This is a genomic window from Corynebacterium sp. 51B (genome assembly GCF_008930785.1).
Lineage (GTDB): Bacteria > Actinomycetota > Actinomycetes > Mycobacteriales > Mycobacteriaceae > Corynebacterium > Corynebacterium megadyptis.
On record NZ_PQMK01000005.1, the window covers coordinates 173,015 to 216,294 of the forward strand.

Below are 43,280 nucleotides of genomic sequence, written 5' to 3' on the forward strand. Positions count from 1 at the left end.
TAAGCAGTTCCGGGACATATTGCCCGCCGAACTCGCCGAAATACGCGGGAAGGATGGTCTCCCGCTCTGTGTTCTGGGTGGTCTCTGTCATCGTTGATCGTGTCCTTGGTCGGTGATATCGGGGTGTTCTGCGGCCTCGCCCTGAGGGGCGGGAGGGGCAAAGTGGAAGTCCTTGATGGCGGCGAAGGCGCTGCGGATAGCGGCACTATTCTTTCGATACTGCCACGTTTCCCCGGTCGCGGAGCCATACTCCACGCCGCTATTGAGATCGACGCCGACGCAGCCGGTGCGCAGCGCCTCGTGCATATTCTCTGGGGATACTCCGCCTGCGATGAGGGCGCGGTCTTTGACGCTATCGGGGATGGTGGCCCAGTCGAAGCTCTCGCCGGTGCCTCCTTCGCCATTGTCCAGCACGAGCTTATCCACCAGTCCCCCGCTGGCATGCGCCTCGGCCATCCGTGCCCCGTGCTCGGAGCTCATAGAGACAGCCCGCCACACCTGGACCTCGGGGCCGACTTCAGCGCGCACCGCGGAGATCAGCTGCTTCTCCCCCTCCCAGGTATCGGAGAGCGGCGCATGAATCTGTACGGCGTAGACGCCACTATCGGCATAGTCCCGATAGCCGGAGCGCTGGCGCGAGACCGCCACATAGCGCAACCCGGGCTCCGCTGCCATGATGGCTGCCGATGTTTCACGTGAAACATAGCGGGGCGAGTCGTGCTCGAAGATCAGCCCGCCGTAGACGGCGCCGGCCGCACAGGCCGCTTGGGCGGCCTCTGGGGAGGTCAGCCCGCAGACTTTGTTCTCGCCGTAGATGAGGGCGCGGGCGGCCGCGTCGATATCGGGCTGTGAGGTGAGTTGCGAGCCCACTAGGAAGCCATTGACCACCCCGCCCAGCTTCTCCACGGTGAGATGGTCCTTAATGCCCGATTCGGCGAGCAGCACCGCGTCTGTGGGGGCCAGAGGAGCCAATTCGGTCGAGCGGGAGAGGTCGATGCTGAGATCGTGGAGATTACGGTGGTTCACGCCAATAATGCGGGCACCTAAGGCGGTGGCGCGGGCCATCTCCTCCTCGTCGAGCACCTCAGTGAGCACATCGAGGCCGAGCCGTGCGGCCAGCGAGGAAAGTTGCCGGTACTCGGCGTCGTCAAGCACAGAGAGCATGAGCAGGATCGCGTCGGCCCCGAAATAACGGGCGGCCACTACCTGTACTTCATCGATAATGAAGTCCTTACACAGCACGGGGAGATGGGTGCTGGAGGCCACAGTGGCGAGATGGTCATAGTCGCCGCCGAAGCGATCGGGCTCGCAGAGCACGGAGATGGCCGCGGCATATCGCGAATAGATCCGCGCGATATCGGCGGGATGATAGGACTCGCGGATCAGGCCCAAGGAGGGCGAGGAGGATTTGCACTCGAGGATAAAGCGGTGCGAGCCCTGCAGCGCCGCGTAGAGCGAACGCTGCGAGGTGGGAAGAGACGCCGCCTCTACCCCACCAATGCGCGCGCGGATATCCGCGAGGTGGCCACGGCGGGCGCTGACGATTTCCTCCAAAATCGTGGGCAGCGAAGAGGACTTACTTGTCGTCATGGTCACTCCCTTCATAGGTGGCGAGCCAGTCCTGGACGGCGCCGCTAGAGATGACCTCCTTGGCGCGGGCGGTACCTGCGGCGATGCTCTCGGCCACGCCATGGAGATAAAACATGGCTCCGGCGTTCACTGCGACGGCATCCACATGGGCCGCCGGTGCAGTACTGGCGAAGACGGCCCGCAGCATCTCGGCGTTCTCTGCGGCGTCGCCGCCGGTAATCTCGGAGAGCTCGTGGGTGGCAATGCCCATCTCTTCCGGGTTGAGGCGATAGTGCGAGATCTCGCCGTCCTTGAGCTCCCAGAAATCCGTGGGCCCGTGGACCGCTAGCTCATCGGTGCCGCTGCCATGCATCACGAGGGCGCGCTCGCGGCCCAGCTCGCGCATCACGCGGGCGATGGTCTCGCCCAAGCGTGGCTGTGCGATACCCATGATCTGCAGCTCGGGGCGTGCTGGGGAGAGCAAGGGGCCGAGAATATTGAAGAGGGTGGGAATACCCAGCGCCTTACGCACGGGCTGCACGTGCGCGACGGCGGGATGATAGGCCGGTGCGAAGAGGAAAGTGAACTTCGACTCCTCATAGCAGCGCACGGCGCTATCGACGTCTCGCTGCACCGGAATGGAGAGCGCTTCCAGCACATCGGCGGAGCCGGACTTCGAGCTCACCGAGCGGTTGCCACACTTGACGACGCCGCAGCCGCCCGCTGCACAGACCAAGGAGGCGGCGGTGGAGATATTAATGGTGTTCTTGCCGTCACCACCGGTACCGGCGGTGTCCAGAAGGCCCGCGCCCGTGAGCGGGAAGGGGCGGGCGGCGGCGAGGAAGGCCTGGGCCGCGCCGGCAATATCCTCAAAGGTTTCGCCACGGGTGCGGATGGCCATCAAGAGGGCGGCCATATGGACGTCATCGTAGTCGCCCTCGGTGAGCGGCTCGAAGACCGCGCGGGCCTCCTCCACCGTGGGGTGAGGATTATCCAGATAGTTTTTCAGAAGATCGACTGCGGCCGGGTTAGCCATGAAGAGTGCCTTTCGTTTCACGTGAAACAATGCGGGGAGGATGGGCAGGGGTACTGCCCTCCATTATGGGAGCAAGATGTCGATGGCGCGGTGGATGATGTGCGGCCCAGAGGGACTGAGAATGGACTCGGGGTGGAATTGCAGCCCGATGGCGTCGGTACGATCCTCCGCGCCACGGATAATGCCCGCCATGATGACGTCACTGCTGTCCGAGGGGCAGGTGCCGAGGCTCTCGATGCGCTCGGGAACATCGACGCAGCCGAGCGAGTGATAACGCGCGACCGGCACGTGGTCGCCGGCGCCGGTGCTGCGGTCCGGATGCGGGTCCACGCTCAAGCCGGTGAAGAGCGCGGAGCGCGCCCCCGCCTCGCTGAGCACCATGTCGCTCATACGGCCGTGCACGGGCCCGCAGGGGGCCACCACTCCCCCACAGTGCTCGATGAGCGCTTGGAAGCCGAGGCAGATTCCGAGCATCGGCGTGGAGCCCAGTTCGGCGGCGATGAGCTGCATCATGGTGCCTGCCTCGGCTGGATAGCTGGGACCGGGCGAGAGTACGAGCAGATCCGGCTGGAGAGCCTGAACCTCGGCGACGGGGGTGGTATTGCGCACCACCGTGATGCGGTGCTCGGTGGCGGCAATGGCGTCCACCAGGTTGTAGACGAAAGAGTCGAAATTATCGATCACAACAATGTGGCTCATGCTCGTTCCACCTTCAATTCCTGCGCTGCGGCAGCCGCGATGGCGTCCAGCACCGCATAGGCTTTGTGTACGGTTTCATCGGCTTCGGATTGCGGCACCGAGTCGCGGACGACGCCGGCACCGGCCTGCACATGGGCGCGGCCGTGGCGGACGAAGGCGGAACGGATGACGATGCAATTATCCATATCGCCATTGCCCGCCAGATAGCCCACGGCGCCGCCATAGCTGCCGCGACGGATCCCCTCAGCCTTCCGCAAGAGCTCCACCGCCTTAATCTTTGGAGCGCCGGTGAGCGTGCCCATATTCATGCAGGCGCGGTAGGCGTCCAGCGGATCGAAGTCCTCGGCCAAGGTGGCGCTGACGATACTGACCAAGTGCATCACCCGGGAGTAGCGGTCGACCTGCATGAGGCGATCCACCGCGCGGGTGCCCGGTACCGCCACGCGGGCAAGATCATTGCGCGCGAGATCCACGAGCATCGCATGCTCGGCCGTTTCCTTGTCATCGGTGCGCAGCAGAAGCTCATTGCGGGTATCGAGCTCCCGATTCAGGCTGCCATCGGGATTGAGCCCGCGCGGCTGCGTGCCCGCGGCAGGATAGATCTGCAGCGTCCGGCTCTCGGCGGTGTACTTGAGGTTGGACTCCGGCGAGGCGCCGAAGAGCTCATAGGCGCTCTCCCCTGCCTCATCGCCCGCGCTCGCTGCCGCCGCGCCGTGGATATAGAACATATAGGGGCTGGGATTGGACACTCGGAGCTGACGATAGGCGGCGAAGGCATCGGGGCACTCCACGCTGAAGGTGCGGGCGGGCACCACCTGGTAGATATCGCCTTCATAGATATTGCCCTTGAGCGTGCGCACGACATCGCGGAATTGCTCATCGTTGAGGTTGATCTCCGCGTGCAATGTTTCACGTGAAACATCCCCCGCGTCCGCCGCATCGGCGGCGGGGTTGGAGGGCGCGGAGTGGGCGTCGATAAGCGCCGAAATGCGCTCGAGCTCCGCGGCGTCTGCCTCGCGGGAGGAGGCGAGGGTACTCACCCGTGCGAGCGAGGCTTCCTCGGAGCGGTGGTCGATATCCAGCAACGTCTCGGCGAGGATGAACTGATAGTCCGGGTAGGTATTGGGCCCCTCCTCCACCTCGGGAAGCTCCTCGAAGGTGGCGAGGTAGTCGAAGGCGAAGCCGCCCGCCAAGAAGGGCAAGAGGCCATCGTGGAAGCCGGACTCCTGCTGCAGCAGCCGCAGGGGCAGCACCGTGCTCGGAGCGAGGAGACGCTCCTTCTCGTCCATGGCCGTCGAGGGCGGGAAATGGAAGCGGAGACGATCCCCTGGGAGCCGGTACTCGGCCAGACGAGACGCCAGCCGCTCTGCCAGCGGCTCGCCAGAGGCGCTGAGGATATCCAACTGGACATCATGGCCGGTACAGGTCAGCCGCAGCGAGGCGCTGAGTATCGCGAGAGATTTCACGCCGCGCTTGGACTCAATATCGACCGATTCCAGCAGAACCGAATCTGCCGGGGCGTCCGTGCCGTCAAGACAGAGGGCGCGATATACCTCGGAGGCATCGCGGTGATAACGCACTGGGCGGCGCAGCACTGCGGGCTCATAGTGCGGCGGGGTGGTGAGTGTCATCGTGCTCTTTTCTTCTGAAGCCTAGGTTGATCGGTGGGGCCACCTCCCCCATTGCGTCGAGCCCGCGCCCTCTCAGGCAACAAAAAAGGCTCGCCGCGCCGGGGAGCGAGCGAGCCTAGTGAAAAGACGTTGAAATGCCGAATTCGTGGCTCGCCCTAGCTGGCGCGCCACCACCACGAGTGGGTGCTGGAAGTGAATTCGTGCAACAACATGGCAGCTATTTTAGCAGTAGTCTCTCTGCCGCTAGGAAGATGGGTGCTAGATGGGGGTAGAGCCGCTAGGAGCGTTCCGATCGCGGCAGGAGGCCGGCGCGTACACCATTGAGAATAATGAGTACCTCGGCCGCCTCGTGGATGGTCACTACCTCCGCCAGACCCAGAACGCCAGTGATTGCCAGTGGCGGCAACGCCACCACAATAGCCAGTGCCAAGGCCAGGTTCGCGATCATGATGCGGTGCGCGCGGGCGAGGTGCCGCAGCGCCGGGGGAAGCAACGTGAGACTATGGCCGACGAAGGTGATATCGGCGCTCCGGCGGGCAATATCGGTGCCCGTGGCCCCCATGGCGATGCCAATGCGGGCGGCCGCCAGAGCGGGTGCATCATTGATGCCATCGCCCACCATCATCCAGTGCCGGGAATCTACCGCGGCATGCTTATCGGAGGGACTGAGATCGCCCCGCACATCGGCGATACCCGCCGAATGGGCAATGGCCTCGGCCGCCTCCTGGCGGTCGCCACTGAGCATCACCGTGCGCAGCCCCTGGGCCTCGAGGGCGCGGACTGCCTCCGGCGCCTCCTCCCGCAGGGAATCGGCGAGCTCGATAATGCCGAGGGGCTCTCCCTCGCGGCGCACCTCCACCACGCTGGCGCCGCTGACCGTGGCGGCGACAGCGCGGGCGCGGCCCACGGAGATCTCCGTGCCTTCGACGATGCCGCGCAGGCCCTCGCCGGGGGTCTCGCGCACATCCGTGGCCGTAGCGGGGCTGATCCCCTGCTGCGCGGCCGCCTGCACGATGGCTCGGGCCAAGGGGTGCTCGCTGTGGTGCTCAATCGCCGCGGCGATGGCGAGTACCTGCTCGGAGTCCGCACCGGGGGCAGCGGCGATATGCACCACCTGGGGACGGCCCTGGGTGAGAGTTCCGGTCTTATCGAAGGCGACGGTGGTGATGCCGTGGAAACGTTCGACGGTGGCGGCATCCCGCACCGCGCAGCCCATGCGGCTCGCCCGGCCCAGCGCGGCCAGAATAGTGATAGGTACGCAGATCGCGAGGGCGCAGGGCGAGGCCGCCACGAGCACCGTCAAGGCGCGCGGGATCCAAAGCCCAGGGTCGCCGAAGATGCTGCCAATAACGCCCGTGGCGAGCGCCAGCAGCAGCACTCCCGGCACGAGCACGCCCGCGATTCGGTCAGCAAGCCGCCCCGCCGCGCCCTTGCGGTCCTGGGCGGTGGTGGTCAGCTCCACGATGCTGGAGAGCGTATTCTTCGCGCCGGGAGAGGTCGCCTCCACTTCGAGGGAGCCATCGAGGGCGATCGAGCCGGCAATGACCTCCTCCCCTACCCCAGCCATCACGGGCATGGGCTCGCCGGTAATGGCGGAGACATCCATGTGCGAGCGGCCGGTGTGGACCACACCATCGGTGGGCACGCGCTGCCCAGGTTTCACGTGAAACATTTCGCCCACACCGAGCTCGCGGACGGGCACACGCCCGCGTTCGAGGGTCTCCACAGTCTCGGGCAGGAGTTTATCTATCGATTCCAGATCATCCCGCGCTTTATCCAAGGAGCGATCCTCGATGGCCTCAACCAGGGAATAGAGGAAGGCGAGGGTGGCCGCTTCTCCGGGGAAGCCGAGGAGAATCGCGCCGATGGCGGAGATCGTCATCAACAGCGCGACGCCCAAGCGGGCCCGGCCACGGTTCTTAACGAAGGTTGTGAGCGCCCCGGGCACGAAGGTGGCTCCACCCAAGGCGATGCCGAGATAGTAGAACCAAGGGTGCACGAGGAAGCCCAGGATCATGGCGAGTCCCGAGCCTAGGGCTAATTGAATCTGGCGATCGCGGTACCACGGGCCCTCGGTGTTCTCCCGCACCTCGCCGGATTCGCAGGAGCAACATGCGCTACTCATGGCCAGCCTCCGTCTCTACGAGGCAGCTCTCGCTCTCCTGCACGGTGAGTACCACCTGCGAGAGTTCGAGGAGTGCATGCTGCAATTGCGGGCTGCTGATCTCATAACGCACCTTGCGGCCTTCGTGCTGGGCGCGAATGACCCCACAATCGCTGAGGCAGTTGAGGTGATTAGAGACATTGGATCGTCCCGTTCCCAGCCGCTCGGCGAGCTCTGCGGGATAGAGGACGCCATCCATCATGGCAAGAAGAAGCGCTCGCCGAGTATCGCTGGCGAGCGCTGTGCCGATGCGCTTGAGCGCGTCGTTATGTGTTTCTTGGAAGCTCATGCCCCCGATAGTACACCAATGAATGAACTATAGGTGCCGACCTTTATGTCTCGTTCTGATTCTGCGAGCGGCGCAGGGCCGAACGCAGCTTATCGACGTCCACCTCGGGCTGCGGAGCCTCAGGCCCCGAGCCGTCTCCCTGGGCGGCAGCGGCGTCGGAAATCTTGCGGTTGGCGTCGATAATGGCCACTGTTTTGGCGCCGAGGGCGGCGCCAATGCCCAGCAGTGCGACACTGGCCACGACGGCGGCGAGAACAAGCAGCCACATCCAGCCCTGGGCGGAAAAGGCCAGCAGGGCGCCAATGCCCATGGCGAGGCCCGCGACCAACCACACGGGGCCGGCTACCTTGTGGGCGGCGTTCCACATCTCCCGCGAGGTGCGGACCTCGGGTACGCGGATGCCGATGACGCCATTGCCGGGCAGGTGCTGTGTCCATGCCAGGGCGCCGAGGACGAGAAGGGCAAGGGTGAGAATAAGCAAAATGATGCCGAGGACAGCCATGAATGACACTCTAAGCCATGGGTGGCGGGCGCGCGAAAAGCTCGGCGGCAAGCATCCTCCGCCAGGGTGGAGCACCCCCTCCCCTCGCGGGCGGTTGTCAGCTATCTCTCAGCCGCAGATCGGGGAGCAAGGGTGGTAGGACGCCGCTGGTGCGGTAGATTGAGGCCTACGCACAGGCGTCACCGTTGTGTGAACTCGTGGTGTCTGGGCATCTGGACTATTCGCCGTGCTGCCGTGGCGTGCTGGCCTCGAGTGACGAATCACACCGCTCTGACCAGCGGGAATAGCTCAGATGCGGAGAAACCGCCACAACGGCTTTTGTCGGTGCGCAAGGATAGTGAAATAACGTCACGTTACGAAAACGAAAGTGGATTCTCATGAACACTGGACAGGCCACGATGGCCGCCCCGGAGAAAAAGAAAGGAGGCTTCCTCGGCTCGCTGCTGATGTGGATCATCGTCGCGATCGTCCTCGGTAGCGCTCTGAGCCTCGTGCTCCCCGATTGGCTGGCACGCATCTTCGTCACCTTCAACGGGCTCTTCGGAAACTTCCTCGGCTTCTTCATCCCCATCCTCATCTTCGCGCTCATCGCCCCCGCCATCGCGGGCATCGGACGTGGCGCGGGTAAGTGGCTCCTCGTGACCACCGCCATCGCCTATGCATCGACGGTGCTCTCCGGGTTCGCCGCCTATGGACTGAGCCGCGGGCTCTATCCCTCACTGCTCTCCTCTGAGGCGCTGGGCGATGCCGTGGACATTGACGCCGGCGCCCTTGCCCCCTACTTCGAGGTGGAAATGCCGCCGTTGATGAATATCATGACGGCGCTTCTCTTGGCCTTCATCTTTGGCATTGGCATGACGGTGGTCAAGGCCGATACCGCCTATACACTGGCGAAGGAGGTGGAAGAGATTGTGCAGCTCACCATTCGTAAGTTCGTGATCCCGCTGCTGCCCATCTTCATCTTCGGCATGTTCCTCTCCATGGGCAAGAACGGCAATATGCAAAAGACCATGACGATGTTCGCCGTCGTGCTCATCCTGGCGATCGTGGCTACTTTGGTGTTGTTGCTGGTGCAATTCCTCATCGCGGGCGCTATCGCTGGCCGCAACCCGCTGCGCGCGTGGAAGACGATGCTGCCTGCGTACTTCACCGCGCTGGGCACCTCCTCCTCGGCTGCCACCATCCCCGTCACCTACTCCTGCGCGCAGAAGAATGGTGTCTCCGCCAATGTGGCTGGCTTCGTGGTGCCGCTCTGCGCCACCATTCACCTTTCGGGCTCGATGATGAAGATCTCGCTCTTCGCCTTCGCCATCATGTTCATGGCGGGCACTCCGGTCAGCCCCGCACTCGCTTTCGGCTTCGTACTCATGCTGGGTATCACCATGATCGCCGCGCCAGGCGTGCCGGGTGGCGCTATCATGGCGGCCTCCACCCTGCTGAGCTCCATGCTCGGCTTTACCGATGATCAGGTGGCGCTGATGATCGCCGCCTATATCGCCATCGATTCCTTCGGTACTGCATGTAATGTCACCGGCGATGGTGCCATCGCCATGATCGTCAATAAGCTCTCCGGCGGTCGTGGCGCAGAGAAGAAAACTGAACTAGAGGACGCCTAATAGCACACTCTCCTGCCGCCCAGACCGTCCATTCGGATAGGGTCTGGGCGGTTTAGTGTATGGGCGGTCAGTAAATAAACGCGCGGCAATCCCGAGTGCAATGTTTCACGTGAAACATTCATCGCCCTCTCCCTATCCCCACAGGCGCGCCCGGCGTGGATGGTTGTGCGAAAGCGGCGAGACGCACCGGCTACACTATGACGCATGACTAACCCGAGCGATGTACCCGCATATCGATACCGTGCCGGCCTTGCGGCCGACATTGAAAGCAAGTGGCAGAAGTACTGGGCCGATCACGGCACCTTCAATGCGCCCAACCCCGTAGGCGAGTTGGCCGAGGAGGGTAGCCAGAGCCTTCCGGAGGATAAGCTCTTCGTGCAGGACATGTTCCCCTACCCCTCGGGCGTGGGCGTGCATGTGGGTCACCCGCTGGGCTATATCGCCACCGATGCATTTGCTCGTTTTCATCGCAAGCTGGGCAAGAACGTGCTGCACGCCTTTGGCTATGATGCCTTCGGCCTGCCGGCCGAGCAGTACGCGGTGCAAACCGGTACGCACCCGCGCACGACCACCGAGGCCAATATTAAGAACATGTCCCGCCAGATCGGCCGTCTCGGCCTGGGACACGATACGCGCCGAAGCTTCGCTACCACGGACACGGACTTCTATCGCTGGACCCAGTGGATCTTCCTCACGATCTACGATTCCTGGTTCGATGAGCGGAGCAATAAGGCGCGCCGCATCGACGAGCTGATTCCATTGCTCGAGTCCGGCGAGATCGCCACCCCCGAGCGCTATGGCCGCCCCTTTGCGGAGCTGAATGACGTCGAGCGGGCCGAGGTGATCGACGAGTTCCGTTTGGTCTATCGCTCGAACTCCACGGTAAATTGGTGCCCCGGTTTGGGCACGGTGCTGGCCAATGAGGAGGTCACCGCCGAGGGCCGCTCGGAGCGCGGTAACTTCCCGGTGTTCCGGAAGAATCTGCAGCAGTGGATGATGCGCATTACTGCCTATTCGGATCGTCTGATCGATGATCTGGATCTGCTGGATTGGCCGGAGAAGGTGAAGTCCATGCAGCGCAACTGGATCGGCCGCTCCCGCGGTGCCGAGGTGGACTTCCAGGCCGCCGGCCACACGATCACTGTCTTTACTACCCGCCCGGATACCCTCTTCGGCGCGAGCTATATGGTGCTCGCCCCCGAGCACGAGCTGGTGGATGAACTGCTCGCCCATGCGCCCGCAAGCTATGAGGGCGTGGACGAGCGCTGGACCTTTGGTGCCGCCAGCCCGGCCGAGGCTGTGGCCGCCTATCGCTCCTCGATTGCCGCCAAGTCGGATCTGGAGCGCCAGGAGAATAAGGAAAAAACCGGTGTGTACCTCGGCGTGCAGGCCGTGAACCCGGTCTCCGGTGAAGAGATTCCGGTGTTTATTGGTGATTATGTGCTCACCGGCTATGGCACCGGGGCCATCATGTCCGTTCCGGCGCACGATGACCGCGACTATGAATTCGCCCAGGCCTTCGGTCTGCCCATTCGGGAGGTGGTGGCCGGTGGCGATATCTCCACTGCTGCCTTCACCGAGCCGGGCATTGCGGTGAATTCCGCCAATGAGGAAGGCCTGGACATCAACGGTCTGGGCAAGGAAGAGGCCGTGGCCACCACGATCGTCTGGCTGGAGCAGAATGGCTATGGCCGCGAGAAGATCCAGTACAAGCTGCGCGACTGGCTCTTTGCCCGCCAGCGCTACTGGGGCGAGCCTTTCCCCATCGTCTATGACGACAAGGGTGTGGCCCACGCCCTGCCGGAGGAGATGCTGCCCATCGAGCTGCCGGAGGTGGAGGACTATAAGCCGGTGTCCTTTGATCCGGACGACGCCGATTCCTCCCCGCACCCGCCGCTGGCCAAGGCCACCGACTGGGTGAATGTGGAGTTGGATCTGGGCGATGGTCTGCAGAGCTACACCCGCGATACCAATGTGATGCCCCAGTGGGCTGGTTCTTCCTGGTACCAGCTGCGCTATATCGATCCGAAGAACGAGGAGCAGTTCTGCAATATTGAGAACGAGCGCTACTGGACGGGCCCCCGCGAGGGCGCCCCGGGCGGCGGCGTGGATCTCTATGTGGGCGGCGTCGAGCACGCCGTGCTGCACCTGCTGTATTCCCGCTTCTGGCACAAGGTGCTCTTCGATCTCGGCTATGTGAGCTCCTGCGAGCCCTATCACCGCCTCTATAACCAGGGCTATATTCAGGCCTATGCCTACACCGATTCCCGTGGCGTGTACGTGCCCGCCGCCGAGGTGGAGGAGAAGGATGGCGAGTTCTTCTACCAGGGCGAGAAGGTGACCCAGGAGTACGGCAAGATGGGCAAGTCCCTGAAGAACTCCGTCTCCCCGGACGATATGTGCGATGAGTACGGTGCCGATACCCTGCGCGTCTACGAGATGTCCATGGGCCCGCTGGATACGTCCCGCCCCTGGGCCACGAAGGATGTGGTGGGCGCCCACCGCTTCCTGCAGCGCCTATGGCGGCTGGTGGTGGAGGAATCCACGGGTGAGTGCAGCGTCTCCGAGCGGGAGCTTGACGACGCCACCCTCAAGGCCCTGCACCGCACGGTGGCGGGTGTGCGTGAGGACTATGAGAATCTGCGCATGAACACCGTGGTGGCGAAGCTCATCGAGTATGTGAACTTCCTGACCAAGCACTATTCCTCCACCGCCACCCCGCGGGCGGCCGTGGAGCCGGCGGTATCGATGCTCGCCCCGATCGCCCCGCATATCGCAGAGGAGCTGTGGAGCATCCTGGGCCACGAGGAGAGCATCACCTATGAGCCCTTCCCCATTTGGGATGAGGCCTGGTTGCAGGACGATACCGTGGAGCTGCCGGTGCAGGTCAATGGCAAGGTTCGCGGCCGTATCCAGGCCCCGGTGGACGCCGATCGCGAGGCGCTGGTGGAGTTGGCCACAGCCGATGAGAAGGTGGCTGCGCATCTTGAGGGAAAGACTGTGGTGAAGCAGATCGTGATCCCGGGCAAGATGATCAACCTCGTGGTCAAATAACCCCCGCCTGTGAACTACTCTGGGTGTATCTCTGACGCGGACACCCAGGAAGGCTCCCATGACAGCCTATGAATCGAGCACTCAGGGGGCCCAGGCCGTCCAGCCCGCACGTCCCAGTGGTCCCCGCCCTGGGCTCGTGTGGGCTGCGTTGGTGTGCCAGCTGCTCACCATCATCGCTGCGACCTTATTGAAAAGCGTCTTTGTTATCGGCCACCTGTGGCGGCGCGAGGCGCACCGCCATCGCGGTGTGGAGCTCTTGCCACTGGATGATTTCTGGAATGCCCAGTCCGTCGTGGGCTCGCTGCTCAACGTGGTGGGCAATGTGGCGCTTTTCGCCCCGCTCGGCTTTGTGCTGGTGCTGCTGCTGCGCGGCCGCCCCCATCCGCTACGCGCGGCCACGCTGCTCAGTCTCGCGCTGAGCTTGGGCATTGAGCTCGCCCAGTTTGTCTTCCGCCTAGGCTATAGCGATATCGATGATCTGCTCTATAACACCTTAGGCGCTGGCCTAGGGGCCTGGCTGGCCACCGTCTCGCCACCGGTGGTGCAGCGCCTCGCTGTGGCGGTGTGCCTGCTCTTTATGCTCACCCTCATGCTGCTATACGGGCTCGGATCACGCCTCGGTAGCCCGGATTCGGTGGTGGCGAGCCTCGGCTGCTGGGCGCACTAACCTCGCTAGCTGGGGCGCTGCTGCTCTCAGGCGCAGTGTTGTACTATTAGGCACTCAGCTTTAGGTCGCGTCCGAACGCGAGCCGAGGAAAAGAGAGGGAGCAGGTGAGCGAGAAGCCACGCCGGAGGGGACGACCCGGCAATAGCCGCGCGGATATCATTAGCGCCGCTGAGGAGCAGTTTCACCAACGCGGTATTGCGGAGACATCCATCAGCCAGATCTCGCACGCACTGAATATCACCAAGTCCGCGGTGTATCACCACGTGGCATCCAAGGGCGAGCTCATCGCTGCTGTGGCCGAGCGCGCCCAGCACACCTGCGCCAGCATTATCACCCTCGCCAAGGAGGGCGAGGATGATGGCCTGGACATTCTCAAGAACATGGTGTGGGAACTCACCGTGGCCCTCGCCGAGGATCGCGGCAGCCTCCGGCTCGCCGTGGCGGCCACCGGCTCCGAGGAGCTGGGTGCTCCCCTGCGGCAGGTGCGGCAGCAGCTACGCCAGGAACTCATGACGCATATCGACGCCGCCCGAGCCGCCCAGCGCCTCAGCTCCGGGCTGGAGTCGGGCGTGATCGCGGAGCTCATCATCACCAGCTGCGTGACCACCGCGGCCTGCTATGAGGGCGAGCCCGAGGACGCCGCCGATATGGCGTTGAGCTACGTATTCCAGGGTTTACGCGCCTAATCGAGGCCCGCGGCGATGGCCTCGGCAATGCGATCAATCACCGCGGAATCCGTGGCCTCGCCACTGATGGTGACTGTCTCTCCCTGCCTTATCCCCAGTCCCATCACCATGAGCGCTGAGGCGGCATCGGCATCGTTGATCTCTACCTCTCCCTCGGCCGTGGCGGCCATCTCGGCGATGAGCGCAGCGGGGCGGGCGTGCAGCCCAGCCTCGTCGGCCACGACGGCCGTGCGGCTATAGCCGGCGGTGGTATCCGCCGCGGCCTCCGGCTCGGCTGCCACGACGGCCGTGCGGCTATAGCCGGCGGTGGTATCCGCCGCGGCCTCCGGCTCGGCTGCCGCCGCGTTCTCCTGCGTGGGGGTGCGGAAGTCATAGATGGCGTTGCGGGCCGCTGCCCCCACCCCGCGTAGATCCACGCCTTGTTGGGCGGCCACGGCGGCCGCGATACCGCCCTCCACTAAGGGGGCATCCACGAAGCAGATGGGCTCATCCTCATGGAACTCGAGCAGCATCTCCACGGTCATGGTGGCCGAGCCGAGATCCGTGAGGATCAGCACCTCGCGGTCGGCGTCGCGAAGCTGGGTGACGGCCGCCTCGATGCGGTCATAGGAGGTACCAATACCTCCCTCGGCGGTGCCGCCCGCGGCGCGGATATCCACCTCGGAGGCCATTTGCTGCGCCAGTTCGCGCAGCCCCTCGGCCAGCTGGGCCGAATGTGAGACAAAGACGAGACCGACGGCCATGAGCTACTTGCCTTCCTGTGCGGCTGCGGCGGCCGCAGCGAGGAAGTAGGCCGAGGAGGTGGCGCCGGGATCCTTGTGTCCCTCGGAGCGCTCCCCCAGATAGGAGGCGCGACCCTTGGTGGCCTTCATGGGGATCGTGGCCTCTGCGCCCGCAGCGGCCGCGTCGGCGGCAGCCTGCAGTGCTGCAGCGGCATCGGCGCCCTCAGTGGCGGCGGCACGCGCGGCGGCCGCGGCCGGGGCCCACGCATCCACCATCGTCTTCTCCCCTTCCTCGGCCTTGCCGCGGGCCTGGATACCGGAGACGGCGGCCTCATACATATCGGCCACGGCGGTGGCGTCGATCTGCTCCGGTGCCACCTTGGCCAGGCGCATGAAGGCGGTGCCGAGCAGCGGGCCCGAGGCGCCGCCCACGGTCGAGATCAGCGTTGTGGCCACCGTCTTGAATACCGCGGCGGGGGTGTCTGGGGTGGATTGCTTCAGGGTGGCAGAGACCGCTCCGAAGCCACGGTCGAGGTTCTCGCCATGATCGGCGTCACCGATGGCGCGGTCGAGATCGGTCAGTTCCACGCGGTGGGCGGCGGCCTCGGCCACGCAGCGGTCGATCCACGCGAGAGCCCAATCGAGAGAGAGTTCAGCCATTATTCTCAAGCCTCCTTAGTGAGTAAAAGCGGGGGTGTGGGCGGGAGCGTCATAGAGCGCCAACAGCTCGTCATCAACACGCATGAGCGAAATGGAAAAGCCCTGCATATCGAGGCTGGTGACGTAGTTCCCCACGAGCGAGCGGGAAATAGTGACGTGCTGTTTAGTAAGTCTTTCTGCGAGACGGCGGTAGACGATATACAGCTCCGAGAGCGGCGTGCCACCCATGCCGTTGACGAGAGCAATCACCTTCTCGCCGGCGGCGAGGGAGAGATCGGCGAGGATCGGATCCAGCACCGCGTCGGTGAGTTCATCGGCGCTGCCGAAGGTGGTGGTGCGGCGGCCGGGCTCGCCATGAATGCCCACGCCGAGTTCCACATCGCCCTCGGCGAGTTCGAAGGAGGGCTGATCGGCATGCGGGACGTGGCAGGGGCTGAGGGCCACGCCCATGGAGCGCACCTGCGCCACGCAGGTTTCCGCAATGGCGACTACCTCGTCCAAGCTATCGCCGCGCTCAGCGGCGGCGCCGGTGATCTTTTCCACCAGCAGGGTGCCGGCCACACCGCGTCGACCAGCGGTGTAGAGCGAATCCTCCACCGCGACGTCATCATTAATCAGCACCTGCCGCACCTCGATATCATCAAGCTCCGCGAGCTCGGCGGCGGTATCGAAATTGAGCACATCGCCGGTGTAGTTCTTCACGAGGTAGACCACCCCAGCGCCGCGGTTGGCTTCCACGGTGGCGGCCTGGATGGGGTCCGGGGTGGGCGAGGTAAACACCGCGCCGGGCACGGCGGCATCCAGCATGCCGGTGCCGACGAATCCGGCGTGGAGCGGCTCATGCCCCGAGCCGCCACCGGAGATCAACCCGACCTTGCCCTCCTCCTTGCGCGTGGCGGCGGAGCGGGACACAAATAACGGCTCGGTGTGCATCTGCACGTGCTCGGAGTGTGCTGCGGCGAATCCGGCGATGGACTCGGCGACGTAATCATGGGGATCGTTCATCAATTTCTTCATGTGACACCCTCCCTGTGGGGCTCGACGGTGAAAGTAGTGACGCGAGTAGGTAGCCCTGTCATCCCCCAGCGTAGCGGAATCTGCCGCGCCGACACCGCCGCCGTTTTTCGCCCCTCTTTATGGGGTGACCTGCATTGCTCCTCTACCCTACGGGAGCGTAGAATTACTCCGCTGTGCTGCCGCTTAGCTCTGGCAGGAAGGGCACCAAAATAGGTTGCGCCCCTCCACAGGCCGGCTCGCCACGGGCCCGCCGCACACCAGGCAATCCTGATCGGCGCGACGGTAAACATAGACCTCGCCGCCGTGCGCATCCTCCCGCGCGGGGCGCCGCATGGCCTCGGGGGTGTGGGCGGGCAGCACGGTGTCGATCCAGCCCTTCTCTTCCCCATCGCGCATGAGCTGGCAGAGGTCCTGCGCGATGGCGTCCCGCTGCGCCGCCGTGAGCTCCCGGCCCGGGGTGAAAGGATCGATTCCCTGCCGGAAGAGCACCTCGGCGCGGTAGATATTGCCCACCCCGGCATAGTATTTCTGGTCCATCAAGAGCGAGGCGATACTGCGGCGCGAGCGGGCGACGCGGCCGGCAAGCTCCTCCCAGTCCGAGTCCGCGCGTAAGGGGTCTGCCCCCAGCCGGGCGATCGCCGCGGCCTGCTCCTCGGCGGTAATGAGTCGGCACCACTGGGGGCCGCGGAGCGTGGCGGCGATGTCCTCGTGCGCGATGCGCAGCCGAATCTGGCCCCAGTCGGCCTCGGGGAATTCGAAGTGGAACTTACCGATGAGCCCGAGGTGAATATGCACGATCGAGTCCGGCTGCGGGGTATCGATGTGGATAAAGAGGTGTTTGCCCCAGGCATCTGCGTGGTCGAAGCGGTGGCCGTCGAGCTGCGCCGCGGCGGCGGCAAAGCGCCCCTGCGGCGAGCTAACGTGCACGTTCCGCTCGGCAAAATGCTGGTTGAGCTGACGGGCGAGGCGGTGAATCACATGACCTTCGGGCATGGTGTTCTAGTCTAGGCCGCTCCCTGCCGCACAGTGGCTTCCGCGCGGCAGCGGGCGCCGGCTGAGGCGCATGGGCCATACTAAAGGGCATGTCAGCAGCTTCGCGTTCTACCGACTCCTCCCCCACCGCAGCACCGATGCATCTTTCTCAGCGCGGCGAGGTGGCACCGTTTATCGTGATGGATATTCTCGCCCGGGCCCTGCAGCGCCGCCAGACACACGGCGATGCGCTGCTTTTATGCGTGGGCCAGCCCTCCACCCCGGCGCCCAGCCCCGTGCTGGAGCAGGCCGAGTCGGCGGTGCGCCAGGATATCCTCGGCTACACGGCGGCCAGCGGCACGCCCGAGCTCAAAGAGACCATCGCCGCCTACTATCAGCGCCGCTATGGGGTGTCGGTGGATCCGGAACGTATTCTCATCACCACCGGCTCCTCGGGCGGGTTCACCTCGCTCTTTCTCGCCGTCTGCGATCCCAGCGATGAGGTGGTGCTGGCCCGCCCGGGCTATCCCGCCTATCGGAATGTGCTCTCCGCGCTCGGGGTACGCATGGTGGAGATCGACGTCACCGATGCGGAGCACGCCTTCCAGCTGCGCGTCGAGGATCTGCAGGCCCTGCCGCGGCTACCGCGTGCGGTGATTGTGACCTCCCCCTCCAATCCCAGCGGCACGGTGATCGATCCGGTAGAGCTGCGTCGTCTCGCGAAGTGGTGCGAGGAGCACGGCGTGGTACTGATCTCCGACGAGATCTACCACGGCATCAGCTATGGTGCCGAGTGCCGTAGCGCCGCCGAGTTTTCTGAACGGGCGGTCATCGTGGGCAGCGTGAGTAAATATTTCTCCATGACCGGCTGGCGGGTCGGGTGGCTCATCGTGCCGCCGGAGCTGGTGGGAGCGCTCGATCGCCTCCACGCCAATTTCACGGTCTGTCCGCCGGCGATCTCGCAGCAGGCCGCCCTGCGTGCTTTTGACGACGCCGCCCTGGAGGAACTCGACGCGCATGTGCAGCGCTATGCCCGCAACCGAGAGATCCTCATGCAGCGGCTGCCCGCGCTGGGCTTGAAGAATATCGCGCCCGCGGATGGCGCCTTCTACTGCTATGTGGATGTCTCCTCGATCACCGAGGACTCCTTTCGCTTCGCCCATGAGCTGCTCGACGCCACGGGGGTGGCGGTGGCGCCCGGGGTGGATTTCGACACCGTACACGGGCATCGCTGGATTCGGCTGAGCTATGCCTGCGATACTGCCGATGTGGTGGCTGCCTGCGATCGCCTGGAGGTATATATTCGACGCTAAAAACTATCGACAAACAGAAATTAAAATAGGCTCTCACCAGCACGTTTAATGCTCCTTTATGCAATTGTTCCCCAACGGGGGTAGTATCTCAGGGTAACCGTAGCGGCGGCCGTCAGAGAGAATGCAGGCCGCCACAGGGCCTCACTCCGACCGCTGCCACTACGTCAGTTGCCGCCCCCTTTACGCTGTTATCTCAAGTGAGGTTGCTCTATGCTTTCACCCGCCATTGGCTTCGACCGATCCGCGTACATTCAGATGCAATCTGAGCACATTAAGGAGCGCCGAGAGAGTCTCGGCGGACGCCTCTACCTGGAGATGGGAGGCAAGCTCTTCGACGATATGCACGCCTCCCGTGTGCTGCCGGGCTTTACCCCCGACAATAAGATCGCGATGCTCGAGAACATCAAGGACGATGTCGAGATCATGGTCTGCATCAACGCCAAGGATCTGGAACGCGGTAAAATGCGCGCAGACCTTGGCATTTCTTATGAGGATGATGTGCTGCGCTTGGTGGATGTCTTCCGCGCCCGTGGTTTCCTCGTGGATAATGTGGTGATGACGCAGTGCGAGGAGGGCAATAAGCACGCCACCGCCTTCCAAGAGAAGCTCACCCGCCTAGGTCTGAAGGTCACCCGCCACTTCGTGATCGAGGGCTACCCGGCCGATACCGAGCACATCGTCTCCGAGAACGGCCTCGGCCGCAACGAGTATGCGGACACCAGCCGCGATCTCATTATCGTCACCGCGCCCGGCCCCGGTTCGGGCAAGCTGGCCACCTGCCTCTCGCAGATCTACCACGAGCACGTGCGCGGCATTGACGTGGGCTATGCCAAGTTCGAGACCTTCCCCATCTGGAATATCCCGCTGGATCACCCGGTGAACGCCGCCTATGAGGCCGCTACCGCCGATCTGGACGATGTGAACATGATCGATCCCTTCCACCTGGCGGCCTATGGCAGCCAAGCGGTGAACTATAACCGCGATGTGGAAGTATTCCCGCTGCTCAAGCACCTGCTGGAGAAGATCTCCGGGCACTCCCCCTATGAGTCCCCCACCGACATGGGCGTGAACATGGTGGGTAATTGCATCAGCGATGATGTGGTGTGCCGCGAGGCCGCCAAGCAGGAGATCATCCGGCGCTACTACAAGGCGCTGGTCGAGGAGAAGAAGAATCAGAAGGCGCCGCTGGAATCCGGCCGCATTCGCCTGCTCATGGGCAAGCAGGGCATTCACGAAACTGATCGCCCCGTGATCGAGCCGGCGCGCGCCATCGCCGAGGAGACCGGCCAGCCTGGTAGCGCCATCAAGCTCAATGATGGCGAGATCATTACCGGCAAGACCTCCGCTTTGCTCGGTTGCTCGGCGGCCATGCTGCTCAACGCGCTGAAGTATCTGGCCGGTATCGAGCCGGATGTGGACTTGCTGGCGCCGAGCTCCATCAAGCCCATCCAGACCCTCAAGATCGAGCAGCTGGGCAGCAGCAACCCGCGGCTGCACACCGATGAGGTGCTCATCGCCCTGAGCGTTTCGGCGGATCATGACCCCAATGCCCGCCGCGCCCTGGAGGAGCTGCACAACCTGCGTGGCCTCGACGTGCACACCACCACCATTCTCGGCTCGGTGGATGAGGGGATCTTCCGCAACCTGGATATCCAGGTGACCTCCGATCCGGTGTATCAGAAGAAGCTGCTCTTCCGGAAGTAACACCGAATACGCAGAAGGCGGTTCGCGTAGCGCTAGATGTGCGCCCGGACCGCCTTTTCGCCTGTAGCGGCCGCTTGACCCAAGGTGATGGGCTCGAGCTCGCGGTTATGATCCCATACCGTGTCTGCCTCCCCAGCCGGGTAGGAGGTCACGGTATCGGTGGCCGGTTCATAGGTGACCAAGGCCAAGAGATCCGAGGAGGTTTGCTCGCATACCGCCCAGCTATAGCAGGTATTATTCATCCAGCCATCCTCGGCGTCATCATTAGATTGAATCGCTGGGGTGGGCGTGATTGAGCGCAGCGTGGGGCCATCATCGAGGGTGGTTTGGTTGTGCAGGGCCCGCAGATAGAAACGACCGGCATTGATATCAAAAGGTTCCATAGCCCCTCATTCTAGAACACCGTTCACCGCCTCCCTGCCCTCCTGTGCTGCCCGCCGCGGTGGTTAGGAACTGGCCGCCGCGCCGGAATAGGATCAAGATATGCTCTCGAAGATCCTGCTCTACTACAAGTTCCAGCCCATCGCCGACCCCAAGGCCGTGATGCTGTGGCAGCGCGACCTCTGCGAGTCCCTCGGGCTGCGCGGCCGCATTCTGATCTCCGAGCACGGCATCAACGGCACCGTCGGCGGGCCGATGGATGCCTGCAAGAAATATGCCCGTAAAACCCGCGAATACTTTAAGCCCATGGAGTTCAAATGGTCCGAGGGTGGGGCCGAGGATTTCCCGAAGCTCTCCGTGAAGGTTCGCGATGAGATCGTGGCCTTTGGCGCGCCGGGCGAGCTGAAGGTGAATGACGAGGGCGTGATCGGCGGCGGCGTGCACCTCAAGCCCGAAGAAGTGAATGAGCTAGTGGAGCGGCGCGGCGAGGAGGTGGTGTTCTTCGACGGGCGCAATGCCATGGAGGCGCAGATCGGCAAGTTCAAAAACGCCGTGGTGCCCGATGTCTCCACTACCCACGACTTCATTGCGGAGCTCGAGTCCGGCAAATATGACTGGATGAAGGATAAGCCGGTGGTCTCCTATTGCACCGGCGGTATCCGCTGCGAGGTGCTGTCCAGCCTGATGAAAAACCGGGGCTTCGAGGAGGTCTATCAGATCGATGGCGGCATCGTCCGCTATGGCGAAAAATACGGTAACGCCGGACTCTGGGAAGGCTCGCTCTACGTCTTCGATAAGCGCATGCACATGGAGTTCGAGGGCGGCGAGTTCACCCAGCTGGGGCATTGTGCCCACTGTGGTGCGGCCACGAATGACTTCCACAACTGCCGCAACCAGGCGTGCCGCAAGCAGACGCTCATGTGCGCGGACTGCGCGGATTCCGTAGGGCACTGCGGCGATGCGGGCTGCGCCGAGATCGCTGCCGCCGCTAGTGGTGACCGTTAACGAACATCCAGCCGAAACCCGTCATCCACGCCAAGGAGGCGGGGATGAGCACCCAGATGATGGCGAGCCACGGCCGCCACGCCCCATAGCGGGCCCAGGTGCGATAGGTGATCCAAAAAGCGCCGAAGGTGCCGGCCAAGGCCACACCGAGGGGCACCAGCGAGAACATAATCTCGTAGCCACGGCTGCAGATCCACGTCGAGAGCCCGGCCTCGCAGATCGGTCCGCCTTGGGCGCGAGAGATGAGCGCGATCACCAGCCCAGTGAGGACGGTGAGCAGGGGTATCGTCAGCGCATAGGCGATGGCCCTGCGCGAGGAGCGGCGGCTGTGCTCGAACCACGCCAGCGGGTCGCGCTCGAATTCCTCGCGGGAGGGGCCGCGGGGTGTGGTGGAGACCCGATCCACGGTGGGATCGAAATACTGTCCCTCGGGCAGGCCGGCGGCGGGCGTGGGGCCGGCCGCAGACTCCGGCCGCGGCGGACGCGGATCGTCCTCAGACTCGGATTGCATGGCTTCTCACCCCTATAACTCTGCCTTGCCGTGCTTCTCGGGCCGTGTATCCAGCCCTTTCTTCGCCACCCTACTCGCTGCTCCGCATCGTGGGTAGGCCCCAGCATGCGGAGCTGCGGCGCTAGTGCGGGCGGGGGCGCAGCACCAGTTCGGTGGGTTGGGCATCCATCGGTGTGGTGATCACCTGCACCACCGAGCGCGCCACGGTCTCGGCGGTCAGGAACTGATGCGGATCATAGCTGCCGCCCTCATAGGTCACGATGGCGCGCTGCATCTGCGTATCGATGCGGCCCGGATGGATCGAGGAGACGCGGATGCCGGGCTCTTCCTCGCGCAGCCCATCGCACCAAGCGCGGGCGGCAAACTTGGCGGCGGCATAGCTGCCCCATTCGGGCTTGACCTGAAAACCGGCCCCCGAGTTGAGATACACCATGGTGCCTTGGGCGGCGCGCAGGGCGGGGAGCAGATGATTCGTTAGCGCCACCGGGCCGTGCAGATTGACGTTGAAGGAATCCTGCCATTCCTGGCTGCTGGCGTCCTCGATGCGGTTGAGCTGGCAGTAGCCGGCGCAGTGGATGAGCGCATCGAGGCTGTGGATATTGGGCACGGCAGAGAGATCGGGCTCGGGGGAATCGAAATTAAGGCGGAACCAGCTGGCCTGGGAGACGGCGGCCCGGGTCTTGTCCGTGGCGGGTGACTCGCTGCGATAGTGGGCATAGACCATCCAGCCGGCGTCGATAAGCTGCTCGGCGATCTCGCGCCCCACTCCCCCACTGGCGCCGGTAACGAGTGCTGTGCGCATATGTGCGTGTCTCCTATGCGTAGTCTGTGCCCCACACGGGGCGGGTTTAGGTCGTGGTCGGGTAGATCATCACCGGTACGCGCGCGTGTTTGAGCACGGCCGAGGTATGAGAGCCCATGAACACCCGCGCGATGGGGTTGCTATCTTCGGAGCCCACCACGAGCAGATCTGATTTCTTCCACTTCACCGCGTCCATGGCCTCGGACCAGCCGCTGCCGGTAGCGAGTTCCGTTTCTACCTGCAGCTCGGGCCAATGCGTGACGACACTATCTCGCGCCCGATCAAGATTGGCCAACGCATGTTCGCGGGCGTCATCAGCCAGCACAGACTCGAGCTTGCTATTTGTGGACTTCAACGCGTTGCCCACGCGATCGGGCACGAAAGCCACGATCCGCAGCGGGACGGAGTAGGTCTCGGCTACCGCGGCGGCATGATCGAAGACGTCGGCGCTGCCGGCCTCCTCGGTGAGCGCGCAGGAGACTCGGTTCACACCCTTCTTGCCCAGCTTCACCTCGCGCGGGATCAGGCCCAGGGGATAAGGGGAGGCGTGCAGCAGCGCATCGGCGGTGGTGCCGGCCAAATATCGCCCCTTGGGGGCGGCTTGGGCGGGGCCTAGCAGGATGATGTCGGCGTGGAAGCCCTTGGCGGCCTGGGTGAGCAGATGCGGCTCGGAGGAGCCATCGGCAAAGACGGCGAGTTTGTTATCGAAGCAGTCTGTGTCCACGCCGGCATCGAGTAGCGCGGCGGTCACCACTTCGCGGCTGGCCTCTTCCTGCTTCTTCAACCACTTCTTGTACTTGCCCCCCAGTTTGGATAGGGAGGTTTGTGGCCAGGGGCGGGTGAAGGCCGAGATGGCGCGGACGGTGATGGGCCCAGAGCGGTGTAGCCATGCGACGGCATCGAGAATTTCGTTATTGGCGGCATCGGGCTGCCACGCTATCAATACGCGGAGGCGAGAATCGGGCATAGGTGTCTATGCATGAGCGGCGAGGGCGGGGCCGAGCGCTGCTCATGCGCTCAACTTTCATCTGGGCGGACAAAGGAACAGGGGCGGGCACGCTCCGAGGCTAGTTACTTATCGCCGTTGCGGGTTTGGGCGGTATAGCGCTCGGCGAGGCGATTGATAATCGGGACGATCTCTTCGATAGCGGCGATCTCCTCATCCTCGAGAGTGCTAAACATATCAGCTAGCTGGGCGATACGTTCCTCGCCGACGCGCTCGAGTTCGACAGCGCCTTGCTCGGTCAGCTGCACGCGCACGCCGCGGCGGTCATTATTATCGCGGACGCGCTCGACCAAGCCGCGGGATTCGAGCTGGTGCAAGGCATTAGAGGCGGTGGGCATGCGAATGCCCTCCCGCTTGGCTAGTTCGCTGATACGCGCCGCTCCATCGGACTTCAGGCGAGACAGGATTGTCAGCTGCGGTCCGGTGAGATCGGAGCGCTCTGCAAGCCGGAAATAGGTGACGTAGAGCTGCGTGAGCGCGGGTCGTGCATTCCGGGCGAGTTCAAAATAAGGTTGCGCGTTCATAGTCTATATTCTATGGCGCGAAACAGTACTGTCCTAAAAATTGTTTAGGTGAAAAAGTATTTCGGCAGGTGGGGGTGCTGCGCGGGGGTAGGTGTCTGCCTGCGGGAAGCAGGAGAATACAGTGCGGCCACGGACAGACACCACAGGGCGTCGTCCGTGGCCGTGGCCACTAGGGTGCTGCGTTCGCGTCCGCGGAGGGGGTTTAGTCGCCGGCGATGAAGCTTTCGAGGCGGGCGCGGGCCTCGTCGTCGCCGAGCTGCTTCGGCGGGGACTTCATCAGATAGGAGGAAGCGGCGTCGATCGGGCCGCCAATGCCGCGGTCGAGGGCAATCTTCGCCGCGCGCAGGGCGTCAATAATAATGCCCGCGGAGTTCGGGGAGTCCCAGACCTCGAGCTTGTACTCGAGGTTCAGCGGCACCTCGCCGAAGGCCTTGCCTTCGAGGCGCACATAGGCCCATTTGCGGTCATCCAACCAGCCCACATAGTCGGAGGGGCCGATGTGCACATTGCGATCATCCACCTTGCCTGCCAAGGGGGAGCTCTTCAGGTTGGAGGTGACCGCTTGGGTCTTGGAGATCTTCTTGGACTCCAGGCGCTCGCGCTCGAGCATGTTCTTGAAGTCCATGTTGCCGCCGACGTTGAGCTGCATGGTGCGCTCGAGGCGCACGCCGCGATCCTCGAAGAGCTTGGCCATCACGCGGTGGGTGATGGTCGCGCCTACCTGGGACTTGATGTCATCACCCACTATCGGTACCCCGGCAGCGCGGAACTTCTCGGACCACTCGGGATCGGAGGCGATGAACACCGGCAGTGCGTTGACGAAGGCACAGCCAGCGTCGATCGCGGCCTGGGCGTAGAACTTATCGGCCTCCTCGCTACCCACGGGCAGATAACTGACCACCACATCCACCTGGGCGTCCTTGAGGGCCTGCACCACATCCACCGGCTCCTCTTCGGACTCGGTGATGGTCTGCTGATAGTAGCGGCCGAGGCCGTCGTGCGTGGGGCCGCGCTGGACCTTCACGCCGAGATGCGGCAGCTGCGCAATCTGGATGGTGCAGTTTTCGGACGCGCGGGTGGCCTCGGAGAGATCGAGCCCCACCTTGGCGGCATCCACATCGAAGGCTGCAGCGAATGTGACGTCCTTGACGTGATAGTCGCCGAAGCGCACGTGCATCAGGCCGGGAACATCGTCGCTATCGCGGGCGTCCTTATAAAATTCGACGCCTTCGATCAGCGAGGTGGCGCAGTTACCAACTCCGACGATAGCAACACGGATTTCTCCGCTCATGGGCAAACTCCTTCAAACAAACTTGTACCGCCGCGACACCTCCCACGGGTGGGGGCGCGCACCGCGGCGGGCGAGCACGTCCGCAGTCGTGGGGCTCACTCCTGAGGACGCGCAACGATCATGATTCCTCAGAATCTAGCCCGCCTTTTTGGCCCAGCGCAGGCGCTCAATCGATACAGAACCACAGTGAACCGATTAAGTTGTGAGCACAGACACAGTATTATCGCCGCGGGTGCCATTACCGCGGGGATAGCTAGACTGGCCGCGTGGTTGAATATCGCAATATCGTGAGTCACGAATGGCACCGTCGCCACACTTTGCGCCTCTATAGCCAAGGGGTGATCACGCGCGCCGAGATCTGCGAGTGCGATTTCTTGCTGCGCACGGCGGCCGAGTTTCATGGCTCGCCCTCAGCGCGGGACTGCCCGGTATGTTCCTCGCAGAACATGCGGGACGTGCTGTGGATTTATGGCGATGAGGTGGGCCGGGCAGCCGGTTCCGCCCGCAGCGAGGAAGAGATCGCGCAGCTGGTCTCCGCTGGCAAGCTTTTCGACGTCCACCGCGTGGAGGTATGTCCTGATTGTCATTGGAATCACCTGTTGGCGACAATGGTTGTTTCCCCTCGTACCCGCTATGCTTAACCGATTAGTTAGTTTGTTTGGGCAGGTCGCCGGCCGTCGCTAGCCCGAACGCCGCAATTTCACCCATGGAGATTGGAAGCAACAGTCGTGACTGAACACACCGTGACCGTAGAAGAGAGCGAGGAGAAGACCCGTAACCCGTGGGTCTGGCGCTCGATCCTCATCGCAGTGGTGTTAATTATCCTCGCTCCCTTCGTGGCATTCATGATCGCCTATCTGCTTGTGGATGTTCCGAAGGCCGACCAGCTTGTGAATAAGCAGGTGACGGAGATTTATGCTGGGGATGATGAGACGCAGCTAGCGCGCATCGTGCCCCCGGAAGGTAACCGTGTGGTGGTGCCGCTCTCGGAGATTCCGGAGTCCATGAAGGACGCCACTCTGGCCGCCGAGGACCGCGAGTTTTATACCAACCCTGGCTTTTCCGTCACCGGCTTCGGTCGCGCGATTATCGGCCAGCTCACCGGTGACGGCTCCAAGGGCGGCGGTTCCACCATCACGCAGCAGTACGTGAAGATCGCCGTGGTGGGTAATGAGCGTTCCTATGAGCGCAAGCTCAAGGAGCTCGTCTACTCCGCCAAGATGGCCAATGAGTGGTCCAAGGAGCAGGTGTTGGAGTCCTATCTGAACACCATCTACTTGGGCCGCAATGCCTATGGTGTGGCCGCGGCCTCCCAAGCCTATTTTGCCAAGGACTTCACGGACCTCACGCCCGAAGAGTCCGCGCTCTTGGCCGCCGCCATCCAGCGCCCCTCCACCCTCGATCCCTGGAATAACCGGGCCGAGGCGGAGCAGCGCTGGAACTACGTGATGGACGGCATGGTCGAGATCGGTGCCATGAGCCCCGGGGCACGCGCGGAGGCGCGCTTCCCAGAGGTGATTGACCCCGCCACCGTGCAGTCCAATACCGAGGCCACCGGCACCAATGGTTTGATCAAGGATCGCGTGCTCGCCGAGCTCCAAGGCGTGGGCATCAGCGAACAGGATGTGCAGACCCGCGGCCTGCGGGTGACCACCACCATCGATACCGACGCCCAGAATGCGGCTCAGGCGGCGGTGGAGAACAACATGCAGGGCGAGCCGGAGAACCTGCGCACCGCGGTGGTCTCCATTAACCCCAAGACCGGTGGTGTCTCCGCCTACTATGGCGGCGAGGACCCGGCCGGCTGGGACTATGCCATTGCCCCGCTGCAGACCGGTTCGACCTTCAAGATCTTCGCTCTCGCGGCGGCCTTGGAGCAGGGTATTCCGCTCTCCCAGTACTACAGCTCCGCCCCGGTACAGACCGGTGATGTCACGGTGACCAACTCTGAGGGGCAAAGCTGCGGTACCTGTACCATCGCCCAGGCGCTGAAGCAGTCGCTGAATACTTCCTTCATCCGCCTTCAGGATGATCTGAAGAATGGCCCCGATGACACCGCCGCCATGGCGCACCGGCTGGGCGTGGCGGAGTCCCTGCCGGGGCTGCCGCACACCCTGAAGGAGGAGAATGGCCATAGCCAACTGGGTGTGGTGCTGGGCCAGTACCAGTCCCGCCCCTTCGACTTGGCTGTCGCCTTGGCCACCCTCGCCAATGAGGGCGTGTACAACAAGACGCACTTCGTGCAGAAGGTTGTGACCAATGATGGCGAGGTGCTCTACGAGCACGAGGGTGAAAGCGAGCGCATCGTGGACGAGGAAGTGGCGAACTCGGTGATCCAAGCGATGAAGCCGATCGCCGCCTACTCCCGCGGCCACGCCCTGAATGGCCGGGAGTCCGCCGCCAAGACCGGTACCGCCCAGCTGGGCGATACGGGCCAGAACAAGGATGCGTGGATGATTGGTGCCACCCCGCAGCTCTCCACCGCCGTGTGGGTGGGCACCGATGATGGCCAGCCGCTGCTGAACCTCTATGGCGGCAAGATCTGGGGCTCCGGCCTGCCCAGCGATATCTGGAAGTCCACCATGGATGCCGCGCTGGCGAATGCCGACTACGAGAGCTTCCCGGTTCCGACCTCCAATCTGGGCTATGTGGCTCCGCCTGCACCGCCGGCGCCCGCCACCCCGGTGGCGCCGCCCGAGCCCACCACCACCGAGCCGACGGAGACCTCCGAGCCTGCTGAGCCCGCCGAGCCGGAACTGCCGGAGATCCCGGATGTGCCGCTGCCGGCCCCGGCTCCCCCGGCGGAGCCAGAGCAACCGGCGCAGCCCGCACTCCCGAACTTGGGTGATCTGCTACCGGGCTAGCACGGCGCTTATCGACGCTTCCTCTTCTGACGATCCCCGCTCCCCACATGCGCAGCCACGCTGCACCTGGGAGCGGGGATTCGTGTATCTGGCAGCTAAGCTAAGAGCCATGAGTTCCACCACCATCATGATCCTCACGATGGCGAGCGTGTTCATTGGCGCTTGCTGCTTCGGCGGCGGCTATGCTGCCAAGTCCTATGGCAAGAGCACCAAAGCCGTGGTGTCCTGGATTATCGGCGCCTTCTTCTTCGTGCTCCTCGTCCCCCTCATCTTTGCTGTGTTTATGGCTACCGGCTTCATTGGCGATGCCGCCATGAACTAGGTTGCTGCTGGGCCGCCAGGGTGCGTGGGCAGCGAGTGGGCGTCGATAAGCGGCGGCCGCCGCAGGGTACGCAATTGAAAGAGAGCAGGTAGATGGTGTACCTTGAAAAGGTTGCTTGACGCAACGACCCTCCTGCCACGTCCACGATGGGCGCGGCCGAACCACAATTACTAGACCATAGGAGGTGATGAGGTCCGTGCGTCAATACGAACTCATGATCATTCTCGATCCCTCGCAGGATGAACGCACCGTAGCCCCGTCCCTAGATAAGTTCCTTGAGACTGTTCGCAAGGAAAACGGCACCGTTGACAAGGTGGACATTCGCCCGAAGCGTCGTCTGGCTTATCCGATCAACAAGAAGGAAGAGGGCATCTACGTGGTCCTTAACCTGACCTGTGAGTCGGAGACTGTCGTCGAGCTCGACCGCAAGCTGAACCTCAGCGACACGGTTCTGCGCACCAAGGTGCTGCGCACCGATCGCTAATCAGGAACACTGGTAGTAACACCAACCAACGAGCTCCTAAGGAGTCCTGAGACCATGGCACAAGGCGATACCCCTATCACGATTGTTGGCAACCTCGTTGCCGACCCTGAACTGCGTTTTACCCCTTCGGGTGCCGCAGTGGCCAACTTCCGTGTGGCTTCCACTCCGCGACGCTATAACTCGCAGACCGGCCAGTGGGAGGACGGCGAGGCACTGTTCTTGCAGTGCAATGTGTGGCGCCAGGCGGCGGAGAACGTCGCCGAGTCGCTGACTAAAGGTATGCGCGTGATCGTTAATGGTCGGCTCCGCCAGCGCACCTTCGACACCCGCGAGGGAGAGCGCCGCACCGTCTTCGAAGTCGAAGTCGATGAGGTGGGCCCCTCGCTGAAGTACGCTACGGCCTCCGTGAACCGCGTGCAGCGCGGCCAGGGTGGTCAAGGCGGCCAAGGCGGTGGCTTTGGTGGCGCTAACTCTGGCGGCGGCCAAGGCGGTGGCTTTGGTGGCGGCCAGGGCGGTGGAAACCGCGGTCAAAGCCAAGGTGGTTTTGGTGGCTATCAGCAACAGTCGCAGAACGACGTCCAGAACGATGACCCGTGGAACTCGGCACCCCCTGCGGGTGGGTTCCAGGGCGATGATGACGACCCGCCATTCTGATAGGCGGGTCCGATGCGCCCGCACGCGGGCATCGGGACCTAATGCGAATACACAACCACTTTTCATTCTTTTCATAAGCGAAAGGCAGGGATCATGAAGCTGATCCTTACGGCTGCCGTAGAGAACCTCGGTGTCCCCGGTGACATCGTCGAGGTGAAGGACGGCTACGGACGTAACTACCTGCTTCCCCGCGGTATGGCCATTGTGGCAACCCGTGGTGCAGAGAAGCAGATCGAAGACATCAAGCGTGTGCGCTCCGAGCGCCAGATCCAGAGCCTGGATCATGCACGCGAGGTCAAGGAGCAGATCGAGGCCCTTGACAACATCACTGTGACCATGCGTACCTCCAGCAAGGGCAAGCTCTTCGGCTCTGTCCAGGCTGGCGACATCGTTAAGGCGATCGAGGCCGCTGGCGGCCCCAAGATCGAGAAGCAGACCATCACCGTGCCCAAGGGTCTCGTCAAGAGCACCGGCGGCTACCAGGTGATTGCTCAGCTGCACGATGACATCAGTGCAAAGGTGAACTTCAAGGTCGTCGCCGCGTAATCTACGCGCACTAGACGGCGGGTCTCGCGCATAGAGGAGACCCCAACGACAACAGCGCACCAGGGCCTCTGGTGGGGACACACTCCCCGCTAGGGGCCCTTGGTGTATCTCGGGGCAGGGTGGTGCACACAAGGGCGCTGCGGGGCCGGTGCGGCTCGCTTAGCCGGAAGCGGGCACGGGCAAGGGCTGTGGTGCATCTCTCGCCCGGAGCGCCTCTCTAGGGCGTGTTGGTGTGGGGAGATCTATCGACACTGATGCGTGTGTGATGCGCGCCCATCGGCAGAGTTATGCACAATCCACAGCCATGTCTGTGGACAAGTGCGATAGCACTGTGCATAACCTGTGCATGAGAGGTCCATAAGCCCCACGGCGAGGGGGCAACTTGCCCCTCGAGAGGGGGTGCTTGGCGGGTGCGAAGATGACGATCTGGTGACGTCGATACTGGGTGCCACTAGTGAACTACCGTCTGAGCAGGAGGGATATATAAAACCGCAGGTAAACGGCACCTAATCGCTAGGTGAGCAGGAGTTTTAGCTGCTATTCACCTCCCGTACACAGAGTTATCCACAGACCCCTGTGCATAACTGCCGCGCAGAGTGTGAAGAATCTCTCCCCCGCAGCCCAGAACGCGGGGTGTTATCCACAGCAGCGGCCGCCAATGTGGAGCGGCTGGGCGCCGAGCGCATTGCTTCCCCGCTGCTGTGGGTGGACCTCCTCTGCCCTAGGGGGACGGCGCGCTCAGGGGTGGATAGAATCGAGATCTGGTGTCTCCCGCATCCGCGGGATGCGCCTAGGCTGAGAAGTGGCGACAGTGAAGGAGCTGAGAGACGTGGCAGGTAGCGCGAACTTTGATGACAACGCCTTCCCGCCGGACCCCGCCGAGGGCGGGGCCGGGCAGGACGCCAGCTACTCCCCCAGTCCAGGTCGGCCGGAGGGTTTCCCCGCCGAGGCGATCAGTGATTTCCCCCCGGCGCCCGAGTTTGCGCCCAGTAGCTTTGATGACTCGGCCCCGAGCTATAACCACGCCGGACCTAATCAGGGTCGATTCGCCCCGCAGCGCAGCGCGGGTCGGGGGCGCTTCGATGACGCCACCCCGCGGGACTATGCTCGGCAATTGCCGCATGACCGCGAGGCGGAGCAGGGCGTGCTGGGGGCGATGCTCATTGCGCCGACGGTGGTCACCGATATCGTCGAGGAGCTCAACCCTGAGGACTTTTATGCGCCGCAGCATCAGCTGATCTATCGCGCCATTTTGGATCTCTATGCGGACAATAAGCAGATCGATACCTTCATCGTGCGCGATCGTTTGCACCGCCACGGCGATCTGGAGCGGGCGGGAGGCCCCTCCTATCTGGTCACCCTCGCCGAGGTTGTGCCCACCCCTGCCAACGCCCCCTACTACGCGGAGATCGTCTCTGAGAAGGCCGTGCTGCGCCGTTTGGTCTCGGCGGGCACGCGCATCGTCCAGCTGGGCTATGAGGCGGCCGGCGATACCGAGATCGAGGTCATGATCGATCTGGCGCAGCAAGAGGTATTCCAGATCGCGCAGAAGAAAACCGTCACCGATTATGCGGTGCTGGATGATCTGCTGCAGCCGGTGATGGATGAGCTGGATGAGATCGCCCAAAACGGCGGACTGTCCACCGGAGTGCCCACCGGGTTTATTGATCTCGACCGCATCACCAATGGTTTGCACGCCGGCCAGATGATCATTGTGGCGGCTCGTCCTGGTGTGGGTAAATCCACCATCGCCCTGGACTTCATGCGCTCCTGTTCGATCAAGCACAATATGGCCTCGGTGCTCTTCTCGCTCGAGATGTCCAAGTCTGAGATCGTCATGCGTCTGCTCTCTGCCGAGGCCGAGGTGAAGCTCTCCGATATGCGCTCCGGCACCATGTCCGATGATGACTGGGCGCGTATCGCGCAGCGGGCCGGGGAACTCAGCGAGGCACCGCTATTTATCGATGACTCCCCGAACCTGACGATGATGGAGATCCGCTCGAAGGCCCGCCAGCTCAAGGACAAGCATGATCTGCAATTGATCGTGGTGGACTACCTGCAGCTGATGAGCTCCGGCAAGAAGGTGGAGTCCCGCCAGCAAGAGGTGTCCGAATTTTCCCGCCAGCTTAAATTGTTGGCCAAGGAGCTAGAGGTGCCGCTGGTTGCGGTGGCGCAGCTCAACCGTGGCCCCGAGTCGCGCACGGATAAGCGCCCCCAGCTGGCGGATTTGCGTGAATCCGGCTCGTTGGAGCAGGACGCCGATATGGTGATGTTGCTGTATCGCCCCGACTCCCAGGACCTCGAAGATGTGCGCGCCGGCGAGGCGGACATCATCTTGGCGAAGCACCGTGGTGGCCCCATCGGCACCGTCGAGGTGGCCCACCAGCTGCACTACTCGCGCTTCAAGGACTTGGCCCGCGCCTAAAAAGCGGGCGGCGCCGCCTAGCGTTCTTCGCGGGCGGCGATCACACTATCGATGGCTTCCGACAGCGGCTGATAGTGGTTGAGCAGCCGCTCCACGGCCTCCTCGCCATTGCCCTCGGCGATGGCATCCACGATGCCTTGATGGGCGGTGGCAAGCGGCTGGCTGCTGGGATCCGACTCGAACACGGGGTGCTCGCCGAAGCGCTCCGCTACGGCCTCCAACAGCGAGAAATACACATTCAGGATGGCGTCGTTAAGCTGCTTCAGCGTGCGCGAGCGCAGCGGGGCGAATAGCTGGTTGTGGAAGCGATAATCCAAGTCCACGGTGGACGAGCCGGCGCGCTCGGCTGCGGCCATCTCCTCCACGGTGTCCTGCAATTGCGCGATCAGCGTCTGCTTCGCGGCGTCGTCCTCGGCCACATAGTTCATCACGATGGGAAGGAAGGCCACCTCGAGGCCGCGGCGCAGCGTGATGATGTCCTTGGCCTCGTTGCCGCCGGAATTGAGCGAGAGCATGCCCTGGAAGATCAGCGCCGGAGTCAGCGGGGCCAGAGGATTGCCGGCGACAAAGGTGCCGGTGCCGCGGCGCACCTCCACCATGCCCACGGCCTCCATCACCTTGATGGCCTCGCGAATGGAGTTACGGGAACAGCCAAGGATGCGTTGGAGTTCCGGCTCGGGCGGAATGGGGTCGCCATTGACCAGCCCAGCATTCAGAATATAGCGCGCGATCTCCTGTACCAGCTGATTCGAGCGGGTGGTGGGCTGGTGGCCCATGCGGCCGAAATAGGCGTTGTCGGTAGTCACTGTGTGTCCTCGTTGTCGTCCCGGAAGTTACACAGCGCACACTGTCTCGGCGGTCTGTTTCTGCGGCACGCGACCGCATATAAAAACCGGTGACAAGGCTGATGAGGAACTCCGGTGCAGTTTCTCGGTTGTCGAACAGTCTACAAAATCGACATCAGCCCAGAGTTAGCGCGCCACCCACAGCAACGACTCGGAGGTAGGTGAGCCTAGTCTCGCGACCCCGCAGCCGCCGCACAGGGGTTGAGGAAGCTCGAGCGGAAACGCCGCAGCCGCAGCGAGTTAGTCACCACAAATACGCTCGACAGGCTCATCGCCAATCCCGCGAGCATCGGATTCAGCAGACCCAAGGCGGCGACGGGGATGAGCACGATGTTGTAGATAAACGCCCAGAACAGATTTCCTTGGATCACCCGCAGCGTCGCGCGCGATAGCTGCAGCGCATCAACGGTAGCGCGCAGATCCGAGTGCATGAGGGTGATATCAGCGGCCTCGATGGCCACATCCGTGCCCCCACCCATGGCGATGCCCAGATCCGCCTCGGTGAGGGCGGCGGCGTCATTGATGCCATCGCCAACCATCGCCACGGTGCGCCCCTGCTCGGCGAGTGCCGCGACGTGGCGCACCTTATCCTCCGGCAGCACCTCGGCGATCACGTTCTCCGTCGCGATGCCCACCTGGCGGGCCACATGGCGGGCCGCCTGCTGGTTATCGCCGCTGAGTATCCACGGCTGGAGCCCTAAGTCCTTGAGCTGGCTGATGGCGGCAGCCGCCTCCTCTCGGGGCGCATCGGATACGGCAATCACGCCCACGGGCGCCTCGTCGACGCGCACCAGCACCACGGTGGCGCCGGTCTCGCGCATCCGGTTCACCACCTCGGGCAGATCCGCCGCTTCTGGCTTGACGACGCTCACCCGCTGCCCCTCCACCACGGCGCTGACCCCCTGCCCCGCGGTGGTGAGAAATTCGCTGGCGGCAGGCACGGTAATCCCCCGCTCGGCGGCGGCACGGCAGATCGCGCGCCCCACCGGGTGCTCGCTGCCCGACTCCGCCGCCGCGGCACGAGCCACAAGCTCCTCCTCCGAAACCCCGGTGGCGTAGAGGCCGCTTAAGGACATCTGCCCCGTGGTGATCGTGCCCGTTTTATCCAGCACAATGGTATCGGCGTGGCGGGTGGATTCCAGCACTTCGGGGCCCTTAATCAGGATGCCCAGCCGGGCGCCTCTGCCCGTGCCCACGAGCAATGCCGTCGGAGTAGCCAGCCCCAGCGCGCAGGGGCAGGCGATGATGAGCACCGCCACCGCGGCCGCGAAGGCATCGGCGACGGAGCCATCCCGCAACAGCAGGTGGGCGCCAAGGGTGAGCAGCGCTATGGCGATCACCACGGGCACAAATACCTGGGAGATCCGATCCACCAGCCGCTGCACCGGGGCCTTGCGGGCCTGGGCGTCGCTCACCAGCCGGCCGATCTGGGCCAAGGTGGTATCCGCGCCCACCCGGGTGGCCTCCACGATCAACCGGCCCGTGGTGTTGAGGGTGGCGCCGGTGACCGTCGCGCCGGGATCGACCTCGATGGGCATGGACTCGCCGGTGAGCATGGATTCATCTACCGCGGAATGCCCCTCGATCACGCGCCCATCGGTGGGGATCTTCTCCCCGGGGCGCACGACACAGTGATCGCCCACCGCCACCTGGGCGCTGGGAATATGCACCTCGCGCCCATCGCGCAGCACCGCGGCTTCTCGTGCGCCCAGGTTGAGCAATTCCGTAAGCGCCTGGGAGCTGCGCCCCTTCGCGCGCTCCTCGAACCAGCGTCCGAGCAGCAAAAACACGATCACCATGGAGGCGGTTTCCAGATAAATCTGATCCATGCCCGCGGCGGCGTGCGCGGAGAGGCTCATATGCATGTGCATTCCTGGCTGCCCCGCCGAGCCGAGGAAAAGGGAGTATAGCGACCACAGGAACGCCGCCGTCGTGCCCATGGAGATGAGCGTGTCCATGGTGAAGGCGCCGTGGCGCGCATTGCGCACGCAGGCGCGGTGGAAGGGCCAGCCGCCCCACACATACACCGGGGCGGCAAGGGTGAGCGCGGCCCACTGCCAGTACTGGAATTGCAGGGCCGGCACCATGGATAGCAGCATCACCGGCAGCGCCAATAACGCGGAGACGATCACCCGCTGCTTCAGCTCTGCCTGATAGCGGGCGTGCTCCTGCTCCGCCCGCGCGGGGGCGTCCGCGGCCGCCTCCGCAGGCGGCGCGGCGGCGTCGACAGGCGCAGCGGTGGAGTCGCTCATGATGAAGGCGTCATAGCCGGTGGTGCGCACCACGTCGAGAAAGTCCGCGGTGGAATGCAGCGCTGGGTCGAAGGCGATGCGGGCGGTCTCGGTGGCGAAATTCACCGTCGCCTGCGTGCCCTCGAGCTTGTTCAGCTTGCGCTCCACCCGCGAGGAGCAGGACGTGCAGGTCATGCCCGTTACTCCTAGATCGACATGCTCCAGTGCGGTGCTGTCCTGCATATATTCTCCTTCTCTTCCCTTGTGGGGCCCATCCTACCTAGATACCCCTAGGGGGTATAGAGGTGAGTGAAAAAGACCACTCACCTGCACGAGATGAGTGGCGGAGCCGAGACTAGTCCTCGACGACAACCTCGTAGCCGGCCTCTTCGATCGCGGCGGTCACACCCTCATCGGTGAAGCCATGGCCGGTGACGCGGACAATACCCCGCTCAACATCAACATCGACACCCTGGGTGCCGGCAACAAACTCCAGCTCCTGCTCCACTGCCTTAGCGCAGTGCTCGCAGGTCATACCCTTAACCTTGTAGTTCTTCATGCCCATGTTTAGTCTCAATTCCTTAGCAAATCATCGCGCGGCGTCTGCATGCGCCGCGGCTGGTCATACGTGCGGTACGGCTCTCTGGCGCCGCAGGGCGGCCCCGCTTGGGGCCCGCCTGGCGCGGCGTACATTAACCGATACTAACCCCTCCCCGATCCCGCGTGCCGCAGCCACCCCAGTGTCCGCGTATGGCCCACGTCAGCTGCGCGCTACGGGCTCGTGAGAGGGTGCAGGACCACACTGCGGAATGAACCCCGCTCCGGCGGCGTTGCACCCCCATGTAGCCTTGAAACCACGGTCTACGTACACCAACAGATAATGAAGGAGATTGGCCACCATGGCAACCATCGAATTGAATGAGAACAACTTCCAGGACACGGTTACCGGCGAGGGCATTGTGCTCGTGGATTGCTGGGCCGCATGGTGTGGCCCCTGCCGTGCCTTCAAACCCACCTTTGAGAAGGCCTCCGAGGAACACACGGACGCCACATTCGGCACCCTGGATACCGAGAACAATCAGGGCCTTGCCGCTGCACTAGAGATTCAGTCCATCCCGACCTTGATGATTTTCCGCGATGGCATTCTGGTCTACCGCGAGGCCGGCGCCCTGCCGCCCGCCGCGCTGGAGGACCTCATCACCCAGGTGAAGGGGCTGGACATGGACGAGGTGCGCAAGCAGGTTGAGCAGGCGCAGAACGAGCAGGGCTAAGCCTGACTATGCGGCGCAGCCATCCAGCGCACTCTGGTGCTCTGGGTGATGCGTGCCCCATCCCCACCTTCTGGGCGCCGTGGAGCGCTCGGATCGTGGGGATTTTCTCTACACTGAAGCTACAACTGCGGTTGCGCAGGCACAGCGTGCGCTGCCGTCTCTCGTGACCGCCACCAAGCAGAAAAAGGTAAGGACACTGATCTAGATGGCTAATCCACTGAGCAAGGGCTGGAAGTACCTCATGGCCTCCTTCGACAATGCGATCGATGAGAACGCCGATCCGCAGGTGCAGATCAATCAGGCTGAGGAGGCGGCGAAGAAGCAGCATCGCGAGATCGCCGAGCATGCGGCCTCCATCATTGGCCAGCAGCGCCAGTTGGAGATGAAGCTCAACCGCCTCGTGGAGGACCAAAAGAAACTCGATGAGCAGTCGCGCACCGCGGTGCGGGCCGCTGATAACGCCCGCGCTCAGGGCGATGAGCGGGCTGGGGCGGAATATGACGCCACCGCCGAGGTGATCGTGAGCCAGCTGGTGGCGGTAGAGAACCAGATCGAGGATGTGCGCAGTCAATACGAGCAGGCGGTGCAGGCGGCCGACCAAGCCAAGGCCACCGCGAAGCAGTCGGAGGCGCGCCTGCAGGAGCAGCTCAGTGAGCTGACCCAGCTGCGCAGCCAGGCCGAGCACGTGGAGATGCAAGAGACGAATGCCAAGGCCATGGACTCCATGGGGCAGTTCTCCCAGGACGATTCCGTGCCCACCCTCGATAGCGTGCGCGAGAAGATCGAGAGCCGCTACGCCACCGCGCTCGGGGCGCAGGAACTCACGGTGAACACCGTGAATACCCAGATGCAGGAGATTCAGGCCGCCGGCCGCGATATGGCCGCCCAGTCGCGGCTGGAGAAGATTCGTTCCGAGATGCAGGGCGAACTGAGCGCCGCGCAGGATTCTCCCGCCGAGCTCTCCCGCGGTAGCGAGCCCGAGGACGCCGAAGAGGTTGCACCGGAGAATCCCACGGCGGATTCTGAGCAGGATTCCGACCGCTAGCTGTGGCGATAGCCCTAAGCCTGGGCGCGTACAACGAGCCGCCACCGTCGATCCCCCGCTCGGGATCCGGTGGCGGCTCGTGGATGTCTCTGCGGCGCGTGGGCGCCCACAGCCGGTGCTAGAAGTCGCGTCCGCTCAAATTAATGAGCACGCCGCGAATACCCGAGTGGAAACCATCGCGCAGACTGACGCGCTGCGATTCAGTGAGCGTGTATTCATGCAGGGTTTCGCAGGCGAATTGCAGCAGCGGCCGATCAATCTCCGGGGGCAGGCCACCGCCGGAGAGCATATGCGCTTGGTCGCGCTGCTCGGAGGAAGCGGCATTATCGAACCACCACGAGGCGTATTGCTGGCCCACATCGAAGGGGGTTTGGAATCCCGCAGAGGCCCATACCTCATTCGGCAGGGGCACATAGCGCGAGCGCAGCTTGCGGCGGCGCGCCATCATGGAGGGCTTGGGCGTCGGTTTCGGCGTGGGCTTCGGCACGGGGCCGCTTGTCGACGCCGCGCTCCGGCGATTCTCCGCGCCGGTGGAGCTCTCCCCTGCCGCCTCGGACTGTGGGGTTGGGCTGCTCTCCGGCTCCTGCTTCTCGGCAGCTGGCTGCTGCTGATTCTGGGCGATATCTGCCGGGGTGGGTTGCGGCACGGGCTCTGGGGTATCCCCCGAGAGGTGTGCCGGGGTGAGCCCCGCTGCGGCACTCGGGGTGGAGAGCGTGGCGGGCGCATCGGCGCACGGTTCCGTGGTGGATGTGGCGGCCTGCTCCGACTCGGTGGACTCCGTGCCGGAATAGGGGCGGTCATCATCTGTTTCGGCGGGCTCGCCCGGGCGGGTCAACAGCGGCGAATCGCTGCGGTTGCGCTGGTGCTCGGCGGAGTCCGCAGAGTTCTCGGAGGCTGCCGGCTGCTCGGGAGGTGCTGGGCTCTCGGGTGTGTCCTGCTTCTCGGCCGAGGTGTCCCCCGGCGTTGCTGCACTCTCGCCCGTGCCCTCGCCGGCGGCGGGGGCCTGCTCGGAGCTGTCAGCCGCGGAGGAGGAGTCACAGGGGGACGAGGGGCGCGGCTGTGCGCGGTTGCCGTGGCTGAGCGTGGTGCCCGGCACCGAGCAGGGCGAGGTATCGTCCAAGGGCTCGGCATCCCCGATGGGCTTGGGGCGAACCTGCGGGGGCAGCGGCCCTTCTAGGACCTGCAATTGCATGCACTCCGCGAAATCCTCGCGGGGATCCAAAATGGTGGTGGTATCGCAGGCGTGGCGCAGGGCGGAGGACATGGAGTCCCAGCCGAAGCCGTAGAGGTGCACCCGCACGCCCGCCATCGAGGCCTCTTGGACGCCCGGGATCATATCCGCATCGCCGGAGACCAGCACCATGTCCGTACAGGTGCCGCGCACTCCGGCGAGAACCATATCCGCGACGAGGCGGGTGTCCACGGCCTTTTGGGTGCGGCGCTCGCCCCATTCGATGAGCTGGCCGGCGCGGAGCAGCACGCCATCGCAGGTGCGCAAGGCTCGTTGATAGCGGTGGGGACCGGAATCGGGGAGCCCGTCGTACCACAACTGGCGGTGAATCGGCTGGCCCAGCTGGTCCTGGATCATCTGACCCAGGACCGCTACCACCTCGGGAAGATCAATCTCTAACTGGGCGCGGGCCCCTGTTTCCCATGAGTTATAAAAGCTGGCTAGAAGGTAGGAAGTGTCTACAAATACCTGTGTACGAGGCAACATGGCTAATGGTTGTCATCCGTTTCTCATTAATAATCATCTGTATAAAAACGGGGGTAAAGATGCACCCTCCGTGTGCCTTATAGTGTGCCCTATGTGCACCCCTCGCGTCGAAAAGGCACATCGTCTCCCCCCCAATCTTTCTGTGACCAGCACTTCGGGTGGGCTTGCGCGGCGGCAGGGTGGTCGGTCGCGATGAGCTGCGTCCAGTTGCGTATGTCGGTAGCCCTTGTCATCTGGGTTGGTTAGTTATATGGTTAGTTACACCAGTAACCAACCAATGAGCCTGCGGGGTGGCGTCGACAAGCCTCCGCCCCGAAGGGCGCGTGTGTGAGAAGGAGGAAGGATGGATGAAGCCACTGCTCCCCTCTTCCGGCAGATTGCCACCCTCGTTGAGGATTCCATTGTGGAGGGCTCCCTCGCTCCTGGGGAGCGTGCCCCGTCCACTAATGAGTTAGCGGAATTTCATTCCATTAATCCGGCAACTGCCCGAAAGGGGCTGACGTTGCTTGTCGATATCCGCGTTCTCGAGAAGCGCCGCGGCATCGGGATGTTCGTGACGGACGACGCCCGAGAGCTGATCCTTGCTAGGCGGCGCGAGGAATTCGCCGCGAGTTTTCTCGCACCACTAATTGATGAAGCCGTCAAGCTGGGTATCGCCCGCGCTGAATTGCACACCCTGATTGATCGAGTTGCAGAAAGTAGAGGTCTCTACCAATGAGCATCGTCCATACACACAACCTGTCTAAGTCCTATGGCTCGCACACCGTTCTTCGCGGCGTGAGCATCGACCTGCAGCCCGGTTCGCTTTATGGTCTGCTCGGCCGCAACGGCACCGGTAAGTCCACGCTGCTCACCATCCTCGCGGGTCAAAATAAAGCCAGCGCCGGTGAGCTGAGCGTCTTCGATAGTGCGCCCTTCGATAATTCCGCGGTGATGGATCGCTGCGTCTATGCCGGAATCGATAACCCCTACCCTGGGCCGTGGAGCGTGAGCACGATTCTCGACCTCGCTGCTCGCCGCTACCCGCGTTTCGATTCAGCTCGGGCCACAGAGATGACCGCGCAGTTCGGGCTCACGCCACACGCATCCTATTCGGATCTCTCCCGCGGCCAGCGCTCCATGGTGGGCGCCATCGTCGGGCTCTGTGCGCGCGCCGAGCTGACCTTGCTGGATGAACCCTATTTGGGCCTCGACGCCCAGAACCGCGAACTCTTCTACTCCCTATTGCGTGAGGAGCAGCAACTCCATCCGCGCACCATCGTGATGGCCACGCATCAGCTCGAAGAGCTCGCCCTTGTGATCGATGAAGCGCTCGTGCTCTCCCCCACGGGTGAATTTGTGGGGCAACTCCCCGTCGAAGATATCGACGATGCCTACCGCTTTGTCACCGTCCAGCGGGCCGATAGTGACGCCCTTGTGCAGGCGCTGGGTTCCGGAATTCTCAGCCGCCGCGATGGCCGCACCCATAGCCGCTTCATGGTCACCGCAGCATCTGTGGAAGCAGCGGACCTGCAGGGGCACAGCGTGCGCATCGATACCCCGAGCTTGGCCGATGTGTTCCAAGCACTGACAGAAACCCCCAGTCCCACCCACTAACTCCACTCCACCGCCACGTATATAAGGAGGCAGACATGACAGCCACAGAATTTGCGCGCCCGCTGTGTTCCAGCGTGCGCATGAACGCGAAGTGGATCGACATTCTCCCCATGCTGGGCTTGGGCCTTGTGGGTTTGACCAGCTACTTCATGGTTCCACCAGCGCAAGCGGTGATGGGCGCTCTCCTCCTGCTCGTCGCTTATGCCGCACTCCGCAACAAGGTGGTGTTCGGAGCGTGGGCCCTGGGAGTTAATCACGCGGGAAGAATGCGCCTGCTCGCCGGGCCGTTGATACTGGCGATCCTGACGCAGCTACCAGCCTGCATCATCGTGGCCGGCGCATTATTCGCAGAGAATGCGCGCTGGTGGTGGAATGGTTTTATCGGGCTTGCCCTCTGTGTTCTCGCCATCTATGTCCTCGAAGCGCTGTGGTTCCAACGCGCACACGATCGGCCGGAACTGGCACGGGCGATGGAACCCAAGGTGTGGGCCACTCGCCCCACCCTGGTGCTCATGCGTGGCTGCACGGGCCTGCCGTTGCCGGTGCAGCTGATACTCCCGCCACTGCTTGTCTTTTTCGTGATCGCCCAGATTATCGCCTTAGGCTCGCAGGTATGGGAGTGGACGGAACCGCAGCCGCTGATGGGAATGGTCGCGCTCGTGCTCAGCCTCGGAGGGGTGATTGTTGCCCAAGAACCCGGTTCCCTCGGAACATGGCGGAGCTTCGGGCTCACGCGAAAACAGTGGTTCGGCACTTGCCTGAGCGCCATGGTGCTCTATGCGTTTATAGCCGCAGGGTGCTCGAAGCTGCTTGCCGCTCTTATTAGCTATGACACCTCCGTCATGAGCTATCCCACCCTCGCGCTGCGGGCATTGGCCTTCATGCTCGTCTACCTCGCGCTCTATACCTTCGCCAATCCCAAAGTGGCGATCTCTGGAATTCCAGGGACTGTGGTCCTCGCCAGCTCCGGCATGCAGATCGCCGAGTTCTACGGTATCGACATGGCGCTCAGCCTGGTCATCCTCGTGGTGGCCGTAGTCGTGGCGGTGGTCAACATCTTCCTCCGTGGAACACAGACCCCCATACGATGCGGGGTGTATCGCTAGCACGGGCTAGGTACTTCTCCCTGAGTGTGTGCTCGGGCGCGTGCTCGGTGGCGGCTACGAACGGGCTAGGTGGGGCGCGGCCGCATAAGAACGACGTTGCATGGTTATGAACATCAGAAAAACAGTTAGTGACCTGCAGGTTTGTGTTGTTATAGAGTGCTGTGTAGTGTTTATCGAGTCGCTGCGGCACGGACGAGCGAAAAGCTTCCGTTCGAGCAGTAGTGAGTGTTGTTTGAGAACTCGATAGTGTGCCAGCTTTGTTTTGTTGATGTGTGCTGCTTTTGTTGTGGTGTGCGTGTTTGGTTGTGTGTGGATCGGGTGCCCTTGTGATTGGGGTTTGTTTGGTCGCATGT

The 43,280-nt window shown here is 63.3% G+C and carries 41 protein-coding genes (1 of these 41 cut by a window edge); 19 read left to right on the forward strand and 22 right to left on the reverse strand.

Annotated features, from left to right (window positions below; all coding sequences use genetic code 11):
• The 8 genes from trpB to GBB14_RS07560 all read right to left on the reverse strand — a co-directional run.
• A protein-coding gene (gene trpB / locus GBB14_RS07525) for a tryptophan synthase subunit beta (RefSeq protein WP_151529694.1) crosses the window boundary here: on the reverse strand, positions 1-91 show its 5' end (the start). It extends 1,163 nt beyond the left edge of the window; the window shows 91 of its 1,254 coding nt (coding positions 1-91); its start codon is at positions 89-91; its stop codon lies beyond the left edge, outside the window.
• Positions 88-1,590 carry a bifunctional indole-3-glycerol-phosphate synthase TrpC/phosphoribosylanthranilate isomerase TrpF gene (trpCF, locus tag GBB14_RS07530; protein ID WP_151529695.1) on the reverse strand — a complete coding sequence of 501 codons (1,503 nt, stop codon included), beginning with the start codon at positions 1,588-1,590 and terminating at the stop codon, positions 88-90. The genes trpB and trpCF overlap by 4 nt, the downstream gene beginning before the upstream one ends.
• Positions 1,577-2,605, reverse strand: coding sequence for an anthranilate phosphoribosyltransferase (gene trpD / locus GBB14_RS07535; protein WP_151529740.1), 1,029 nt, complete (start codon positions 2,603-2,605; stop codon positions 1,577-1,579). Before trpD ends, trpCF begins: the two co-directional genes overlap by 14 nt.
• A gap of 63 nt (positions 2,606-2,668) precedes the next feature.
• Complete coding sequence (locus GBB14_RS07540) at positions 2,669-3,304, reverse strand: gamma-glutamyl-gamma-aminobutyrate hydrolase family protein (RefSeq protein ID WP_151529696.1); 636 nt, start codon at positions 3,302-3,304, stop codon at positions 2,669-2,671.
• Positions 3,301-4,935 (reverse strand): anthranilate synthase component 1, encoded by a 1,635-nt coding sequence (locus GBB14_RS07545; protein ID WP_151529697.1) that lies wholly within the window; start codon positions 4,933-4,935, stop codon positions 3,301-3,303. The genes GBB14_RS07540 and GBB14_RS07545 overlap by 4 nt, the downstream gene beginning before the upstream one ends.
• 277 nt (positions 4,936-5,212) lie before the next feature.
• Entirely contained in the window at positions 5,213-7,060 is a 1,848-nt protein-coding gene (locus GBB14_RS07550; protein ID WP_151529698.1) for a cation-translocating P-type ATPase, read from the reverse strand.
• Positions 7,053-7,388 carry a helix-turn-helix transcriptional regulator gene (locus GBB14_RS07555; protein ID WP_151529699.1) on the reverse strand — a complete coding sequence of 112 codons (336 nt, stop codon included), beginning with the start codon at positions 7,386-7,388 and terminating at the stop codon, positions 7,053-7,055. The genes GBB14_RS07550 and GBB14_RS07555 overlap by 8 nt, the downstream gene beginning before the upstream one ends.
• 43 nt (positions 7,389-7,431) lie before the next feature.
• Positions 7,432-7,890 carry an SdpI family protein gene (locus GBB14_RS07560; RefSeq protein ID WP_151529700.1) on the reverse strand — a complete coding sequence of 153 codons (459 nt, stop codon included), beginning with the start codon at positions 7,888-7,890 and terminating at the stop codon, positions 7,432-7,434.
• 377 nt (positions 7,891-8,267) lie between these two features.
• Between GBB14_RS07560 and GBB14_RS07565 the strand changes: the two genes are divergently transcribed.
• From GBB14_RS07565 to GBB14_RS07580, 4 genes are all read left to right on the forward strand, one after another.
• Positions 8,268-9,506 (forward strand): dicarboxylate/amino acid:cation symporter, encoded by a 1,239-nt coding sequence (locus GBB14_RS07565; RefSeq protein WP_151529701.1) that lies wholly within the window; start codon positions 8,268-8,270, stop codon positions 9,504-9,506.
• A 204-nt stretch (positions 9,507-9,710) separates the two neighbouring features.
• Positions 9,711-12,560 carry a leucine--tRNA ligase gene (gene leuS / locus GBB14_RS07570; RefSeq protein ID WP_151529702.1) on the forward strand — a complete coding sequence of 950 codons (2,850 nt, stop codon included), beginning with the start codon at positions 9,711-9,713 and terminating at the stop codon, positions 12,558-12,560.
• A gap of 58 nt (positions 12,561-12,618) precedes the next feature.
• Entirely contained in the window at positions 12,619-13,227 is a 609-nt protein-coding gene (locus GBB14_RS07575; RefSeq protein WP_151529703.1) for a VanZ family protein, read from the forward strand.
• Between the two features lie 104 nt (positions 13,228-13,331).
• Positions 13,332-13,913, forward strand: a complete 582-nt coding sequence (locus GBB14_RS07580; RefSeq protein ID WP_151529704.1) for a TetR/AcrR family transcriptional regulator — start codon at positions 13,332-13,334, stop codon at positions 13,911-13,913.
• Here GBB14_RS07580 and dhaM read toward each other — a convergent pair.
• From dhaM to GBB14_RS07600, 4 genes are all read right to left on the reverse strand, one after another.
• A complete protein-coding gene (gene dhaM / locus GBB14_RS07585; RefSeq protein WP_151529705.1) occupies positions 13,910-14,656 on the reverse strand; it encodes a dihydroxyacetone kinase phosphoryl donor subunit DhaM in 747 nt (248 codons plus the stop codon). The genes GBB14_RS07580 and dhaM overlap by 4 nt on opposite strands.
• 3 nt (positions 14,657-14,659) lie before the next feature.
• Positions 14,660-15,295, reverse strand: a complete 636-nt coding sequence (gene dhaL / locus GBB14_RS07590) for a dihydroxyacetone kinase subunit DhaL (protein WP_151529706.1) — start codon at positions 15,293-15,295, stop codon at positions 14,660-14,662.
• A 15-nt stretch (positions 15,296-15,310) separates the two neighbouring features.
• Positions 15,311-16,312, reverse strand: a complete 1,002-nt coding sequence (gene dhaK / locus GBB14_RS07595; RefSeq protein WP_151529707.1) for a dihydroxyacetone kinase subunit DhaK — start codon at positions 16,310-16,312, stop codon at positions 15,311-15,313.
• A 183-nt stretch (positions 16,313-16,495) separates the two neighbouring features.
• Entirely contained in the window at positions 16,496-17,305 is an 810-nt protein-coding gene (locus GBB14_RS07600; protein WP_151529708.1) for an Fpg/Nei family DNA glycosylase, read from the reverse strand.
• Positions 17,306-17,394: 89 nt separating this feature from the next.
• Between GBB14_RS07600 and GBB14_RS07605 the strand changes: the two genes are divergently transcribed.
• A complete protein-coding gene (locus GBB14_RS07605; RefSeq protein WP_370451581.1) occupies positions 17,395-18,597 on the forward strand; it encodes a pyridoxal phosphate-dependent aminotransferase in 1,203 nt (400 codons plus the stop codon).
• A 210-nt stretch (positions 18,598-18,807) separates the two neighbouring features.
• The gene (locus GBB14_RS07610) at positions 18,808-20,301 is read left to right on the forward strand and encodes a DUF1846 domain-containing protein (protein WP_151529709.1); all 1,494 of its coding nucleotides are present in this window, start codon (positions 18,808-18,810) and stop codon (positions 20,299-20,301) included.
• Positions 20,302-20,333: 32 nt separating this feature from the next.
• Here GBB14_RS07610 and GBB14_RS07615 read toward each other — a convergent pair whose 3' ends face one another.
• Positions 20,334-20,684 (reverse strand): hypothetical protein, encoded by a 351-nt coding sequence (locus GBB14_RS07615; protein ID WP_151529710.1) that lies wholly within the window; start codon positions 20,682-20,684, stop codon positions 20,334-20,336.
• A 100-nt stretch (positions 20,685-20,784) separates the two neighbouring features.
• On the opposite strand from GBB14_RS07615, the gene GBB14_RS07620 reads away from it, so the two are divergent.
• Positions 20,785-21,687, forward strand: coding sequence for a rhodanese-related sulfurtransferase (locus tag GBB14_RS07620; RefSeq protein WP_151530494.1), 903 nt, complete (start codon positions 20,785-20,787; stop codon positions 21,685-21,687).
• Here the strand turns inward: GBB14_RS07620 and GBB14_RS07625 are convergent.
• The 5 genes from GBB14_RS07625 to GBB14_RS07645 form a co-directional block, all read right to left on the reverse strand.
• A complete protein-coding gene (locus tag GBB14_RS07625) occupies positions 21,671-22,198 on the reverse strand; it encodes a DUF4133 domain-containing protein (RefSeq protein ID WP_225976638.1) in 528 nt (175 codons plus the stop codon). The genes GBB14_RS07620 and GBB14_RS07625 overlap by 17 nt on opposite strands.
• Before the next feature lie 121 nt (positions 22,199-22,319).
• Positions 22,320-23,000 (reverse strand): SDR family oxidoreductase, encoded by a 681-nt coding sequence (locus GBB14_RS07630; protein ID WP_151529712.1) that lies wholly within the window; start codon positions 22,998-23,000, stop codon positions 22,320-22,322.
• A 46-nt stretch (positions 23,001-23,046) separates the two neighbouring features.
• Positions 23,047-23,967, reverse strand: coding sequence for a universal stress protein (locus GBB14_RS07635; protein WP_151529713.1), 921 nt, complete (start codon positions 23,965-23,967; stop codon positions 23,047-23,049).
• Between the two features lie 104 nt (positions 23,968-24,071).
• A complete protein-coding gene (locus GBB14_RS07640) occupies positions 24,072-24,530 on the reverse strand; it encodes a MarR family transcriptional regulator (RefSeq protein WP_151529714.1) in 459 nt (152 codons plus the stop codon).
• 202 nt (positions 24,531-24,732) lie between these two features.
• A complete protein-coding gene (locus GBB14_RS07645) occupies positions 24,733-25,821 on the reverse strand; it encodes an inositol-3-phosphate synthase (RefSeq protein ID WP_151529715.1) in 1,089 nt (362 codons plus the stop codon).
• 266 nt (positions 25,822-26,087) lie between these two features.
• On the opposite strand from GBB14_RS07645, the gene GBB14_RS07650 reads away from it, so the two are divergent.
• From GBB14_RS07650 to dnaB, 7 genes are all read left to right on the forward strand, one after another.
• Positions 26,088-26,462, forward strand: coding sequence for a DUF5318 family protein (locus tag GBB14_RS07650; protein WP_151529716.1), 375 nt, complete (start codon positions 26,088-26,090; stop codon positions 26,460-26,462).
• Positions 26,463-26,549: 87 nt separating this feature from the next.
• A complete protein-coding gene (locus GBB14_RS07655) occupies positions 26,550-28,685 on the forward strand; it encodes a transglycosylase domain-containing protein (protein ID WP_151529717.1) in 2,136 nt (711 codons plus the stop codon).
• Positions 28,686-28,794: 109 nt separating this feature from the next.
• Positions 28,795-29,007 carry a hypothetical protein gene (locus tag GBB14_RS07660; protein WP_225976639.1) on the forward strand — a complete coding sequence of 71 codons (213 nt, stop codon included), beginning with the start codon at positions 28,795-28,797 and terminating at the stop codon, positions 29,005-29,007.
• Between the two features lie 196 nt (positions 29,008-29,203).
• Positions 29,204-29,491 carry a 30S ribosomal protein S6 gene (rpsF, locus tag GBB14_RS07665; RefSeq protein WP_192795935.1) on the forward strand — a complete coding sequence of 96 codons (288 nt, stop codon included), beginning with the start codon at positions 29,204-29,206 and terminating at the stop codon, positions 29,489-29,491.
• 54 nt (positions 29,492-29,545) lie between these two features.
• Positions 29,546-30,145, forward strand: a complete 600-nt coding sequence (locus GBB14_RS07670) for a single-stranded DNA-binding protein (protein WP_151529719.1) — start codon at positions 29,546-29,548, stop codon at positions 30,143-30,145.
• A gap of 93 nt (positions 30,146-30,238) precedes the next feature.
• Positions 30,239-30,691, forward strand: a complete 453-nt coding sequence (gene rplI, locus GBB14_RS07675) for a 50S ribosomal protein L9 (protein WP_151529720.1) — start codon at positions 30,239-30,241, stop codon at positions 30,689-30,691.
• 829 nt (positions 30,692-31,520) lie between these two features.
• Positions 31,521-33,116, forward strand: coding sequence for a replicative DNA helicase (gene dnaB / locus GBB14_RS07680; protein WP_225976640.1), 1,596 nt, complete (start codon positions 31,521-31,523; stop codon positions 33,114-33,116).
• 17 nt (positions 33,117-33,133) lie between these two features.
• Here dnaB and GBB14_RS07685 read toward each other — a convergent pair whose 3' ends face one another.
• The 3 genes from GBB14_RS07685 to GBB14_RS07695 form a co-directional block, all read right to left on the reverse strand.
• Positions 33,134-33,922 (reverse strand): FadR/GntR family transcriptional regulator, encoded by a 789-nt coding sequence (locus GBB14_RS07685; RefSeq protein WP_151529722.1) that lies wholly within the window; start codon positions 33,920-33,922, stop codon positions 33,134-33,136.
• Between the two features lie 206 nt (positions 33,923-34,128).
• On the reverse strand, positions 34,129-36,435 hold the full coding sequence (locus tag GBB14_RS07690) for a cation-translocating P-type ATPase (RefSeq protein ID WP_151529723.1): 2,307 nt from the start codon (positions 36,433-36,435) through the stop codon (positions 34,129-34,131).
• A gap of 112 nt (positions 36,436-36,547) precedes the next feature.
• Complete coding sequence (locus GBB14_RS07695) at positions 36,548-36,757, reverse strand: heavy-metal-associated domain-containing protein (protein WP_151529724.1); 210 nt, start codon at positions 36,755-36,757, stop codon at positions 36,548-36,550.
• 334 nt (positions 36,758-37,091) lie between these two features.
• Between GBB14_RS07695 and GBB14_RS07700 the strand changes: the two genes are divergently transcribed.
• Complete coding sequence (locus GBB14_RS07700; RefSeq protein WP_151529725.1) at positions 37,092-37,463, forward strand: co-chaperone YbbN; 372 nt, start codon at positions 37,092-37,094, stop codon at positions 37,461-37,463.
• Between the two features lie 205 nt (positions 37,464-37,668).
• Complete coding sequence (locus tag GBB14_RS07705; RefSeq protein ID WP_151529726.1) at positions 37,669-38,508, forward strand: PspA/IM30 family protein; 840 nt, start codon at positions 37,669-37,671, stop codon at positions 38,506-38,508.
• A gap of 118 nt (positions 38,509-38,626) precedes the next feature.
• On the opposite strand, the gene GBB14_RS07710 is transcribed toward GBB14_RS07705, so the two are convergent.
• The gene (locus tag GBB14_RS07710; protein WP_151529727.1) at positions 38,627-40,225 is read right to left on the reverse strand and encodes an NYN domain-containing protein; all 1,599 of its coding nucleotides are present in this window, start codon (positions 40,223-40,225) and stop codon (positions 38,627-38,629) included.
• 343 nt (positions 40,226-40,568) lie between these two features.
• Here GBB14_RS07710 and GBB14_RS07715 point away from each other — a divergent pair, with 343 nt between their 5' ends.
• From GBB14_RS07715 to GBB14_RS07725, 3 genes are read left to right on the forward strand one after another with little or no spacing between them, the layout of a single operon-like run.
• Positions 40,569-40,943: a GntR family transcriptional regulator gene (locus GBB14_RS07715; protein WP_151529728.1), complete on the forward strand. Its 375-nt coding sequence runs from the start codon at positions 40,569-40,571 to the stop codon at positions 40,941-40,943.
• Positions 40,940-41,821 (forward strand): ATP-binding cassette domain-containing protein, encoded by an 882-nt coding sequence (locus GBB14_RS07720; protein ID WP_151529729.1) that lies wholly within the window; start codon positions 40,940-40,942, stop codon positions 41,819-41,821. Before GBB14_RS07715 ends, GBB14_RS07720 begins: the two co-directional genes overlap by 4 nt.
• Positions 41,822-41,856: 35 nt before the next feature.
• On the forward strand, positions 41,857-42,927 hold the full coding sequence (locus GBB14_RS07725) for a hypothetical protein (protein ID WP_151529730.1): 1,071 nt from the start codon (positions 41,857-41,859) through the stop codon (positions 42,925-42,927).
• Positions 42,928-43,280 lie beyond the last annotated feature (353 nt).

Coding starts and splice junctions, on each gene's coding strand:
- GBB14_RS07560 (WP_151529700.1), bottom strand. CDS start 7,890: ATGGCTGTCCTCGGCATCATTTTGCTTATTCTCACCCTTGCCCTTCTC.
- GBB14_RS07600 (WP_151529708.1), bottom strand. CDS start 17,305: ATGCCCGAAGGTCATGTGATTCACCGCCTCGCCCGTCAGCTCAACCAG.
- GBB14_RS07575 (WP_151529703.1), top strand. CDS start 12,619: ATGACAGCCTATGAATCGAGCACTCAGGGGGCCCAGGCCGTCCAGCCC.
- GBB14_RS07540 (WP_151529696.1), bottom strand. CDS start 3,304: ATGAGCCACATTGTTGTGATCGATAATTTCGACTCTTTCGTCTACAAC.
- GBB14_RS07725 (WP_151529730.1), top strand. CDS start 41,857: ATGACAGCCACAGAATTTGCGCGCCCGCTGTGTTCCAGCGTGCGCATG.
- GBB14_RS07640 (WP_151529714.1), bottom strand. CDS start 24,530: ATGAACGCGCAACCTTATTTTGAACTCGCCCGGAATGCACGACCCGCG.
- GBB14_RS07645 (WP_151529715.1), bottom strand. CDS start 25,821: ATGAGCGGAGAAATCCGTGTTGCTATCGTCGGAGTTGGTAACTGCGCC.
- trpCF (WP_151529695.1), bottom strand. CDS start 1,590: ATGACGACAAGTAAGTCCTCTTCGCTGCCCACGATTTTGGAGGAAATC.
- GBB14_RS07625 (WP_225976638.1), bottom strand. CDS start 22,198: ATGCAATCCGAGTCTGAGGACGATCCGCGTCCGCCGCGGCCGGAGTCT.
- dhaL (WP_151529706.1), bottom strand. CDS start 15,295: ATGGCTGAACTCTCTCTCGATTGGGCTCTCGCGTGGATCGACCGCTGC.
- GBB14_RS07715 (WP_151529728.1), top strand. CDS start 40,569: ATGGATGAAGCCACTGCTCCCCTCTTCCGGCAGATTGCCACCCTCGTT.
- GBB14_RS07700 (WP_151529725.1), top strand. CDS start 37,092: ATGGCAACCATCGAATTGAATGAGAACAACTTCCAGGACACGGTTACC.
- GBB14_RS07620 (WP_151530494.1), top strand. CDS start 20,785: ATGCTCTCGAAGATCCTGCTCTACTACAAGTTCCAGCCCATCGCCGAC.
- GBB14_RS07630 (WP_151529712.1), bottom strand. CDS start 23,000: ATGCGCACAGCACTCGTTACCGGCGCCAGTGGGGGAGTGGGGCGCGAG.
- GBB14_RS07615 (WP_151529710.1), bottom strand. CDS start 20,684: ATGGAACCTTTTGATATCAATGCCGGTCGTTTCTATCTGCGGGCCCTG.
- leuS (WP_151529702.1), top strand. CDS start 9,711: ATGACTAACCCGAGCGATGTACCCGCATATCGATACCGTGCCGGCCTT.
- GBB14_RS07705 (WP_151529726.1), top strand. CDS start 37,669: ATGGCTAATCCACTGAGCAAGGGCTGGAAGTACCTCATGGCCTCCTTC.
- GBB14_RS07610 (WP_151529709.1), top strand. CDS start 18,808: ATGCTTTCACCCGCCATTGGCTTCGACCGATCCGCGTACATTCAGATG.
- GBB14_RS07635 (WP_151529713.1), bottom strand. CDS start 23,967: ATGCCCGATTCTCGCCTCCGCGTATTGATAGCGTGGCAGCCCGATGCC.
- GBB14_RS07695 (WP_151529724.1), bottom strand. CDS start 36,757: ATGGGCATGAAGAACTACAAGGTTAAGGGTATGACCTGCGAGCACTGC.
- GBB14_RS07555 (WP_151529699.1), bottom strand. CDS start 7,388: ATGAGCTTCCAAGAAACACATAACGACGCGCTCAAGCGCATCGGCACA.
- GBB14_RS07605 (WP_370451581.1), top strand. CDS start 17,395: ATGTCAGCAGCTTCGCGTTCTACCGACTCCTCCCCCACCGCAGCACCG.
- GBB14_RS07565 (WP_151529701.1), top strand. CDS start 8,268: ATGAACACTGGACAGGCCACGATGGCCGCCCCGGAGAAAAAGAAAGGA.
- dhaM (WP_151529705.1), bottom strand. CDS start 14,656: ATGGCCGTCGGTCTCGTCTTTGTCTCACATTCGGCCCAGCTGGCCGAG.
- rplI (WP_151529720.1), top strand. CDS start 30,239: ATGAAGCTGATCCTTACGGCTGCCGTAGAGAACCTCGGTGTCCCCGGT.
- GBB14_RS07690 (WP_151529723.1), bottom strand. CDS start 36,435: ATGCAGGACAGCACCGCACTGGAGCATGTCGATCTAGGAGTAACGGGC.
- GBB14_RS07545 (WP_151529697.1), bottom strand. CDS start 4,935: ATGACACTCACCACCCCGCCGCACTATGAGCCCGCAGTGCTGCGCCGC.
- dhaK (WP_151529707.1), bottom strand. CDS start 16,312: ATGAAGAAATTGATGAACGATCCCCATGATTACGTCGCCGAGTCCATC.
- GBB14_RS07550 (WP_151529698.1), bottom strand. CDS start 7,060: ATGAGTAGCGCATGTTGCTCCTGCGAATCCGGCGAGGTGCGGGAGAAC.
- GBB14_RS07660 (WP_225976639.1), top strand. CDS start 28,795: ATGAGTTCCACCACCATCATGATCCTCACGATGGCGAGCGTGTTCATT.
- GBB14_RS07720 (WP_151529729.1), top strand. CDS start 40,940: ATGAGCATCGTCCATACACACAACCTGTCTAAGTCCTATGGCTCGCAC.
- trpD (WP_151529740.1), bottom strand. CDS start 2,605: ATGGCTAACCCGGCCGCAGTCGATCTTCTGAAAAACTATCTGGATAAT.
- GBB14_RS07710 (WP_151529727.1), bottom strand. CDS start 40,225: ATGTTGCCTCGTACACAGGTATTTGTAGACACTTCCTACCTTCTAGCC.
- GBB14_RS07670 (WP_151529719.1), top strand. CDS start 29,546: ATGGCACAAGGCGATACCCCTATCACGATTGTTGGCAACCTCGTTGCC.